Origin of the sequence: Mesorhizobium sp. M0778 (assembly GCF_040320105.1) — a bacterium.
In the GTDB taxonomy this organism is placed as follows: domain Bacteria; phylum Pseudomonadota; class Alphaproteobacteria; order Rhizobiales; family Rhizobiaceae; genus Mesorhizobium.
The window spans coordinates 222,395-277,081 of sequence record NZ_JAMYPA010000001.1; the positions used below are offsets into that span (position 1 = coordinate 222,395).

56 protein-coding genes, 1 tRNA gene and 1 pseudogene (1 of these 58 running past the window's edge) are annotated in these 54,687 nt (G+C 63.6%); 36 read left to right on the forward strand and 22 right to left on the reverse strand.

Features of this window, described 5'->3' with window-relative positions; genetic code table 11:
* The 5 genes from pcaF to NKI22_RS01160 form a co-directional block, all read left to right on the forward strand.
* Positions 1–725, forward strand: the 3' portion of a protein-coding gene (gene pcaF, locus NKI22_RS01140) for a 3-oxoadipyl-CoA thiolase (RefSeq protein WP_352814956.1). It extends 481 nt beyond the left edge of the window; the window shows 725 of its 1,206 coding nt (coding positions 482–1,206); the start codon falls outside the window, past its left edge; its stop codon occupies positions 723–725.
* A gap of 167 nt (positions 726–892) precedes the next feature.
* Positions 893–1,924, forward strand: a complete 1,032-nt coding sequence (locus tag NKI22_RS01145) for a BMP family protein (protein ID WP_023721351.1) — start codon at positions 893–895, stop codon at positions 1,922–1,924.
* Between the two features lie 183 nt (positions 1,925–2,107).
* Positions 2,108–3,613 carry an ABC transporter ATP-binding protein gene (locus NKI22_RS01150; protein ID WP_502897675.1) on the forward strand — a complete coding sequence of 502 codons (1,506 nt, stop codon included), beginning with the start codon at positions 2,108–2,110 and terminating at the stop codon, positions 3,611–3,613.
* Complete coding sequence (locus NKI22_RS01155) at positions 3,613–4,668, forward strand: ABC transporter permease (protein ID WP_023721349.1); 1,056 nt, start codon at positions 3,613–3,615, stop codon at positions 4,666–4,668. The genes NKI22_RS01150 and NKI22_RS01155 overlap by 1 nt, the downstream gene beginning before the upstream one ends.
* Positions 4,665–5,609, forward strand: a complete 945-nt coding sequence (locus NKI22_RS01160) for an ABC transporter permease (protein ID WP_023721348.1) — start codon at positions 4,665–4,667, stop codon at positions 5,607–5,609. Before NKI22_RS01155 ends, NKI22_RS01160 begins: the two co-directional genes overlap by 4 nt.
* 14 nt (positions 5,610–5,623) lie before the next feature.
* Here NKI22_RS01160 and NKI22_RS01165 read toward each other — a convergent pair whose 3' ends face one another.
* Positions 5,624–6,391, reverse strand: a complete 768-nt coding sequence (locus tag NKI22_RS01165) for an SDR family NAD(P)-dependent oxidoreductase (RefSeq protein ID WP_352480998.1) — start codon at positions 6,389–6,391, stop codon at positions 5,624–5,626.
* A 268-nt stretch (positions 6,392–6,659) separates the two neighbouring features.
* Here NKI22_RS01165 and NKI22_RS01170 point away from each other — a divergent pair, with 268 nt between their 5' ends.
* Both NKI22_RS01170 and NKI22_RS01175 read left to right on the forward strand, forming a co-directional pair.
* Entirely contained in the window at positions 6,660–6,815 is a 156-nt protein-coding gene (locus NKI22_RS01170; protein WP_292657228.1) for a hypothetical protein, read from the forward strand.
* Between the two features lie 131 nt (positions 6,816–6,946).
* The gene (locus NKI22_RS01175; protein WP_352814958.1) at positions 6,947–7,912 is read left to right on the forward strand and encodes an LLM class flavin-dependent oxidoreductase; all 966 of its coding nucleotides are present in this window, start codon (positions 6,947–6,949) and stop codon (positions 7,910–7,912) included.
* Positions 7,913–7,946: 34 nt separating this feature from the next.
* On the opposite strand, the gene NKI22_RS01180 is transcribed toward NKI22_RS01175, so the two are convergent.
* The 3 genes from NKI22_RS01180 to NKI22_RS01190 are packed head-to-tail and all read right to left on the reverse strand — an operon-like array spanning position 7,947 to position 10,850.
* Positions 7,947–8,897: a dihydrodipicolinate synthase family protein gene (locus tag NKI22_RS01180; RefSeq protein ID WP_280940428.1), complete on the reverse strand. Its 951-nt coding sequence runs from the start codon at positions 8,895–8,897 to the stop codon at positions 7,947–7,949.
* Positions 8,887–9,882, reverse strand: coding sequence for a Gfo/Idh/MocA family protein (locus NKI22_RS01185; protein WP_352937309.1), 996 nt, complete (start codon positions 9,880–9,882; stop codon positions 8,887–8,889). Before NKI22_RS01185 ends, NKI22_RS01180 begins: the two co-directional genes overlap by 11 nt.
* Positions 9,879–10,850: a Gfo/Idh/MocA family protein gene (locus NKI22_RS01190; RefSeq protein WP_352547108.1), complete on the reverse strand. Its 972-nt coding sequence runs from the start codon at positions 10,848–10,850 to the stop codon at positions 9,879–9,881. Before NKI22_RS01190 ends, NKI22_RS01185 begins: the two co-directional genes overlap by 4 nt.
* A gap of 97 nt (positions 10,851–10,947) precedes the next feature.
* Between NKI22_RS01190 and NKI22_RS01195 the strand changes: the two genes are divergently transcribed.
* The 7 genes from NKI22_RS01195 (at position 10,948) to NKI22_RS01225 (ending at position 18,113) form a co-directional block, all read left to right on the forward strand.
* Positions 10,948–11,661, forward strand: coding sequence for a FadR/GntR family transcriptional regulator (locus NKI22_RS01195; protein WP_031194640.1), 714 nt, complete (start codon positions 10,948–10,950; stop codon positions 11,659–11,661).
* A 32-nt stretch (positions 11,662–11,693) separates the two neighbouring features.
* A complete protein-coding gene (locus NKI22_RS01200; RefSeq protein ID WP_352494093.1) occupies positions 11,694–13,274 on the forward strand; it encodes an ABC transporter substrate-binding protein in 1,581 nt (526 codons plus the stop codon).
* A 66-nt stretch (positions 13,275–13,340) separates the two neighbouring features.
* Complete coding sequence (locus NKI22_RS01205) at positions 13,341–14,300, forward strand: ABC transporter permease (protein WP_352494094.1); 960 nt, start codon at positions 13,341–13,343, stop codon at positions 14,298–14,300.
* Positions 14,297–15,202, forward strand: a complete 906-nt coding sequence (locus NKI22_RS01210) for an ABC transporter permease (RefSeq protein WP_502897676.1) — start codon at positions 14,297–14,299, stop codon at positions 15,200–15,202. Before NKI22_RS01205 ends, NKI22_RS01210 begins: the two co-directional genes overlap by 4 nt.
* An 18-nt stretch (positions 15,203–15,220) precedes the next feature.
* The gene (locus NKI22_RS01215; protein ID WP_352480992.1) at positions 15,221–16,138 is read left to right on the forward strand and encodes a dihydrodipicolinate synthase family protein; all 918 of its coding nucleotides are present in this window, start codon (positions 15,221–15,223) and stop codon (positions 16,136–16,138) included.
* Positions 16,135–17,145, forward strand: a complete 1,011-nt coding sequence (locus NKI22_RS01220) for an ABC transporter ATP-binding protein (RefSeq protein ID WP_352815086.1) — start codon at positions 16,135–16,137, stop codon at positions 17,143–17,145. Before NKI22_RS01215 ends, NKI22_RS01220 begins: the two co-directional genes overlap by 4 nt.
* The gene (locus NKI22_RS01225; RefSeq protein WP_352480991.1) at positions 17,145–18,113 is read left to right on the forward strand and encodes an ABC transporter ATP-binding protein; all 969 of its coding nucleotides are present in this window, start codon (positions 17,145–17,147) and stop codon (positions 18,111–18,113) included. The genes NKI22_RS01220 and NKI22_RS01225 overlap by 1 nt, the downstream gene beginning before the upstream one ends.
* Positions 18,114–18,129: 16 nt before the next feature.
* Here NKI22_RS01225 and NKI22_RS01230 read toward each other — a convergent pair whose 3' ends face one another.
* From NKI22_RS01230 to NKI22_RS01240, 3 genes are all read right to left on the reverse strand, one after another.
* A complete protein-coding gene (locus tag NKI22_RS01230) occupies positions 18,130–18,843 on the reverse strand; it encodes a haloacid dehalogenase type II (protein WP_352480990.1) in 714 nt (237 codons plus the stop codon).
* Between the two features lie 290 nt (positions 18,844–19,133).
* On the reverse strand, positions 19,134–19,466 hold the full coding sequence (locus tag NKI22_RS01235) for a DUF167 family protein (protein WP_023721333.1): 333 nt from the start codon (positions 19,464–19,466) through the stop codon (positions 19,134–19,136).
* Complete coding sequence (locus NKI22_RS01240; RefSeq protein WP_023721332.1) at positions 19,463–19,765, reverse strand: YggT family protein; 303 nt, start codon at positions 19,763–19,765, stop codon at positions 19,463–19,465. The genes NKI22_RS01235 and NKI22_RS01240 overlap by 4 nt, the downstream gene beginning before the upstream one ends.
* Positions 19,766–19,929: 164 nt before the next feature.
* Between NKI22_RS01240 and NKI22_RS01245 the strand changes: the two genes are divergently transcribed.
* From NKI22_RS01245 to NKI22_RS01275, 7 genes are all read left to right on the forward strand, one after another.
* Positions 19,930–20,005, forward strand: a tRNA-Ala gene (locus NKI22_RS01245).
* A gap of 629 nt (positions 20,006–20,634) precedes the next feature.
* Positions 20,635–21,534 carry a DMT family transporter gene (locus NKI22_RS01250; RefSeq protein WP_352494097.1) on the forward strand — a complete coding sequence of 300 codons (900 nt, stop codon included), beginning with the start codon at positions 20,635–20,637 and terminating at the stop codon, positions 21,532–21,534.
* On the forward strand, positions 21,531–22,160 hold the full coding sequence (locus NKI22_RS01255) for a LysE/ArgO family amino acid transporter (RefSeq protein ID WP_023721330.1): 630 nt from the start codon (positions 21,531–21,533) through the stop codon (positions 22,158–22,160). Before NKI22_RS01250 ends, NKI22_RS01255 begins: the two co-directional genes overlap by 4 nt.
* 65 nt (positions 22,161–22,225) lie before the next feature.
* Positions 22,226–22,576 (forward strand): hypothetical protein, encoded by a 351-nt coding sequence (locus NKI22_RS01260; RefSeq protein ID WP_352588136.1) that lies wholly within the window; start codon positions 22,226–22,228, stop codon positions 22,574–22,576.
* Positions 22,567–23,064 carry a hypothetical protein gene (locus tag NKI22_RS01265; RefSeq protein WP_352814965.1) on the forward strand — a complete coding sequence of 166 codons (498 nt, stop codon included), beginning with the start codon at positions 22,567–22,569 and terminating at the stop codon, positions 23,062–23,064. The genes NKI22_RS01260 and NKI22_RS01265 overlap by 10 nt, the downstream gene beginning before the upstream one ends.
* Before the next feature lie 51 nt (positions 23,065–23,115).
* Positions 23,116–23,802, forward strand: coding sequence for an LOG family protein (locus NKI22_RS01270; RefSeq protein WP_352850036.1), 687 nt, complete (start codon positions 23,116–23,118; stop codon positions 23,800–23,802).
* Positions 23,799–24,020 carry a hypothetical protein gene (locus NKI22_RS01275; RefSeq protein ID WP_023721327.1) on the forward strand — a complete coding sequence of 74 codons (222 nt, stop codon included), beginning with the start codon at positions 23,799–23,801 and terminating at the stop codon, positions 24,018–24,020. The genes NKI22_RS01270 and NKI22_RS01275 overlap by 4 nt, the downstream gene beginning before the upstream one ends.
* Here the strand turns inward: NKI22_RS01275 and NKI22_RS01280 are convergent.
* From NKI22_RS01280 to NKI22_RS01295, 4 genes and pseudogenes are all read right to left on the reverse strand, one after another.
* The gene (locus NKI22_RS01280) at positions 24,017–26,071 is read right to left on the reverse strand and encodes a M3 family metallopeptidase (RefSeq protein WP_023721326.1); all 2,055 of its coding nucleotides are present in this window, start codon (positions 26,069–26,071) and stop codon (positions 24,017–24,019) included. The genes NKI22_RS01275 and NKI22_RS01280 overlap by 4 nt on opposite strands.
* 90 nt (positions 26,072–26,161) lie before the next feature.
* Positions 26,162–26,572, reverse strand: a complete 411-nt coding sequence (locus NKI22_RS01285; RefSeq protein WP_023721325.1) for a hypothetical protein — start codon at positions 26,570–26,572, stop codon at positions 26,162–26,164.
* An 11-nt stretch (positions 26,573–26,583) separates the two neighbouring features.
* The gene (locus NKI22_RS01290) at positions 26,584–27,228 is read right to left on the reverse strand and encodes a carbonic anhydrase (RefSeq protein ID WP_023721324.1); all 645 of its coding nucleotides are present in this window, start codon (positions 27,226–27,228) and stop codon (positions 26,584–26,586) included.
* Positions 27,229–27,383: 155 nt separating this feature from the next.
* Positions 27,384–28,172, reverse strand: a pseudogene (locus tag NKI22_RS01295) (3-hydroxybutyrate dehydrogenase).
* A gap of 207 nt (positions 28,173–28,379) precedes the next feature.
* On the opposite strand from NKI22_RS01295, the gene NKI22_RS01300 reads away from it, so the two are divergent.
* Complete coding sequence (locus NKI22_RS01300) at positions 28,380–29,165, forward strand: acetoacetate decarboxylase (protein ID WP_352958155.1); 786 nt, start codon at positions 28,380–28,382, stop codon at positions 29,163–29,165.
* Positions 29,158–30,315 carry a patatin-like phospholipase family protein gene (locus NKI22_RS01305; RefSeq protein WP_352814968.1) on the forward strand — a complete coding sequence of 386 codons (1,158 nt, stop codon included), beginning with the start codon at positions 29,158–29,160 and terminating at the stop codon, positions 30,313–30,315. Before NKI22_RS01300 ends, NKI22_RS01305 begins: the two co-directional genes overlap by 8 nt.
* A 24-nt stretch (positions 30,316–30,339) precedes the next feature.
* Here the strand turns inward: NKI22_RS01305 and NKI22_RS01310 are convergent, their stop codons facing one another.
* The 3 genes from NKI22_RS01310 to NKI22_RS01320 all read right to left on the reverse strand — a co-directional run bounded on the left by NKI22_RS01310 (position 30,340) and on the right by NKI22_RS01320 (position 33,711).
* Positions 30,340–31,365, reverse strand: a complete 1,026-nt coding sequence (locus tag NKI22_RS01310) for a transporter (RefSeq protein WP_352480984.1) — start codon at positions 31,363–31,365, stop codon at positions 30,340–30,342.
* Positions 31,366–31,449: 84 nt separating this feature from the next.
* Entirely contained in the window at positions 31,450–33,054 is a 1,605-nt protein-coding gene (locus tag NKI22_RS01315; RefSeq protein ID WP_352641292.1) for an inorganic phosphate transporter, read from the reverse strand.
* Between the two features lie 120 nt (positions 33,055–33,174).
* The gene (locus NKI22_RS01320; RefSeq protein WP_023721321.1) at positions 33,175–33,711 is read right to left on the reverse strand and encodes a TetR/AcrR family transcriptional regulator; all 537 of its coding nucleotides are present in this window, start codon (positions 33,709–33,711) and stop codon (positions 33,175–33,177) included.
* A gap of 150 nt (positions 33,712–33,861) precedes the next feature.
* Here NKI22_RS01320 and NKI22_RS01325 point away from each other — a divergent pair, with 150 nt between their 5' ends.
* Both NKI22_RS01325 and NKI22_RS01330 read left to right on the forward strand, forming a co-directional pair.
* On the forward strand, positions 33,862–35,139 hold the full coding sequence (locus tag NKI22_RS01325; RefSeq protein WP_502897677.1) for an efflux RND transporter periplasmic adaptor subunit: 1,278 nt from the start codon (positions 33,862–33,864) through the stop codon (positions 35,137–35,139).
* Positions 35,136–38,219, forward strand: coding sequence for an efflux RND transporter permease subunit (locus tag NKI22_RS01330; protein WP_352937316.1), 3,084 nt, complete (start codon positions 35,136–35,138; stop codon positions 38,217–38,219). Before NKI22_RS01325 ends, NKI22_RS01330 begins: the two co-directional genes overlap by 4 nt.
* Positions 38,220–38,289: 70 nt before the next feature.
* Here the strand turns inward: NKI22_RS01330 and NKI22_RS01335 are convergent, their stop codons facing one another.
* On the reverse strand, positions 38,290–38,754 hold the full coding sequence (locus tag NKI22_RS01335; protein WP_023721319.1) for a L,D-transpeptidase: 465 nt from the start codon (positions 38,752–38,754) through the stop codon (positions 38,290–38,292).
* Positions 38,755–39,357: 603 nt separating this feature from the next.
* On the opposite strand from NKI22_RS01335, the gene NKI22_RS01340 reads away from it, so the two are divergent.
* Positions 39,358–39,525 (forward strand): hypothetical protein, encoded by a 168-nt coding sequence (locus NKI22_RS01340; protein WP_352641299.1) that lies wholly within the window; start codon positions 39,358–39,360, stop codon positions 39,523–39,525.
* Positions 39,526–39,603: 78 nt separating this feature from the next.
* Here NKI22_RS01340 and NKI22_RS01345 read toward each other — a convergent pair whose 3' ends face one another.
* Positions 39,604–40,290: a winged helix-turn-helix domain-containing protein gene (locus NKI22_RS01345; RefSeq protein WP_352788012.1), complete on the reverse strand. Its 687-nt coding sequence runs from the start codon at positions 40,288–40,290 to the stop codon at positions 39,604–39,606.
* Between the two features lie 46 nt (positions 40,291–40,336).
* Here NKI22_RS01345 and NKI22_RS01350 point away from each other — a divergent pair, with 46 nt between their 5' ends.
* Positions 40,337–41,116 (forward strand): response regulator, encoded by a 780-nt coding sequence (locus NKI22_RS01350; RefSeq protein WP_352788054.1) that lies wholly within the window; start codon positions 40,337–40,339, stop codon positions 41,114–41,116.
* Positions 41,117–41,155: 39 nt separating this feature from the next.
* The gene (locus NKI22_RS01355; RefSeq protein ID WP_031194628.1) at positions 41,156–43,243 is read left to right on the forward strand and encodes a PAS domain S-box protein; all 2,088 of its coding nucleotides are present in this window, start codon (positions 41,156–41,158) and stop codon (positions 43,241–43,243) included.
* Between the two features lie 93 nt (positions 43,244–43,336).
* Here NKI22_RS01355 and NKI22_RS01360 read toward each other — a convergent pair whose 3' ends face one another.
* Positions 43,337–43,741 (reverse strand): hypothetical protein, encoded by a 405-nt coding sequence (locus NKI22_RS01360; RefSeq protein ID WP_352480982.1) that lies wholly within the window; start codon positions 43,739–43,741, stop codon positions 43,337–43,339.
* A gap of 420 nt (positions 43,742–44,161) precedes the next feature.
* Between NKI22_RS01360 and NKI22_RS01365 the strand changes: the two genes are divergently transcribed.
* On the forward strand, positions 44,162–45,364 hold the full coding sequence (locus tag NKI22_RS01365) for an aromatic ring-hydroxylating oxygenase subunit alpha (RefSeq protein WP_352480981.1): 1,203 nt from the start codon (positions 44,162–44,164) through the stop codon (positions 45,362–45,364).
* Between the two features lie 31 nt (positions 45,365–45,395).
* Here the strand turns inward: NKI22_RS01365 and NKI22_RS01370 are convergent, their stop codons facing one another.
* The 3 genes from NKI22_RS01370 to NKI22_RS01380 form a co-directional block, all read right to left on the reverse strand.
* Positions 45,396–46,148, reverse strand: a complete 753-nt coding sequence (locus NKI22_RS01370; protein ID WP_502896312.1) for a DUF429 domain-containing protein — start codon at positions 46,146–46,148, stop codon at positions 45,396–45,398.
* Between the two features lie 107 nt (positions 46,149–46,255).
* On the reverse strand, positions 46,256–47,140 hold the full coding sequence (gene pdxY, locus NKI22_RS01375) for a pyridoxal kinase PdxY (RefSeq protein ID WP_023721311.1): 885 nt from the start codon (positions 47,138–47,140) through the stop codon (positions 46,256–46,258).
* Between the two features lie 11 nt (positions 47,141–47,151).
* Positions 47,152–47,403 (reverse strand): hypothetical protein, encoded by a 252-nt coding sequence (locus tag NKI22_RS01380; RefSeq protein ID WP_023721310.1) that lies wholly within the window; start codon positions 47,401–47,403, stop codon positions 47,152–47,154.
* A gap of 162 nt (positions 47,404–47,565) precedes the next feature.
* On the opposite strand from NKI22_RS01380, the gene NKI22_RS01385 reads away from it, so the two are divergent.
* From NKI22_RS01385 to ppa, 6 genes are all read left to right on the forward strand, one after another.
* On the forward strand, positions 47,566–48,204 hold the full coding sequence (locus NKI22_RS01385) for a LemA family protein (protein ID WP_023721309.1): 639 nt from the start codon (positions 47,566–47,568) through the stop codon (positions 48,202–48,204).
* 85 nt (positions 48,205–48,289) lie between these two features.
* Entirely contained in the window at positions 48,290–49,099 is an 810-nt protein-coding gene (locus NKI22_RS01390) for a TPM domain-containing protein (RefSeq protein ID WP_502895830.1), read from the forward strand.
* Positions 49,100–49,151: 52 nt separating this feature from the next.
* Positions 49,152–49,994, forward strand: a complete 843-nt coding sequence (locus NKI22_RS01395) for a TPM domain-containing protein (RefSeq protein WP_352481111.1) — start codon at positions 49,152–49,154, stop codon at positions 49,992–49,994.
* 10 nt (positions 49,995–50,004) lie between these two features.
* Positions 50,005–50,643 (forward strand): TPM domain-containing protein, encoded by a 639-nt coding sequence (locus tag NKI22_RS01400; protein WP_352480980.1) that lies wholly within the window; start codon positions 50,005–50,007, stop codon positions 50,641–50,643.
* A 117-nt stretch (positions 50,644–50,760) separates the two neighbouring features.
* A complete protein-coding gene (locus tag NKI22_RS01405; RefSeq protein ID WP_023678138.1) occupies positions 50,761–51,267 on the forward strand; it encodes a GNAT family N-acetyltransferase in 507 nt (168 codons plus the stop codon).
* Between the two features lie 115 nt (positions 51,268–51,382).
* Positions 51,383–51,913, forward strand: coding sequence for an inorganic diphosphatase (gene ppa, locus NKI22_RS01410; protein WP_023721304.1), 531 nt, complete (start codon positions 51,383–51,385; stop codon positions 51,911–51,913).
* Positions 51,914–51,930: 17 nt separating this feature from the next.
* Here the strand turns inward: ppa and NKI22_RS01415 are convergent, their stop codons facing one another.
* A complete protein-coding gene (locus NKI22_RS01415; protein ID WP_352814974.1) occupies positions 51,931–52,521 on the reverse strand; it encodes a hypothetical protein in 591 nt (196 codons plus the stop codon).
* Between the two features lie 97 nt (positions 52,522–52,618).
* The gene (locus tag NKI22_RS01420; RefSeq protein WP_352480978.1) at positions 52,619–53,224 is read right to left on the reverse strand and encodes a TetR/AcrR family transcriptional regulator; all 606 of its coding nucleotides are present in this window, start codon (positions 53,222–53,224) and stop codon (positions 52,619–52,621) included.
* Between the two features lie 82 nt (positions 53,225–53,306).
* Here NKI22_RS01420 and NKI22_RS01425 point away from each other — a divergent pair, with 82 nt between their 5' ends.
* A complete protein-coding gene (locus tag NKI22_RS01425; protein ID WP_031194621.1) occupies positions 53,307–54,590 on the forward strand; it encodes an MFS transporter in 1,284 nt (427 codons plus the stop codon).
* Positions 54,591–54,687 lie beyond the last annotated feature (97 nt).

Below are 54,687 nucleotides of genomic sequence, written 5' to 3' on the forward strand. Positions count from 1 at the left end.
ATTCGATGCCGGAGACGGGCGAGAACGTGTCGGAAGAGTTCGCCGTCTCTCGCGCCGACCAGGATGCGTTTGCCGTGCGCAGCCAGGACAAGGCGGTCGCCGCACAAGCCAATGGCCGGCTGGCAAAGGAAATCACGCCGGTGACGATCGCGCAGCGCAAGGGTGACCCGATCGTCGTCTCGAAGGACGAACATCCGCGCTCGGGTACCACGATCGAGGCGCTGGCCAAATTGCCGACGCCGTTCCGGCAAGGCGGCACGGTTACGGCCGGCAACGCGTCGGGCGTTAACGATGGTGCCGCGGCGCTGATCGTCGCCTCGGAAACCGCCGTGAAAAGATACGGGTTGACGCCGATCGCCCGCATCTTCGGCGGTGCCACCGCCGGCGTGGCGCCGCGCATCATGGGCATTGGTCCGGTGCCGGCCACGCAGAAGCTATGCGCCCGGCTCGGCCTGGAGCCGCAACAATTCGATGTCATCGAGCTCAACGAGGCCTTCGCCTCGCAAGGCATCGCCGTGCTGCGCCAACTCGGCATTGCCGAGGATGCGGAGCACGTCAACCCGAATGGCGGCGCCATCGCGCTCGGCCATCCGCTCGGCATGTCCGGGGCGCGCATCACCGGCACGGCGGCATTGGAACTGCGCGAACGCGGCGGCCGCTACGGCCTCGCGACCATGTGCATCGGTGTCGGCCAGGGCATAGCGGTGGCGCTGGAGAGATTGTGAGCGAGCAACTCCGGCCGTTCTGAAGGTGCGGCTGCGCGAATTCCCACGTCGTTCCGCCCTTCAAATTTGACCATGTGGACAAAAGCCGGGCACCGTTCCATAGTTCCTTCGCTGATATTCCAGAGAAGAGAGCCGGCTCGACACGGCGCCAATCAGAGGGGCATGCAATGGACAACGGGAAGAGCAGAATCCAATCGAAACGCGAAGGGCTTTCGCGACGCAACGTGCTGGAGCTGGGCGCGCTCGGCCTTGCGGCGGCGATGCTGCCGGGCAGCGCCTTTGCTAAGACCAAGAAGCTGAAAGTGGCGGCGATCTTCGCCACGCCGATCGAGGAGCCGTGGGACAACCAGATCCACGTCGCCCTGCAGAAGGCCGAGAAGGAACTCGGCATCGAGTACAAATGGTCGGAGAAGGTGCAGACCGCCGATTTCAGCCGTGTCATGCGCGAATATGCGCAAGGCGGCTATGAGCTGGTGCTGGGCGATGCCTTCGCCGCCGAGCGCGAATCCCGCAGGACCGCCAAGCAGTTCCCGAAGACCGCCTTCCTGTTCGGCTCCGGCGCCGGGCCGGCCGAGCCGAACTTCGGCGTTTTCGACAACTGGATTCACGAGCCGGCCTATCTGTCCGGCATGATCGCCGGAAAGATGTCGAAATCGGGCACGATCGGCGCGGTCGCGGCTATGGGCATTCCGGAAGTGAACCGGCTGGTCAACGCCTTCTTTGCCGGCGCCAGGGAGGTCAATCCCAACATCAAGAAGAAGGTCGCCTTCATCGGCTCGTTCTTCGATCCGCCAAAGGCAAAGGAAGCGGCTGTTGCCCAGATCGACGCTGGCGTCGACGTCATCTATGCCGAGCGCTTCGGCGTCATCGAAGCGGCGGCGGAGAAGAAGATCCTCGCCATCTCCAACATGTCGGACCAGTCGAGCCTCGGCCCCGACACGGTGATCACCGGGCCGGTCTGGGACATGTATCCGACCGTCGAGCAGGCGATCAAGCTGGTCAAGGCCGGGGTCTTCACCGCGCAGGATTACGGCGATTTCTCGCGCATGGCCAAGGGCGGCTCCTACCTCGCGCCGTACCATAAATTCGACAAGACGCTGCCGGCCGAGGTCAAGGAATTGGTCGAGAGGAAGAAGGCCGAGATCCTCGACGGCAATTTCCGAGTCGACGTGGACGAGAATACGCCGGTCTCGGACTGAGTGCGCCCGCCCCTCCCCCTTGAGGGGAGGGTGGCCCGCAGGGCCGGGTGGGGTCCTCCGCGACGCGCTCCGTCTCTTAAGTCAAAAGTCGAGGCGGTTGAGGCGACCCCTCCCGCCTCGCTTCGCTCGGTACCTCCCCGCAAGGGGGAAGGGTATCCGCGCCATCTCTCACCAGGAGTGCCCTTGCCCGCCCCTCTCATCGAAATGCGCGGCATCACCAAGAGCTTCGGCGCCGTCAAGGCGAACGAGGCCGTCGATCTCAGCGTCGCGCCGGGTGAAATCCTCGGGTTGCTCGGCGAAAACGGCGCCGGCAAGACGACGCTGATGAACGTGCTGTTCGGCGCCTATGCGCCCGACGCCGGCGAGATCCTGGTGCAGGACCGGCCAGTGGCGATCAACAGCTCGGCCGATGCGCTGGCCGCCGGCATCGGCATGGTGCACCAGCATTTTCATCTCGCACCGCGACTTTCGGTGCTGGAGAACCTCTTGATCGGCATTCCCGGCAGATCGGGCCGGATCGACCGCGCCGGGGGGCTGGCGCGGCTCGCCGAGATCGGCCGCCAGCATGGGCTGGCGCTCGACCCGGACCTTCCCGTTTCGGCGCTGTCGGTCGGCGAGCAACAGCGGCTCGAAATCGTCAAGGCATTGTTTCGCGGCGCAAGGCTGCTGATCCTCGACGAGCCGACGGCGGTGCTGGCGCCAACCGAGGTCGACGGACTGTTTTCGGCGCTGCGCTCGATGGCGGCACAGGGGCTCGGCATCATCTTCATCTCGCACAAGCTCAACGAGGTGCGGGCGCTGACGCATCGCTGCGTCGTGCTCAGGCACGGGCGCGTTGCCGGCCGCGTCGATACGCCGGCCAGCACGATATCTTCGGAGATGGCGCGGCTGATGTGCGGCCACGAGATCGTGCCTCCGGCCAGGGGACCGTCGACACCGGGTCCGGCGGTGCTGACCCTCAATGGTATCTCGACATCGCATCATTCCGGCATGGCGCTGCGCGATGTGTCGCTGTCGGTACGCGGCGGCGAGATCCTCGGCATTGCCGGCGTCTCCGGCAACGGCCAGCGGGCGCTTGCCGAGGTCATCTCCGGCGTGCGAGCGCCCGATGCCGGCCGCATGACGATAGCCGGCAAAGCCGTTTCGCGGTTCTCGCCGAGCGCAGTGCAGGCGCTCGGCCTTGGCCGCATCCCGGAAGACCGTATGACGACCGGGCTGGTCACCAATCTGCCGCTTGCCGATTCGATGGTGCTGCCGCGCATCGGCACGGTGGCGTTCAGCCGCAACGGCCTGCTCAGACAGGATGCGATCCGCACCTTCGCCGAGGCGCAGATCAAGGCCTACGATATACGTTGCCCCGGGCCGATGACGCGCGCCGGGGCGCTGTCCGGCGGCAATCTGCAGAAGGCGCTTTTGGCGCGCGAACTCGCCTTCGACCCAAAGGTGCTGATCGTTTCGCAGCCGACACGCGGCCTCGATATTGGTGCCGCGCGCTTCATCCACGAAAAATTCCTCGACATGCGCGCCAAGGGCTGCGGCATTATCGTTATCGGCGAGGACCTGGAAGAGTTGCTGATGCTCTGCGACCGCATTGCCGTGATGTATGAGGGCCGCATCGTCGGCACGCTGAACAGCGCCGATGCCAGCGTCGCCAGACTCGGGTTGATGATGACCGGGGCGGAGGCCTGATGTTCCGTCTCGAGGCCCGCACCTCAACGCCCGCCTGGTTCAATCTGGCGCTGCCGCTGCTCGCCATCGGCGCGACGCTGATCCTGTGCAGCGGCCTCATTGCATTGGCCGGCGCCGGCGTCGTCGAGGCATATGGCGTGATGTTTTCGGCGTCGTTGGGCGACAGCTACGCCATCACCGAAACGCTGGTGCGTGCCGCGCCGATGATCTTCACCGGTCTTGCCGTGGCGGTCGCTTTCCGCGCCAAATTCTGGAACATCGGCGCCGAAGGGCAATTGCTGGCCGGTGCGGTGGCGAGCTGTGCCGTCGGCGCCATCCCGATGCCGGGGCCGCTCGCCATGTTGCTGATGGCGCTGGCGGGCGCCGCCGCCGGCGCGGCCGTCGCCCTGATCCCTGCCACACTGCGGGTAAAATTCAGGGTCGATGACGTGGTCAGCTCGCTGCTGCTCAATTCGGTCATTTTCTACGCGCTGATGGCGCTGATCGAGGGCCCATGGAAGGATAGTTTCAGCGGCTACCCGATCTCGCCGCCGATCGAGGATTCAGCGAATTTCCCAGTGCTGCTCGAAGGCACGCGACTGCATCTCGGCGTCGTCGCGGCGCTGGTCGCCGCACCGGTCATCTGGTTCGTGGTCGCGCGCACGACGCTTGGTTTCCGCATCAGGGTCACCGGCGAGAACCCGGAAGCCGCGCGCTATGGCGGCATCAATGTCGAGCGGGTGCTGATTTCGACGGCGCTGCTATCAGGCGCGCTGGCCGGCCTTGCCGGCGTCGGCGAGGTCGGCGGCGTGCATTTCCAGGTGATGAGCGACATCTCGCCGGGCTATGGCTATTCCGGCATCGTCGTCGCCATGCTGGCGAGGCTCAATCCGCTCGGCGTCGTGCCGGCGGCGATCTTCCTTGCTGCCGTCATGACCGGCGCCGAGGCGATGTCGCGGGCGACCGGCGTTCCGGCCTTCCTCAGCGATGTCATCCAGGGAACGGCGCTGCTCGCCATGCTGGTGGCGCTGCTGTTCACCGCCTATCGCATCCGTCGCGTGGGAATAGCCAAATGAGCGTGGTGCTGGAGCAGATATTCCAGGTCGGCTTCCTGGCCGCCATCATCCGCATCGCCACGCCGCTTGCCTTCGCGACGCTGGGCGAGATGTTTTCCGAGCGCGCCGGCGTGCTCAATCTCGGCATCGAAGGCATCATGCTGTTGTCGGCAATGACCGGCTTCACCGCGGCGAGCCTCAGCGGCAGCCTTTGGCTTGGCGTGCTCGCCGCCGTGCTGACCGGCGCGCTGATGGGCGCCGTGCATGCGCTGTTCACGGTGGCGCTCGGCCTCAGCCAGCATGTCTGCGGCATCGGCGTGACGCTGTTCAGTTCAGGCCTTGCCTATTTCCTCTACAGGCTGATCTTCGGCCAGCAATCGGTACCGCCGAACATCAAGGGGTTCGAGACGCTGCCGATCCCGATATTATCCGGTATTCCGGTGCTTGGGCCGGCGGTGTTCAACCAGTTTTCGCTGGTCTACATGGCAATGCTGTCTATTCCCCTGGCCGCCTTCGTGCTCTACCGCACGCCATGGGGCCTGTCGGTCCGCATGGTCGGTGAAAACCCGCGCGCCGCTGATTCGGCCGGCGTCAGCGTCATCGCTACGCGCTTCCAGGCGGTGATCCTCGGCGGTGCCTTGATGGGGCTGGCCGGTGCCTTCCTGTCGATGGCGCAGTTCAACGCCTTCACCTTCGGCGTGGTTTCGGGGCGTGGCTGGGTGGCGATCGCACTCGTCGTCTTCGGCCGCTGGGATCCATGGCGCTCGGCAGGCGCCGCACTGTTGTTCGCCTTCGTCGACGCGCTGCAATTGCGCATGCAGGCAAGTGGGCTCGGCCACATTCCTTATGAGGCGTTCCTGATGCTGCCCTTCATCTTCACCATCGTCGCCATGGCGGTGATGTCGCGCAATGCGGTGGCTCCTTCGGCACTGCTCAAGCCGTTCCGGCGCGAAGAGCGGTAGCGGCGCGCCGTCCTTCACATCGCGGTAAAGCCGTTATCCACGAACAGATGGGCGCCGTTGACGAAGCTGGCCTCGTCGCTGGCCAGGAACAGGGCTGCCCTCGCCACCTCTTCCGGCTCGCCGATCCGCCCCTGCTGCGCCGCCATTGCCGCGTCTGAGACATCGACGCCGAGTTTGTCGAGATCGGCGACCTCGCGCAGGCCATGCGGCGTCCTAATGAAGCCGGGGCAGACCGCATTGCAGCGGACGTTGCGGTCGCGGAATTCGACGGCAATGGCACGCGCGAACATGTGGCAGGCACCCTTGGTGGTGTCGTAAAGCACCTCCATCGGCGTCGCCGCCACCGCCGAGATCGACGAGGTGCAGACGATGGAACCGCCGCCGGCGGCGATCATGCCGGGCAGCACGGCGCGCGTCATCAGGAACATCGAACGCACATTGACGGCATGCAGCCAGTCCCATTCCTGCAGCGTGGTCTCCAGGAAGGGTTTGATGACGATGGTGCCGGCATGGTTGAACAGAACCGTGACCGGGCCGAATTTTTCCATCACGCCCTTCACCGCCGCTTCGACCTGCCGCTCGTCCGATACGTCGGCGACCCAGTGCTCGGCGACCTGGCCGCGTTGCCTGATTGCCGCTGCGGTGGCAGCCGCCGCTTCGCCGTTGCGGTCGATGATCGCCACCTTGGCGCCCTCCGCCGCGAAAAGCTCCGAGGCCGCACCGCCCATTCCCGTCGCGCCGCCCGAAATGATGGCGACCTTGCCGGCCAGTCTTGTACCCATGTTTTGCTCCCTGCTGCCTTGCCGTGACGTCGCGGCTTTCCGCTCAAGCAGCGATGCTATCCCTCATCCATTGGATGGCCAAGGAGCCACAGACACATGGACCGGACGTTTTCTGCCGTCACCCCGGCACGCCTCAAAAAGGCAGCGCTAAGCAGTAAAAGCACTAATTTGTCTAGCAGTTGGAGAAAATTGTTCTAAAGATCGCGCGAAAATAGCACTCGACAAAGTCTACTGATTTTATAGATTAAGCGCCGAGACGGAGGTCGATATGTCCTATAGCCAGAACGCTCAGACTGCCCGCAAAGGCCAAAGGCTGAGTTCCGACCAGGTATGGCGGCCGGCCTACGCCGGCGCTTTCGCTTATCTCGTCTTTGCCCTTGCGTTCGTATTCACCGGGGCAGTGGTACTGGGGCTGATCCCCTGATTTGTAAAGGCTCTGATCGTCGAGGCTTCATCGGGATAGCGGCCTGCCGTTTGCAGAAATTCCGGAGTTGAATGAACCGAATGCCGGTGCGCTTTCGCGCGCCCTGATTCAACGTGATGGAGGAGATGGCAATGCCGATCGAGTTCACGCATGTTCCCGGTAAGATCCACGCTGCCGACGCCAGCTTTTTCTACGACTTTGTCGAGACCGCGACGAAGCTGTCACTGATCGAGGATGCCGGATTCCAGAAGATCGTCATCGACGACCAGGCCGGGCTGCTGACCAATATGGACCTTGCCGCCCAGACGCTGGACCGGACCTCCTCCCTCGAGGTCGTGCTCACGCATTGGGCGGGCGTGATCGAACCAACCGTGGCGGCGCGGCAGCTCGCTGCCCTCGACGCGAGAAGCCGTGGCCGGCTGTCGCTCAGGATGCTCAGCGAGCCGCTGAGCGACGACGATGCCGAGGCACGTCCGGCCGGCCATACGGTGGTCTGGCAACGCATCGACGAATATCTGGTGCTACTGAAGCGGTTGTGGTCGAACGACAGGCCGTTCGACCATGAAGGCGCCTTTTACAGCGTCAACGGCGGCTATGTGCCGCGCAAGGGGCCGCATGGTGCCGACGTGACCATCCGCATGGGCGGACAGTCGGGCACGGCGCTCAGGGTCGCGGGCAGGCATGCGGATGTGTTCGAGCTGGCGCCCGGCTCGCTTGCAGAAATCCGACAGTCAATGGAGCGCGTACGCGGCGCTGCCGCCGAACACGGTCGGGCCGGCAAGCTGCGTTTCGCGCTTCCCGTCCGAATCCGTTCGGAAGACCGAATCCGTTCGGAAGATAAGCCGGCCGCTTCCTGCCAGAAGGCGCTCGAACTTGCCGGGCCGCCGGCGCAGGTCGCGCTGTCGCTGCTTTCCTACGCCGCTTTGGGGATCAAGGAGTTCATGATCGTCGGCGTCGACAGGCCGCGCGAGATTGCGACTGCCGGCCGCGAGGCGATCGCACTGCTGCGCAACTCGCTGGCGCGGCGCGAGGCCGATATCCCTCAGCCGGGGGCGTTTGCGTCCCGTGCGACACAGGGCGCGAGAGCCGGCTGCTGAAGAGCCCCCGTCGTCCCGCGCCTTGCTGACGGGTCTACCACCATTCCGGGAAAGCCGCGTGAGCGGCCCTGGCCAGCGTCGGGATTTCCTGATCGGGAACGGAGCTGTAGGGCCAGAGCAGTCGCGGGCCGAGTGGCGCCCAGCCGCCGGCCGCCGCCATCGCCTTGTCGAGCGCTGCATCGCTGACATTGTAACGGGTGCGAAACGGTAGGACATGTGCGGCGAGGAAGGCCTGTATGCGGGCCTCGACCTCGGCAGCGGCGGCCATGTCGGTGCGGATCATCTGCCACCACTGTACCGCACCCTTCGGGTTGAGGCAGGCAACGTTGGAATAGCTGCCATGGGCTCCCCCAGCATAGCCTGTCGCCAGCGTGTGGCCGGGGACGAAGACGGAGAATCCGTCCAGTTTGTGGCGCATATCGGCATACCAGTCGGCGTCACCGCCCGGCAGTTTGGCGCCGACCAGCGACGGCACGGCCGCGCGCAGCCGGGCGATGCCTTCGAGTGTCAGGCGACGCTTGGCGTGCGGCGGGTTGTAGAGCACCAGCGGCGTTTCGGGCGCGGCCTCGCAGAGGCGGCCGACAAAACGCATGACCTCGTCGTCGCTGGGCGGCCACCAGTCGGGCAGTGTGAATTGCACCGCCGCCGGGCCAAACGCCGAGACCCGCGTCAGCCGCTCCAGTGCGACGCGCGGATTGGACTGGCTGATGCCGATCTGGAAAGGAAGGCGCGCGCCGCCGGCTGTTGCGGCGACCAGCCCACAAAGCCGGTCGAATTCGGGCTCGGTCTGGCAATGGAATTCGCAGGCCGTGCCATTGGAATAGACGCCGTCGACGCCTGACGCGCAAAGCCGCGCGATCGTCTCTTCCGTCGCCTGCCAGTCGATCGCTCCGCGATCGTCGATGGCCAGCATCACCGCGCCCCAGACGCCGCGCGGTGCGTGTGCGGGCAAGCGGGCCAGATGGTCGTCGAGGTCAGCGTGCACCGGCGATCTCGTGTTCGTGGCGGGTTTCGTTCGACGCGAAGGCAGCCTCGATAATGCCGATGATCTTGCGTGCATAGAGACCGTCGACCGGCACCGGCGTGTCGTCGGCAATGGCATCGCGCATCGCGCTCCATTCGCGCACCAGCGCGTTGTGCATCCAGTTCGGTTCGAATGAACCGGGCAACTCGGTCCAGACCGTATCGCGTCCAAGCATCGTGCCGCGATCCATGTCGATGCGCAGCGTTCCCTGCTCGCAGACCAGATCCATGGCGTAGGTGGTAGCGCCGGTGCGATAGCCGATGCTCTGCACCTGGCCGATGCCGCCGCCGGCGAAGCGCAGCCCAAGCAAGGCGCTGTCGTCTGCTTCCTGGTCATGGAACTTGGCGCCGAGCATGCCGCTCACCGACACGACATCGTCATCCATCAGCCAGACCAGGCGGTCGAGCGCGTGGATGCCGGCCGTCAGCAGCATGCCGCCGCCGGTCGACTTGCGCAGATGCCAGTCGCGGCGATTGTGCTCCATCCATAGCTTGATGATCCAGCTCGATCCGATGAGCGGCCGGCCGAGCTCTCCTTGCTCCAGCTTCTGCCTGGCTGCCATGCAGGGCAGGGCGAAATGCATGAGATGGGCGACCATCAGCTTGACGCCGCTATCGGTTACGGCGGCGTTGATCGCGTCGCAGGCAGCCGCCGTCGGCGCCATCGGCTTTTCGAGCAGGATGTGCTTGCCGGCGTTTGCTGCGCCGATGGCCATTTCGGCATGGAGATGGTGCGGGGTGGCAATGAGGACCGCGTCGACCTCCTTGTCGTCCAGCAGCTTGCGCCAATCAGTGTAGCCGCAGCCGCCATATTCGGCGGTGAAGCGCTCCAGCGCATCGGCATTTCCACGAGAGGCGGCGACGAGACGAATGTCTCCCACCTCACGGATTGCCCGCGCATGGGCTGCGCCGAAATCGCCGACGCCGATAATTCCTATTCCAATCATGATCCTGCCTTTTCATAAGCGGCGTCGATCAGAGACATCGCCGCAACATAATCCTCGATGGACACCGGCGGAGGCGCCTTTCTGGCCAGCCGGTCAAGCGTATCGCGCATGAACAGACGATAGCGCGTTGCCGGCAGTTCGACCGGCAAATCGGCAACGGCCGCATCGTCGAGCGTTGCGCAGGTGGCATGGTCGCCATGATCGATGAGGGTGGCATTGGCACTGACGATACGCCACTCGAAGTCACCGCCGGGGCGCATCGAGGCAAAGGTGTAACCGGCCTCGACGATGAACACCGCGCCGGCCTCGTCTTCCAGCACCAGCAGCGCATGGTCCTCGACCGGGCCGGGATGAATGCGGTTCGCGATCGAAACGCTTTTCAGGCCGAGCTTGCCGGTTGCGAGGCTGAGTGCCGCGTCGACGCCGTGTATGCCGAGATTCCTCAACGCACCCCCGCCGCCAACCGCCGGATCGACGACCCAGGCGACACCGTCGGCGATGTAGCGTTGCGGCGGGCCGTTGACCAGCCGGAACTGGCAATGCGCCACCGGCCCGGCGCGACCTTGCCGGCGCAGCCGTTCAAAGCCGGCAACGGCCGGCCCGAAACGGTTGGGCAGGGGAACAGCGACAAAAGCCTGGTGCTGCCTGGCAAGCTCGCGCAGCGCCATCAGTTCCCTCGTATGGCTGGCCGCCGGCTTCTCCAGGATCAGCGGTATCCCTGCCGCGATGATCGCGCGTGCCCGCGCCGGCACCATCGAAGGGTGCCCCATCAACAGGATCGCATCCGGCGGGCTGGAGAGTATCTCCGTGAAATCTTTGATAAACGGCAGATCGTGGTGCGCGGCGAACCCATGCGCTTGGCCAGGATCCTCGTCCCAGATGCCGGCGATCTCCGCACCGTAAAAGCGTGCGGCGTCGAGGTGCATTTCGGCGTGCCAGTGGCTCGAGCCGGCGAGGGTAATCTTCATTCGAAGGCAGTAGGTTTGTTATGGGCTTGCAGGATATCCTACAAGTAGCTATACGACAAGCGGGCAGGCTAATCCGGCGGATGATGAAAGCAGTGGGATGGCGGAACTGAAGTCGATCGAACCGTTGAGCAGACCGCCGCTTCTTCACGTCACCGTGCAGGAAAGCCTCAGGGCCTATATCGAAAGCAACCAGCTCAAGGCAGGCGATCCCTTGCCGCCGGAAACGTTCCTGGCGCAGCGGCTCGGCGTCGGCCGCAACTCCGTGCGGGAAGCCATCAAGGCGCTGGAATCGATCGGCATCCTGGAGACGCGGCGCGGCATCGGCGTCTTCGTCAAGGAGTTCTCGTTCAAGCCGCTGCTGGATAACCTGGCATACGGCTTGCAGGATTCGCTGCGCGATGTCGAAGAGCTGCGCGAAATCCGCCGCGTGCTGGAAACCGGCCTCATCGCCAAGACGATCGAGATGATCAGTGCCGAGGATATCGAGGCGCTGCGCCAGTTGACCGAGCGCATGCGGCAACGTGCCGAGCGCCATGAGAGCTTCGCCGAAGAGGACCAGCAATTCCACCAGCTGCTGTTCCGCTGCCAGAACAATCACATGCTGAGCGCACTGATCGACATCTTCTGGACGGCGTTCGACAAGGCCTCGAATTTCACCAATCTCGATAATCCGACGCCGCTGGCGACATGGCGCGACCATCACGAGATCGTCGAGGCTGTCGCCGCCAAGGATGTCGACCAGGCGCGTCGGCGGCTCGACGACCATTACCGGGGGATCCAGCAGGTTATCGCCAAAAACCGAGCAAGCTGAAGAACAACCTGAATATGCCAAGGGAGGAAACCATGCGCATCAGGACCATCGCATTCTCAGTCGCCGGGCTGCTGCTCGCCAGCATTGCCCCATTGACCAATGTCCAGGCACAAAGCGCCAAGACCATTGCGGGCGGCTTCGACGTCGGCCCGGGCGGTTTTCCCAAGAACTTCAACCCGCTGGTCGCGACCGGCGGCTACACCTGGCTCAGCACCTATTTCGAACCGCTGGTCATCTTCAATGCCGGGCTGACCGAGATCGAAGGCGACCTCGCCAAGGACTACAAGATCAGCGACGACCAGCTGAGCTATACGTTCAACCTGGTCAACGAGACCTGGCATGACGGCAAACCGTTCACCTCGAAGGACGTCAAGTTCACCCTCGAGCTTGCCAAGAACAAGGCCTCCGGCAGCCTGTTTGCCGCCCGCCTCGCCAACATCGCCTCGGTCGATGCACCGGATGACCACACCGCAGTGGTGAAGCTATCGAAACCGAACGGCTCGTTTCTATCCATCCTCTCGCAGCTAATGATCCTGCCGGAGCATGCCCTGGCCGCTCTGCCGCCGGAATCACTGGCGACAAGCACCTGGTGGTCGACCGCTCCGGTTGGCACCGGCCCGTTCAAGTTCAAGCGCTACGTGACCGACCAATATGTCGAACTGGCAGCCGATGACGACTATCGCAGCGGCAAGCCGAAGGTAGACGTGCTCATCAACCGCTATTTCGAGTCGCCGGCGGCGGCCGTCGCCGCGCTCCGCGCCGGCGAGATCCAGTTCACCTATGTCGAGCCCGACGATGCGGCATCCTTCAAGAGCGACAGCAATTTCAAGGTGATCGAAGGTGCCTCGTACGTGGTCAACTATATCGGCCTGAACCAGAAGGTCGACCTGTTTAGGGATATCCGTGTCCGCCAGGCGATTATGTATGCGATCGATCGCAACGCCATCATCGACAGCCTCTACGGCGGTGCCGCCAAGCCAGCCAATTGCGGCTATGTCGCGCCGCATCTCGTTCCGGCAGACCTCGAACCCTATGCCTACGATCCGGCAAAGGCCAAGGCGCTGCTGACCGAGGCGGGCTGGGACAAGATCAATGGCGACAAGCCGATCACCTTGCTGACCTATTACGGCTCGCCGCAAGCCGCCAACGTGATGGCCGCTGTCCAGTCGATGCTGGCCGAGGTCGGCATCAATGTGGTGCCGCGCGTCGTCGATACGCCGACCTACAATGGCATCGTCTACAAGCAAGGCACGCCGGACTGGAATGCATTTCCGATGGTTTATGCCGGCCTGCAGAACGGCCCCAACCCGGCCGGCCTCAATCCCGGCCTCAACAAGTCGCAGATTCCGCCGGCAGGCTTCAACACCATGCGCATCGAGTTCGACGACCTGAGCACCGCGTTGGACGCCGCGCTCGGCCAAACCGATCCGGCCAAGCTCGATCAATCCTGGCAGGAGGTCTGCAAGGTCATGAACAAGGAGCTACCCTGGGCGACGTTGTGGGTGGCCAACCGCTATGGCGTGGCCTCCAACAAGCTGCGTGACTTCGTCTGGACGCCGGCGCCGGGCGGCGGTCCTTATGCAGCTCACCCCGAGCGCTGGGACATCCAGTAAGAACTCCGCAACCAAGCGAGCAGGCGGAACCACTTTGGCGCCGCCTGCCACGGCCACGGAAAGCCCATGTTGAGCTTCATCGCCCGCCGCAGCGCCACAGGACTGCTGATGCTGGTCGCGCTCAGCGTCCTCATCTTCATCCTGCTGCGGCTGGCGCCGGGCGATCCGATCGACGCCTATATCAACCCGTCGGTCCCCATGTCGGCTTCCGACCTCGAGGGCCTGCGCGAACGGCTCGGGCTCGATCGGCCGCTTCCCGTGCAATATCTCGCCTGGCTGCGCGCGGCGCTGAGCGGTGACTTCGGCTATTCGATCCAGCGCAGCGGCGTTGCCGTGCTGCCACTGGTCATGGAACGCATCGGCCCGACGGCGCTGCTGATGGGCACGGGCCTGGCGATCGCCATCGTGCTCGGCATTTCCGCCGGCATTTTCAGCGCGGTGCGCCGTAACGAACCGTCCGACATCGCGCTGTCGGTGCTGTCGTTTATCGGTATCTCCAGCCCGGCTTTCCTGACGGCGCTGCTCGGTCTCTATTTCTTCTCAGTGCTGCTGCGCTGGGCGCCGTCCGGCGGCATGCACACGGCCGGCGCGCCGTTCTCGATGACGGATGTGCTAGCGCACCTCATCCTGCCCGCCTGCCTGCTGTCCATCGGCCATGCCGCGCTGATCATGCGCTACATGCGCGCTTCGCTGCTGGAAGTGCTCAACCAGGACTACGTGCGGACGGCGCGCGCCAAGGGCGTGCGCGAGTTCTGGGTGATCATCAAGCACGCCACCCGCAATGCGCTCTTGCCGGTCATTACCCTGATCGGCTCGACCGTCGGCATCGCCGTCGGCGGCGCCATCTTCCTGGAAAGCGTGTTCAACTGGCCGGGCATGGGACTGCTTCTGGTCAACGCCGTCGGCACCCGCGATTACCCGGTGATCATGGGCGCTACCCTGGTGATCGGCGTTTGCGTCATCCTGGTCAACCTCTTGACCGACGTCGTCTATGCCGTCGTCGACCCGCGCATTCAGGTGGCATGATGGCAATCACCGCGCCAGATCCTACAGTTGACCCGACAGCCGTGCCGAAAGCCAAAGGCCCGCTTCGCCGCGCGTTCGACCGCTTTTTTGAAAACCGAGCGGCACGCGCCGGGCTTTTGATCGTCATCCCGATCCTGTTGGCGGTTTCGACCTATCCTCTGTGGTGGCCGTTCGGCCCGAACGCCATCGACCTCAGGGCGATGAACAAGGCGCCGTCCGCCATTCATTGGCTGGGCAGCGATGGCGTTGGGCGTGATGTCATGGCACGGTTGCTGCAAGGCGCGCGGATCTCACTGCTGGTTGCTATCTGTTCGGTTGCCATCTCGACCGTCATCGGCTTCCTGATCGGCGCCGTCGCCAGCTTTGGCGGGCGTCTCGTCGACGGAACGGTGATGCGCCTGGTCGATCTGGCGATGACGCTGCCGCCGGTGATCTTCCTGCTGGTGCTGGCTTCGATTGCCGGCACCGGCATCGCCCCGACCATCCTGGTGATCTCGCTGCTCTCCTGGCCAGTGCTGTCGCGCATGGTGCGCGCCCGGCTGCTCGAACTGCGCGAGCGCGATTTCGTCGTTGCGGCCCGGGGCATGGGCGCGGGGCTGCCGCATCTGCTGTTCCGGCATGGCCTGCCCAACTGCATCGATATCCTGGTCGTCTACGCCACCTTGCAGATCGCCAACGCTATCCTGCTCGAAGCCGGCCTGTCCTTTCTCGGCCTTGGCATCGCACCGCCAGAAGCCAGCTGGGGCAACATGCTCAATCTCGCCCGCTCCACCGTCGTGCTGGAAAATTACCCGTGGCAATGGATGTTCCCGGGCGCCGCACTGGTGCTCACCGTCCTCGCCATCAATTTCATCGGCGACGGCTTGCGCGATGCATTCGATCCTCGCTCCGATCTCAACTGACCTCAAAGGTTCATCAAAATGCCCCTGTTTACCGGCGTCGTGCCACCTGTCGTCACCCCGCTCAATGCCGATTTCAGCATCGACTTCCCGTCGTTCACCCGCACCATCGAGAACCTGCTCGACGGCGGTGTCCACGGGCTGTTCGTGCTCGGCTCGACCAGCGAGGTGGTCTTCCACGACGAGGCAGGCCGCAGGGCCATCCTCGAGCATGCAGTCAAGGTCAATAACGGCCGGGTTCCGATCTTCGCTGGGGTCATCGACCCGACGACCGATCGTGTCATCAACCACGCACGCATCGCCAGATCGGCCGGCGTCGACGCTATTGTTGTCACCGCGCCGTTTTATACCCGCACCAGCCAGCCGGAGATCGGCGACCACTTCCGCTATATCAAGGATGCGATCGACATTCCCGTCATCGCCTACGACATCCCGGTCTGCGTTCACGTCAAGCTGGAGCGCAAGACCACGGTCGGCCTCGCCAGGGAAGGCGCCATCGCGGGCATCAAGGATTCCAGCGGCGATGACGGCAATCTGCGTTACGTGCTCAAGGATATGGCCGACGATCCGGGTTTCTTCGGCATGACCGGCTCCGAGATCCTGGTCGACAGTGTGCTGGCCATGGGCGCGCATGGCGTCGTGCCGGGCCTCGCCAATGTCGACCCGCATGGTTACGTCAGGCTGTGGAAGCTGACGCAGGCCGGCCAGCATGCCGAAGCACGGCTAGAGCAGGAGCGATTGTTGAAACTGTTCGAGATCGTCTGGATCTCGCTCGGCAGGACAAGCGCCGGCTCGGCCGGCGTCGGCGCCTTCAAGGCAGCGATGAAGAGCCTCGGCATCATCGCCTCGAACACCATGGCGCGGCCGCAACGCAGTCTGAACGGGAAGGAAACCGCAAAGATCGACATGATCCTTCGCGACGTGGGGCTGCTCCGCTGAGTGTCGCGCCGATACTCTCGATTTCCGGCCTGCGCGCGGTGTTCCGCATTGCGGGGCGCGACATCGCGGCGGTAACGGATGTCGACCTGACGATCGGCTCCGGCGAGACGGTGGCGCTCGTCGGCGAATCCGGATCCGGCAAATCCGTCACCAGCCTGTCGATCATCGGCCTGTTGCCGAAAAGGGTCGGGCATATCTCTGAGGGGTCGATCGCGCTGCGGCGCAAGAACGGCACGGTCACCGAGCTGACCAGCCTCGATGCCGAGTCGCTGCGCAAGATACGCGGCAACGAGATCGGCATGGTGTTCCAGGAGCCGATGGCCAGCCTCAACCCGGTCTACACGATCGGCGAGCAGATTGCCGAGCCGATCCGCATCCATCTCGGCAAATCGCATCGCGAGGCAGAAGCAGACGCGGTGCGGCTGCTGGAGCAGGTCGGCATTCCCGATCCGAAGCGGCGGGCGCGACAGTATCCGCACGAGCTGTCGGGCGGGATGCGCCAGCGCGCCACTATCGCCATGGCCCTGTCCTGCGATCCAGGCTTGCTGATCGCCGATGAGCCGACAACCGCGCTGGACGTCACAATCCAGGCCCAGATTCTCGATCTTTTGGCCGAGCTGCAGGCGCAGCGCGGCATGGGCATCCTGTTCGTCACTCACAATCTCGGCGTCGTAGCCGAAATTGCCGACCGGGTAGCGGTGATGTATGCCGGGCGTATCGTCGAAACAGGTCCGGTGAGCGAAGTGTTCACCCGCCCGCGTCATCCCTATACGGCGGGGTTGATGCGCTCGGTGCCGAGGCTCGGCGAGGCCACGGCGCTGAAGATAGCGGGGACGCCGCTGCCGACCATTGCCGGAAATGTTCCGTCGCTCGCCTTGCTGCCCAAGGGCTGTTCCTTCGCGCCGCGCTGCCCGATGGCTATCACTGCCTGCCGCGCCGCGGTGCCGCCATTGTTTGCGGCGACGCCGACCCAGCAAAGCCGCTGCGTGCGCTGGGAGGAGCTCTGATGGAGGGCGCCCCGTTCCTATCGGTCAAAAACCTGACCAAGCATTTTGCGCCGACCGCGTTTTCGCGCGGCCCCATCGTCAGGGCACTGGAGGATATTTCGTTCGAGGTCAGGCGTGGTCAGGTGGTCGGGCTGGTCGGCGAATCCGGCTCCGGCAAGACCACGATCGGCCGCTCGGTGCTGCGTCTGATCGAGCCGACATCCGGCCAGATCAGCTATGGCGGCACCGACATCACCAGGCTGGGTGCCGCCCAGTTGCGCCGCCAGCGCCGCAAGATGCAGTATATTTTCCAGGATCCCTTCGCCAGCCTGTCGCCGCGCATGACGATCGGGCAGATCCTCACCGAAGGCTTGGACATTCAAGGCATTGGCAGGAAATCCGAGCGGCGGGCGAAGGCCGAGAAGGCACTTGCCGCGGTCGAGTTGCCGGTCGACGCCTATGATCGCTACGCCCATGAATTCTCGGGCGGCCAGCGCCAGCGCATCGGCATCGCCCGGGCGCTGACGCTCGAGCCGGAATTCATTGTCGCCGACGAGCCGGTCTCGGCGCTCGACGTCTCGATCCAGGCCCAAATCATCAATTTGTTGCGCGACCTGCAGCTCCGGCTTGGGCTGACCATGCTGTTCATTTCGCACGATCTGGCCGTGGTCGAGTACATCTGCGACACGGTCATCGTGCTCTATCTCGGGCGCATCATGGAGGTTGCGCCGGCGGCCGAGCTCTATGCCCGGCCGCAGCATCCCTATACGCGCGCGCTGCTGTCGGCCATTCCGTCGCTCGATCCGTTGGCCAGGCAAGACCGGCAGGTGCTCAAGGGCGATATTCCCAGCCCGGCAAACCCGCCGTCGGGCTGTGTTTTCCGGACCCGTTGCCCGTTTGCGCTGGAGGCTTGCGCCGGGGCTGTGCCGCCGCTGAGGGCGACAGCCGAGGGTCATCTGAAGGCCTGCATCCGCGACGACATCGCTTAGGTTTTTTGCCCTGTGCCTACGCGAGAACTTGGGCGAGATGGACAAGGTCGTCGGCCACAAAGTCCCAGCTCTCAAGAGGCGAGAGATCGGTCGTCTGCGCCGGACCATGCTCTTTCGGCCGAGCAACAAAAGCGGTTCCGATACCGCACCTTCGTGCCGCAGCCAGGTCGTCGTTATGCCCGGCGACTAACACGGCCTCCGAAGGTCGCACCCCCAGGATCTCCACTGCGCGGAGATAAGCCTGTGGCGCAGGCTTGTAGGTGCCGAACACATCCGAGCCAAGGACGGTGTCCCAAGGCAGGCCGGCGCGCTTGGCAATATCCAGTAACAGCCGGGTATTGCCCCCGGACAACGGCGCGATGATGAAGCGTTCCCTCAGCCTCGCAAGGCCTTTCAGCGAATCGGGCCACGGCTCCAGCCGATGCCAGGCGAGATTGAGTTCCTCAACTTCGGCGGCCGGCAGCTCGGATGGGGTCAGCCCGAACTGGACGAGAGCGGCGTCCAGATTCTCCCGGTTTATCCCGTCGAGTGAAACGAAAGGCCGGTGCCCTGTCCGCACCGCTTCGGTCGAGGCGTCATAACGCAACGCCCATGCATCGGCGAATTCACCGGGATCGACCTGCTGTGCACCATTTCGCGCGAGGAAGGCGCCGGCCTCCCTTGCGATACCGCTGCGCCAGTCAACGACGGTTCCCAGAACATCGAAGAATAGGACTCGAATAGTGGTCATATTGAGCTTCCGGTCGGGGTTGCGGTGCGTGTCCTGCCGCATCGGTCGCGATAGGACGGATCGACCTCGTCGAGCTGCTGATCAGATAGTCGAAATGTTTAAAAGCCTGATCGCGAAGGTGGTTCCCCCAACCTCATTGAAACGTCATCGACGCCAACCCATATGCAATCGGCGTCGGATGTTTCCTCCCATTCGTCCGGCGCGTTCCCCTCTGAAGGTTTTCGACCTTCACATCTGGCCGGGCTTGCAGCCCGGCCTTTTTTCTGCCGGGCTCGGTGAGCGAGCCGAGATCATGGCGCAGGCGTGCCGGGCGTATCGATGCGTTTGGTCAGCGCCGCGGGATCGCCAAGCACGCGCAGCGTCTTCAGTCGCGCGGTGCCGCCGGCGACGACCGAGACGGCTGATGCGGGTACGTCAAGCGCCTTGGCGACCAGCCTTTCCAGCGCTCGATTGGCGGCCCCGTTTTCCGGCACGGCGCGGACACGGGCTTTTAAATAGCTTCGCCCATCCGCCGATGTCTCGATGCCTTCCAGCCTGTCCATCGCTGATTTCGGCGTCAGCCGGACGAACAGGTCGATGCCGTCGGCGCGAAGTCGAAAGAAACGGTTCGTCCCGTGACTCACATCGATCCGATACCGAACATCGGCTGAACCGTCGTGTCTAGGAAGACGCTGATAAATGTCAGCGCCAGCAACAGGATGATCGGCGAGATATCGATGCCGCCAAGGTCCGGGAGAATGCGGCGGATCGGCCGCAATGCCGGCTCGGTCAGTCGATAGAGCATGTTGCCGATCGAGTCGACAAGCTGGTTACGCGAATTGACGACGTTAAAGGCGTAAAGCCAAGAGAAGATAGCCGCGCCAATCACAATATACCAATAGATATTAATCGCGGCATGCAGCGTGTAAAAGACTGCGATCATCGGTTGCTCCTTGCGAACGCCCGACATGTAGCCACTGCAGGGGAAAGCGGCAAGAGCCGCCTCTGCCGCATGGCGAAGCCGGACCAGCGGCAGACGAGAATTCGGCGACACGCACAGCCTTGACAGGAAACCTCAGCGGCCGATAAAAGCCCCATCCGCTGGACGGGGCTGTAGCTCAGCTGGGAGAGCGCGTCGTTCGCAATGACGAGGTCAGGAGTTCGATCCTCCTCAGCTCCACCAGCGGATTTTTCGAATCCCCTTGCCTGGTTGCATGCCGAAGACAGCGGCCTTGGGCGTTGTTCCGCTTGCGCAAGCTTACTCGGGCAGGGGCGATTTCGCGACGCCGAGAGAAGGCCGCTCGCGACTTGCGGCCATCGACCGGCGTTTACGAACGCGTTAGGCATCGGGCGGCAAAGATCAGCCTCTCAGGTCGCTCGTCCGGCAGGCCAGAGGGCGTTGCCTCCTTCTCCAACCTTCCGAACGACCCCCTAACCTTGCTGCGCTGAGCGTCGCTTCGGCACCATGACCACCTCGAAAAACGCCCCGTAAGCCATCCGTAAGCCACGTTATCGGAACCTCACCCCGTCGATAAAAGTCGATTGCCGCAGGCCCTTCGCCTGTGTCCATCGATCAGGCGGCGGGGGTTTGAAATGGCGGCTACTTCAGCACTTCGAGACAAAATCCGCGACGCCGGACCGAGCGCGCAGAGCGGTTCCAAAGGTTCTCAGCGCGGCCGGCACACAGCACCACCGGCAGCCTGCAAGCGCAGTTCCAGCGCGTCTTCAGGGCGTGCCGGCCGAAGCCCGCCAGGCTCTCGCAAACAGCTTGAATCGGCACATGCCTGCAATCGGCTCTAGGGGGAAGAGCCGATGTCGAAGCTTCACGCCAACCTGCTTCTCCTGCTTGCCGCCGCTTTGTGGGGTTTCGGCAATGTCTCGCAGAAGACTGTGCTCGGATATCTCGACCCGCTGAGCGCGGCCGGCATGCGCTGCCTGATCGCCGGACTTCTGGTGCTGCCGCTGATGATTGGAGAAAGCCGGGTAGCGAAGACCAAAGGTTTTCGCGCCAGCTTGGCAAGGGTCGGCGCGCTATTCGCCATTTCGATCGTTCTGCAGCAGATTGCCTATCTCGGCACCTCGGTCACCAATGCCAGCTTCCTGATCAGCACCGCGACCGTGATGACGCCGGTTGCAGCGTGGGTTCTGGTCGGGGAGCGGCTGACCGCGACGGTCGGGTTTGCCGCCGGCATGACCCTGATCGGCGCGCTGCTATTGTCTGGCGGCATCGCCGGCTTCAATGGCAACGACACGACGGTGGTGCTGTCGGCCGCATGCTATGCATTGTGGACGGTCGAGCTCGGCCGCCACATGCAAACCCATGGGCGCCCGTTTGCCACCATGGCGGCGCAGTTCCTCGGCACTGCGGCGGTCACCCTGCCGCTAGCCCTCTCGCATGGCAATTTGTCGGTCGCGACGGCACTCGACGCCTGGCCGCAACTGCTTGTGCTCGGCGTGTTCTCGACTGCCGCCGGCTTCGGCATCCAGACCGTTGCCCAGCGCTTTACCTCTGCCAGCCACGCAGCGGTGATCGTCAGCGCCGAAAGCCTGTTCGGCGCGACTGGCGCCGCCCTTTTTCTCGGTGAGCGGATCTCGCCCATGGGGGCTCTCGGCGCGATGATGATGCTCGGCACCATCCTCTATCTCGTCACCTCGCCCGGGCCGGCGAATCCGGCCGATCCCGTCATATCATCGCTGGAGGGAGCTCCATGAGCTTTGCCGACGCGAGCGGATTCCAGGCTGGGCTTGCGCTCGGCATGGCCTCGATGGCCTCGATAGGGCCGAACAACCTGATGATGATCAGGGAAGGCTTGCTGCGCGGGCGGGTGATGTTCGTGGCGAGCCTGGTGTGGGCGACCTATGTCGCCCTGATCGCCATCTCCTATATGCTCGGCAGCTCGATCGCCGGCCTCGATCCCTCACTCGGAACGGCGCTCTCCTGGCTTGGCCTGGCGGCGGTCTCCTGGTTTGCGGTGAAATCCTTTCGTGCAGCATTGGCCGTCGGCGAGGCCGAGGACCGCTCCGGCAAGGCCGAGACCAGCCGCTCCTGCGTAGCCCGCGTCATGGGCGTGGTCGGGATGAACCCGCTGACCTACGTCGAGCGGCTGTTCGTGCCGGCGGCGTTCGGCCAGTCTTTCGCTGCGAGTGGTACGCAGCTCGAATTCATGGTGACGCTGATCCTGATGTCGGCGCTCGGCTGTTACGGCTATGCGCTCGGCGGCGGCCTCGTGGCGCCGCTGCTGCGCAGCCGTGCCAGCCTGCGCATCTTCGATCTCATCTCCGGGCTCATCCTGTCCACCGTCGCATTGGTCATGGCCGTGGGGCTCGTCTCGCCATGACCGCCCGTAGCAAACGCCCGCTCATCGTGCCGTCAAATGCCACCGCAGCTGAAAAGGAGGATCCAATGCAATTCGACAACGACCGTGCGCCGTTCGGCCGGCATTTCGCGCTTTCAATCTGGAACGACGCGCCGGCCAGCTGGCGTGATGCCTCCGGGCTGGTCGATCGCCTCTCCTTCGAGCCGTCGATTATCGACTTAAAACCGAAATCTGCCGGCCCCAGTCGGACCGCCCGGGCGGTGTCGCGATTTGCGGCTGCCATCCGGGCGCGCATTTCCGGTCCGGGCGGCTACTACAATCTTGGCAACGCGCTGGGGCTGGCAATGGGCGTGGCGATGCACTCACCACCGGCCCTGAATGGGGTGCCGGCACCCTGTTCGACTATTTTGCCGGCAGCGGCAGCGCCGTGGCGTTGACGCTGGCGACGTCGATCTTCTTCTGCAGCGGCGAAGTCTATCACCGCGCCTGGGCTGGCCGCGATGTCCCCGATCCGGCGCTTAACCGGCGCGCCGATCTCCTGTCGGGGCTCGGCGCGATCGGGCTCGGCGTAGCGCTGTTCCTGCTCGGCCAACCGGTGCTGGCTGCGACTGCCGGACTGCTGCATGCGTTGGGAAAATTCGGCAGCGCCGTGCCCGGCATGATTGTGCCCGGCTGGCCGGCCAGGTGGCCCGATCCGTTCCGCAGTGCAGTGTTGGCCAGCCGCCTGCCTGCGGCATTGGCGGCAGCCCTTTCGGCCGGCTCCGCCGTGCCTGAAGTGTGGTCGGGGGCCTCACCCGCCCTTGTCACCGCGCCGCTGACATTGCTCGCCTGCTACGCGCTGTGGGCGAGGGCCGACCTTCTGCTGTTTGCCGACGCCGGCGAAAGCCCACCAACCCGTTCCGCCGCGGCGGGGCAGGGCGACTAGAGCCGCGCCCGCAGGACCATCGTTCAACTGAAGCCAAATGGAGACAGAGCCATGTTCGGAATTTTCAATGACGACGATGCGCCTTCCCTGGAGGGGCTGTTCTATCCGACGCAGACCCGTATCGGCACCGTCTGCGTGTTCGGCGGCGCCCGCGCCGGCAACGACCGGCGCCTCGCGCAAGCGGCCGCGGCGCTGGGCCGCGAAATCGGCAGTGCCGGCATCCGCCTCGTCTATGGCGGCGGCGGTGAAGGGTTGATGGGCGCCGTGGCTTCCGCGGCGGCAGACGCCGGCGGCGAGGTGATCGCGATTGCGCCGCACTTCCTTCTGGAGCGGATGCGGATGCCGCGCGGCGTCGCCCAAATCATAGCGGTTCCGGACATGCACATGCGCAAGCGGCTGATGTTCGACTATGCGGATGCATTTGTAGCGCTGCCGGGCGGAATCGGCACCATCGAGGAACTGGCCGAAGTGATGACCTGGCGCAAGCTCGACCGGCACGACAAGCCGATCCGGGTCGCCGACTTCTTCGGTTTCTGGTCGCCCTGGCTCGACCTGCTCGATCATCTCGAGGAGCCGGGGTTTCTCAGCGGCCACGTGTCGACGGCATGTCTTGTTGCCGACGTGCCGGCGGCAATCCTGCCGATGCTGCAGCGCGGCGTCTGCTTCACGCAAACGCAGCAAGGCGCGAGTACCGTCGGGCGCACCGCTCAATCTCTGGCACCCGTGGCGACACCATGACCGGAGCTGTCGATATGAAGGACCGCTTCGAAGCCATAGCGAACCCAAGCTGCCGGTTCGATATCTGGGACAATGAGAGCGGCGAGCCCGTGGTCCATCGCGGCCGATTGCTCTCCTTTGCCACGACCAAGACGGCGGAGCGGATCGCCGGCTTCCTCAACGAGACAGCCGCGGCCGGTGAGGCCGAGCCGGCCCGAGAAGGGCCGGGCAAGGCTTAGACCAGTCCGCGCTTGGCCATCATTGCTTCCGGTGAAGGCATCTTGCCGCGGAAGGCGGTGTAGAGTTCTTCGGGGTCCTTCGAGCCGCCGGCGGCGTAGATGTTCTTGCGCAGCCGCTCGGCCAGCGCCGGGTTGAACGGATCGCCTGCTTCCTCGAAGGCGGCGAAGGCGTCGGCGTCGAGCACTTCCGACCACATGTAGGAATAATAGCCGGCCGAATAGCCATCGCCGGCAAAGATATGGCCGAAATGCGGAGTGCGGTGACGCATCGCGATGGTGTCCGGCATATTGAGCCTTTCGAGCGTTTCGGCTTCGAAACGAAGCGGCTCTTGCGGCGCCTCCGGGCGCGCATGGTAGGCCATGTCGACCAAGGCCGAGGCGGTGAACTCGACCGTGGCGAAGCCGGCGCCGAAGGTGCGCGCCGCCAGCATCTTGTCGACCAGCGCCTTTGGCATCGGCTTGCCGGTCTTGACATGCAGCGCATGTTTTTCCAGCACCGCCGGTACCGTCAGCCAGTGTTCGTAGAGCTGCGAGGGCAGCTCGACGAAATCGCGGCTGACCGAGGTGCCAGCGACCGATGGCCAGGTGACGTCGGTCAGCATACCGTGCAGGGCATGACCGAATTCGTGGAACAGCGTCTTGGCTTCATCGACCGACAGCAAGGCGGCCTCGCCGGCCGGCGGCTTGGCGAAATTCATGATATTGTAGATGACCGGCTTCGAGCCAGGACCAAGCTTATAGCCGGATTTGAGTGCACTCATCCAAGCGCCGGAGCGTTTCGAGGGTCGCGCGAAATAATCGGCGAGGAAAAGGCCGCGCTCGCTGCCGTCGGCATTCTTCACGACGAAAACACGTGCGTCCGGATGCCAGGTGGCAATGCCCTTCTTTTCCTCGAAAGAAATGCCGAACAATCGTGTCGCCACGTCGAAACAGGCGTCGATGATGCGGTCGAGCTGCAGATACGGCTTCAGTTCGGCCTCGTCGAAAGCGAATTTCTCGGCGCGCAGCTTCTCCTGATAGAAGCGCCAGTCCCAGGCGGCGAATTTTTCATTGCTGCCGGCCTCGGCCGCCAGCCGCTGCAATTCGGCCTGGTCGGCGGCGGCCTTCTCCAATGCCTTTTTCCAAACCGGGTCGAGCAGCGTATGCACCGCCTCCGGCGTCTTGGCCATTGTGTCGTCGAGCTTCAACGCGGCATATGATTCGTAGCCGAGCAGCTTCGCCTTTTCGGCGCGCAGGCGCAGCATGTCGCGCACTACGTCCGTGTTGTCGGTGGCGCCGCCATTCTGGCCACGCATGATGAAGGCGCGGAACGCCGTCTCGCGCAGGTCTCGGCGTTCTGAGAAGGTCGAGAACGGCTCGTAGATCGAACGCGACAAGGTGACGGCGTAGCGGCCCTTCTGGCCGCGCATCTCGGCGGCTTCCGCCATCGAGCTTTTCAGGAATTCCGGCAGGCCGGCAAGGTCAGCCTCGTCGAGGAACAGCGCCCAGTCGCGCTCGTCGGCAAGCAGGTTCTGGCCGAAATTGGTGCCGAGCGACGACAATTCCTCGTTGATCGACGCCAGCCGCTTCTTGCCTTCGGCGTCGAGCTTGGCACCGGAGCGGACGAAGTTTTTCCAGGTCTTTTCCAGTACGCGCAGCGTTTCGGCATCGAGCTTCAGAGTCTCGCGGCGTTGATAGAGATCGTCGATGCGGGCAAAGAGGCGCTCGTTCATCGAGATCGCCGAGAAATGCCGCGACATCTTCGGCGAAATGTCGCGCTCCAGCGCCTGGATTGCCTCGTTGGTGTGGGCGCCAGCGCGGCACCAGAAGATCGACGAGACATGGTCGAGAGCCTCGCCGGCGAGTTCGAGCGCGGCAAGTGTATTGTCGATGGTCGGCGTCCCGGTGTTGCCGGCAATCGCCTCGATCTCGGCCTCATGCGTCTTCAGGGCGGCGTCGAACACCGGAGAAAAATCACCGTCGCCAATGCGCGTGAAATCGGGCAGGCCGAGCGGCCCTTGCCATTCAGTCAGCGGATGGGCGGCGAGGTCGACGGCGGACGGCATGGGCAAACTTTCGCTGGATGGCGGGAGGAGGCGGATCGTCACCGATGTAGGACGCCGGCCGGCTCCACGCAACAGCACGCCCCGTTCATGATTTCCTCAGTAGCCGTCGCAGTTTTCCGCGATCGCGGCTTGCGAACTGGCGGTGATCTGGTCGTTGGCGACCGCAAAGGTCTCCTGCATCAGCATGTCGTTGCTGGGAAAATCATAGCAGGCGATCACAGTGGTGACGCCGCCCTCGGTCTTCTCGATCCGGTGGCGGATTTCGGCGCCGGCGACGGCGCCTTGCCACTCGGCGATCGAAGCGATGAATTCCTGCTTGCTTTGCACGACGCCGAGGTCGTCGAGCTTGATGCGGACGTCGTCGGCGAGCAGGTCCGACAATTCGGTGCGGTCGGCGACGAGCAGTGCCGAATACCAGCGGTCGATGATCGCGCTGTCGTCGGCGCGGGCGAAATCTGCCGAGCACAGCAGTGCTGCCGCCGCGAACGCGACCGGAATTCGCACCATGCCCTTGTCTCCTACTCCGTCTCCGGCCGCTCGAAATCGCCGGTCTCCTTGTTCATCACCCAAAGCTCACCGGTCGAAATATCGAACCAGGCGCCGTGCAGCGATAGCCGCCCCTTGCCTTCGAGGATCGAGACGCAAGGGAAGGTACGCAGATTGGCGATGGAATATCGGATCGATATGCGCTCCAGCGCGGTCTGGCGCTCGGTCGCGGTCATGAAGGTGCTGGACGATACGGTCTCGGCCGCCGGCGCGATCAGGCTCATCCATTTGCCGATGAAATCACCCGGCGACAACGGCGCGGCCGTGGTGTCGAGTGCCGCGCGGATGCCGCCGCAGCGGCCGTGGCCCATCACCACGATGTTCTTGACCTTGAGGCTCTGCACGGCAAATTCGAGCGCTGCCGATGTCGAGTGGAACTGATCGTCGGGCGCATAGGGCGGCACCAGATTGCCGACATTGCGCAGCACGAACAGTTCGCCCGGCCCAGCATCGAAGATCGCTTCGGGCGCGGCGCGGGAATCGCAGCACGCGACGATCATAGTTTCCGGTGCCTGGCCTTCCCGGGCCAGTGCGCGATAACGCCCGCTTTCGGTGAGATAGCGGCCACTCATGAAATTGCGGTAGCCGGTGAGAAGATGCTCGGGAAGATGGGGCATGGGCAGCGGCGGGAGCCTTTCCGGGTTAAAGGCACGGTTCAATCCCGAAAGGCTCTAGCGCATCGGCCCGAAAATCGGAACCGATTTTCGGAGGCGCGGAGACGCAGGTTCAAAGCATTGCAGCGTACTTTGTAGGCAGGCTCTCTCCAGAGTGCCTATTGCGCCGTCCACCCGCCATCCATCGGCAAGGTCGTGCCGGTGATCTGCTTGGCCGCATCCGAGCACAGGAACAGCGCCAGTGCCGCAAGCTCCTCGACGGTGACGAAATTCTTTGGTCGGCTGGGCCGCGAGCAGCACGTCGTGCTTGACCTGTTCCTCGGTCATGCCGCGTGCCTTAATGGTGTCGGGGATCTGCTTTTCGACCAGCGGCGTCCAGACATAACCAGGTGCGATCGCATTGACGGTGATGCCGGCTTGCGCTGTCTCCAACGCCACTGTCTTTGTCAGGCCAGATATGCCGTGCTTGGCCGCCACATAGGCGGACTTGAAGGGCGAGGCGACCAGCGCATGTGCCGACGCGGTGTTGATGATGCGGCCCCATTTGCGCGCCTTCATGCCGGGCAGCGCCGCCTTGATGGCATAGAAGGCCGCAAGCAAATTGATGCGGATGATGCTTCCCATTTTTCGTCGGGAAATTCCTCGATCGGCGCGACATGCTGGATGCCGGCATTGTTGACCAGGATGTCGAGGCTGCCGAAGGCTTCCTCGGCCTCGCGGACCATGGCAGTCACCGCCGCGCCGTCCATCATGTTGGCGCTGGAGTAGCGGCACTGGACGCCGAAATCGGCTTCGATGCCGGCGCGCTCCTGTTCGATGGCGGCCGCATCGCCGAGACCGTTGATGGTGATGTTGGCGCCTTCGGCGGCAAGGGCGCGGGCAATCGCCAGACCGATGCCGCTGGTCGAGCCGGTGACGAGGGCGTTCTTGGAAGACAGGAAACCCATGATGATCTCGCGAAAGGTAGGAGGGAACGGCGATGCTGGTGTGCGTCGCAGCATGACCATGCCATCGCCGTGTGTCGGCGCGATTACAGCGCTGTGGCAGTCCAACGGCCTTCAGCTGCTGGCGGCTGACACGGCGTTGTCATGGTGCCGTGCAAGATAACCGGTGCGCACTCGCGCGGTCATTCCTGCAGTACATGGGGGAGCAGCTTGGAAATCGCCGATGTCGTGAAGCGCGCCTATGCGATGCCGCTCACCAAACCCGTCCTTCCCGCCCGGGCCCTACCGTTTCTTCGACCGCGAATACGTCATCATCACCATCGTACGACGCGCGAAGCCCTCGAGGCCGTCGTGCCGGCGCCGCTGGAAATCGACGAGCCGCTGGTCAAATACGAGTTCATCCGCATGCCGGATTCTACCGGCTTCGGCGATTATACCGAGACCGGGCAGGTCATCCCGGTCCGCTTCCAGGGCCAGCATGGCACCTATGTCCACTCGATGTTTCTCGACGACGATGCACCGATTGCCGGCGGACGCGAGCTCTGGGGCTTTCCCAAGAAGCTTGCCAGCCCGAAGATCGTGCATGAGGGCGAGGTGGTTGTCGGCACCTTGCATTACGGCAGCGTTCTGTGCGCCACCGGCACGATGGGCTACAAGCACAGGCCGGCCGATCACGGCCAGATTCTCGCCTCGCTCGCGGCGCCCAATTTCCTGATCAAGATCATCCCGCATGTCGACGGCACGCCGCGCATTTGCGAGTTGGTGCGCTATCACCTCACCGACGTGACGTTGAAGGAGGCCTGGACAGCGCCGGCGGCGCTCGATCTCAGGCCCCATGTCATGGCCGACGTGGCGCGGTTGCCAGTGCTCGAGATCGTCTCGGCGGTTCACTTCATCGCCGACCTGACGCTCGGCCTTGGCGAGGTGGTTTACGACTATCTCGCCGGACGCGAGCGGTCAGTCAGTCCAAATCTGGAGGCATTCAGCCGTGCTTGAACGCAACACCAAGAGGGCCGTCGCCACCATCGAGGAAATCTCGGCGCAGTACGACCGCGTCGCGCTGGTGTTCCAGGGCGGCGGTGCGCTGGGCGCCTACCAGGCCGGGGTGTACCAGGCGTTGGCCGATGCCGGCTGCGAACCGACCTGGTTCTCCGGCGTCTCGATCGGCGCGATCAATGCAGCGATCATAGCCGGCAACGAGCCGAGCCGCCGGCTGCAGCGGCTCGAGCAGTTCTGGCAGACCATTTCCGGCCGCAAGATCTGGGCCTATACGCCCGAGGGCGACGTCTACCGGGACATCCGCAACCGCACCAGCTCGTGGATGACGATGACGATGGGCCAGCCCGGCTTTTTCAAGCCGCGCCATCCCAATCCGTGGTTCGAGCAGCTAGGCGCCGAGGGCGCTACCAGCTTCTACGACACCGCCGAGCTTAAAGAGACGCTGGAGAGCCTGATCGATTTCGACGTGCTCAATGACGGCAAGAAGCGGCTCAGCGTCGGCGCGGTCAATGTCAGGACCGGCAATTTCGTCTATTTCGACACCGAGAAGGTGCGCATCGGGCCGGAGCACATCATGGCAAGCGGCGCGCTGCCGCCGGCCTTCCCGTCGATCCGCATCGAAGGTGAGCATTATTGGGACGGCGGCATCGTCTCCAACACGCCGCTGCAATATTTACTCGACCAGGAAGAGGACCGCAGTTCGCTGGTGTTTCAGGTCGATTTGTTCAGCGCCCGCGGCGCCTTGCCGCGCGGCATGGCCGATGTTTTGTCACGGCACAAGGACATCATGTATTCAAGCCGCACACGCCAGAATACCGACAACTTCCAGCGCATCCATGCGCTGAAGATGAAGCTGCTCGATGCGCTGAAGCGCGTCCCCGTCGAGTTACTGAAAGAAGGGGAGCAGGAATTGATCGCGGACTATTCGGATGCCGGCGTGGTCAACATCGTCCACCTGATCTACCAGCATAAAGGCTATGAGGGGCACGCCAAGGATTACGAATTCTCGGGCACCTCGATGCGCGAGCATTGGGAGATGGGGCTGGAAGACACGCAGCGGACGCTGCGCCATCGCCAATGGCTGACACTGCCGACCAATGTCGAGGGCGTCGCCATCCACGACCTGCACCGCGAAGATCCGACTTAAAGCGCGCCGCGCGCTTGACCGGCCTCAGAACCGCAGCTTGGCGCCGGCGCGCAGCAAAAGCCAGTAGAACAGGCCGGTCGCGCCGACCGCGAGCAGCATCGCCAGGATGAAGCCGCTGGGGCTGTCGGTGAATGGCAGCCCGCCGGTGTTCATGCCGAATATGCCGACGATCAGGGTGCCCGGCAAAAGCAGCGCGCTCATCACTGCCAGCGCCTTGAGGCTGCGGTTCGATTCGTCGGCAAGCTCGGCCGCAAGCTCCTCCTGCAGCAGCCTTGCCCGGTCGTTGATCATGACGACCTCGCGGTCGAGCCGTTCCAGGCGGGCAGCAAGCCGGCGCAGAACTTCATGTGCGCCGGCGGAAAGGTTCCAGGCGGAACGGTCTTCATCCTGGAAAAGTGCTGCCAGGGCCGAGATCGGCCGATGCAAGGATACGGCAAGGCGGCGCACATCCTTCAGCTGTCGTCTTTCGTCGGCAAGCCGCTCGGTCACGAGATGGTCCTCGACCGCATCGAGCCGCTTCGTCGCCGCGGCGAGCCGCAGGCTGGTGGTCTTGCAAAAAGCCATGACCAGCGTTTCGAACAGCTCGAATGCTGTGGCGGGCCGCAGCCCTGCGGCAAGGGCGGTGTGCACTTCCTCCACCGCCGCCAGCGGATGGCGCCGGCCGGTGACCAGCAGCCGCTCCGAGACCGCAAAATGCAATCTGCCGATGGTCGTCGACTGATGGGCGATCTCGCCATGCAGGTCGGCGGAAATGCCGTGGACGACGCCATTCTCATGCGCCAGCACCAGGCTGTCCTCATGTCCTTCGAGGATTGCATGAGCCGACGCCGGCAGCGCGCAGGCATGGCTGACCCAGGAATGGGCGCGCCGGTCGACAAGGTCGACATGCAGCCAGACCCAGCCGTCCAGTGAGGCCAGCGCGGCCTCTATGTCCCGGGGCGCCAGCGATTCGGGAGCTTTGCCGGGAGCGGCATGATAGGCCCAGACCAGCCCGGGGGCATGATGCTGGTCGTCCGCGGCAAGCAATGTCAGATGCGATGCGTCATTCATGGCCGCCGCCGAGACAATGCACGTTCAGGATCCTGGCGGCGCCGGAGCCGGCGCCGCGACATTCTGGCCAAGTCCTATCCCCGCTCAGAATATCTGGCGGAAGATGACGAACAGCACGAAGGCAAGACAGATGGAGACCGGAAGGGTCAGTATCCAGGCCATCAGCATGTTGCGCACTGTCGACCATTGCAGGCCCGAGCCGTTCGCCGCCATGGTGCCGGCAACGCCCGACGACAGCACATGGGTGGTCGAGACCGGCAGGCCGAGATAGTCGGCCGATGCGATGGTCGCCATTGCAACAAGCTCTGCGGACGCACCCTGGCCGTAGGTCAGATGGCTTTTGCCGATCTTCTCGCCGACGGTGACGACGATGCGCTTCCAGCCGACCATGGTGCCGAGGCCGAGCGCCAGCGCGATGGCGACCTTGACCCAGAGCGGGATGAACTTCGTCGCGTTGTCGACCGCCTTGTGATAGGTCGTCACCGCCTTCAGGTCGTCGACCTCCATCGGCAGCAGCTTCTTCTTGTCGATCAGTTTCAGCGCTTCACCGATAAGATAGATGTTGTTGCGGGCGTTGCTGACCAGCGTTGTCGGCAGCTTTTCCACGGACGGATAGGGCGACAACATTGCGCTAGTGTCGTGGATGAAGCTCTGCAGGGCAGGCGTGGTTTCGTCCTTCCAGGTCTTGGTGCGAACGGCGTCACCGACCACGGTTGCCGCGTCGGTCACGGCGACGCCGGGCTTGACGTATTTGCCGAGTACCGTTTCGACCTGCGTCGCTGCGGACTTGTAAGCTTCGAGATAGTTCACGTCCGGTGTGCGGTTGAGCGCGAAGGCGGTCGGCACCACGCCGATCAGGATGAGCATGATGAGGCCCATGCCCTTTTGCCCGTCATTGGAGCCGTGGGCAAAGCTGACGCCGGTGCAGGTGAAGATGAGCAGCGCCCGGATCCACAGCGGCGGCGGAGCGCTCGACTTCGGCGCCTCGTAAAGCTCGCGGTTCCTGACCAGCAGCTTCATCACCAGAAGCAGCAGCCCAGCCAGGCAAAACCCGACCAGCGGCGAGATCAGAAGCGACAGGCCGACATTGCTCGCCTGCGACCAGTCGATGCCGCTGGTGATGGAACCGGCCGGCGCCGTGAACTGGTTGGCGAGGCCGACGCCGATGATCGAACCGATCAGCGTGTGCGAGCTCGAGGCAGGCAGGCCGAGATACCAGGTTCCGAGGTTCCACATGATCGCTGCGACCAGCAGCGCAAAGACCATGGCCAGCCCGGAGCTTGATCCGACCTGAAGGATCAGTTCGACCGGCAGCAGCGAAATGATGCCGAAGGCGACCGCCCCGCTGGCGGTGAGCACGCCGAGGAAGTTGAAAAAGCCGGACCACATCACTGCAAGCTCGGCCGGCATGGAATGGGTGTAGATCACCGTTGCCACCGCATTGGCGGTGTCGTGAAAACCGTTGACGAATTCGAAGCCGAGCGCGATCAGCAGCGCCAGGCCAAGCAGAATCCACGGCACCGCGACGGTGCTGGTCAGGTCCTGGCTGAGCGCGTAGCCGACATAGGCAAGGCCGCCCAGGATGATGACGGCAAAGGCCGGCAGAAACCATTTGCCGGTGCTGTTTGGCCGGTCGAGCGGATGCTCCGGCCTTGGAATTCCTGCTTCGCTGGAAACAATATCGACCATACCCCACTCCTCTTGCGTTGCAGCAAAGAATGGGAGGACGCTATGTCGGCACAATGAAGCCTGTGTGACGGCAGAGCACTTTGAGATTGGAGCAGATAGTGCTGGACGGTGGTTCCTGATCTATTCCGCGATCTCCAGCAGGGTCGATATCAGCAACCGGCGCTCGTCGGCGGAGAGAATGTCCGAACCGAACAGGTTCATGCTGCGAAGCCCTTCGATAGCGAGATAGCAGACCAGCAGCGCCTTGAGATTCGGCGTCTCCTGCTTCAGCCGCTCGAACACTTGCCGCCTGAACGATTTTATCGGCGTCAGGAAATCGGGATCCTCGGCAATCGCCGAAAATATCCAGGTCGCCGACGGTTTCGACTCCTCGGCATGCTCGGCCGAAAGCCTGATATAGGCCGCAAGCGGGCTCTCACCGCTGACGCCGTTGGTGCGGGCGGCCTCAAGCGCCTGTTGGAACGCGCTGAGATAATCCTCCACCAGCGCCTGCATCAATTTCGCCTTGGTCGGGAAATTGTAGAGAAGACCACCCTTCGACACGCCGGCACGGCTGGCGACCGCATCCAGCGACAGGCTGCCGGGACCCGTCTCGCGCGCCACGTCGGCGGCGGCGGCGAGGATCTTCTCGCGCGAATTTGTTCTGCGGGCCTTCATCAATCGTTCCCCATTCATTAGCTTAAGCGGAATTGACAAGACCGTCCAGACGGTACAGTAAGATTGCCGTCATTTGAAATTGGGACCAGTCACAGGTATGTGTTCCGGTCATCCGACCGTTATGCTGGGCCATGGCCGAGGGGACTGTTCGTGATCAAGCGCTTCATCATCGCCTTCATTCTGCTCGTGCTGGTGTGCGGCGGCATCGTCGGCTTCAACCTGTTCCGCGACAATGCGATCAAACAGTTTTTCGCCACCATGAAGCCGCCGGCCGCGACCGTGTCGACGGTCATCGTCAAACCGATGTCCTGGACGCCCGGCGTCGAGGCGATCGGTACTGTCAGTGCCGTGCGCGGCGTCGACCTGACCGTCGAAACCGCGGGTATCGTCAAGGACATCCAGTTTCATGCCAATCAGAAGGTCGCCGCCAACGCCGTGCTGCTGCAGCTCGACGATGCCGTCGAGCGGGCCGACCTCGTGGCGTCGAAGGCGCAAGCCACATCCGACCAGACGACGCTGATGCGCGCTCTTGAGCTGCAGAAGCGCGGGGTCGGCACCGACGCTACGCTGGACACGGCGCAGGCGGCAGCATCGGTCTCCTCCGCGCAGGTAAACAAGCTGCAAGCGGTGCTCGACCAAAAGCAGTTGACGGCCCCTTTCAAGGGCACCGTCGGTATTCCGAAAATCGACATTGGCCAGTATCTCACACCCGGCACCGCCGTGGTGACCTTGCAGGACATGGACACGATGCGTGTCGATTTCACCGTGCCGGAGCAGCAGCTTCCGCTGCTGAAGATCGGACAGACGGTGCGGCTGGGCATTGGCGGCGGCGACATGCCGTTCGCCGGCAGCATCCGCGGTATCGATCCGAAGATCGACCCGACGAGCCGGCTGGTGACGGTGAGGGCGGAGGTCGCCAATCCTGAAGGCAAGCTGACGCCCGGCCAGTTCGTCCAGGTGCGTGTCGAACTGCCGGAGGAGAACAACGTGCTGGCACTGCCGCAGACTGCGCTGACCTCCAGCCTGTACGGTGACTTCGTCTTCGTGGTGCGCCCGGCCAAATCCGCAGAAGTCAACGGCGCGGCTCCCGAGGCAAAGCCGGAAGAAAAACCAGCCGCGGATGCTGCCAAGCCCGCTGCCGAAGCACCCGCGGCAAAACCCGAAGAAAAGCCGGGCGCTACCCCAGCCAAACCGGCAGCGGAAGCCAAACCGGCAGCGGAAGAACAGAAGCCGCAGCTCGTGCTCGCCCAGGTGTTCGTCAAGCCAGGCCGCCACAACGCCGGCCTGGTCGAGATCCTGGAAGGCATCCAGCCCGGCGACGAAGTCGCTACCGCCGGCCAGAACCGGCTCTCCAACGGCATGTCCGTTGCCGTCGACAACACAATCGATCCGAGCAAGCCGGGGAACCAGCAGGCAGCCCAGCAATGAGCTTTTCCGACCTCTTCATCCGCCGCCCGGTCCTTTCGACCGTGCTTGCCTGCATGATCCTGCTTCTGGGTTTTCAGGGCATCTTCAACCTTTCGATCCGGCAGTATCCAGAGGTTGAAGAAACGGCCATCACGATCACCACGGCCTATCCCGGCGCCAGCGCCGACCTGATCCAGGGGTTCATTTCCGCGCCGATCGCGCGTGCTGTCGCTTCGACCGAAAACATCGATTATGTCACGTCGGCGAGCCGGCCGTCATCCAGCACCGTGACAGTGCAGATGAAACTCGGCTCCGACCCCGACGTTGCGCTGAACGAAGTCCTGTCGAAGGTTCAGAGCGTTCGCGGCGATCTGCCGGACGAAACCAAAGACCCGGTGATCGTCAAGGGCACCGGCCAGCAGTTCGCGATGATGTACATCTCGATGCAGAACCCGAACATGACGCCGGAACAGCTCACCGAATATATCGAGCGCGTCGTGCGGCCGCGTATGTCGACGGTCGAAGGTGTTGCCGACGTGCAGATTTTCGGCGCCGCCGAATATTCGATGCGTGTCTGGATCGACCCGATCAAACTGGCGGCGCGCGGTATGACGGCGGCGGAAGTGCTGACCGCCATTAACGAATCGAATTTCCTCTCCGCGCCCGGCGATACCGAAAACGAATATGTGGCTTCCTCGATCACGGTTCGCTCGACCCTGCAGACGCCGGAGGCTTTCGCTGCCCTTCCGCTCCGCTCGAAAGACGGCAATGTGGTGAGACTGCGCGACGTGGCCCGCGTCGAACTCGCCGCGGTGAACACCGACACCAGGGTCACCTTCAACGGCAAGCCCGGCATCTTTCTCGCCATCTTTCCGACGCCGGCCGCCAATCCACTGACCACCGCGGCGGCGATCCACAAGATTGTGCCGACGATCCAGGAGACGCTGCCGCTCGGCATGACGATCGAAATCGTCTATGACTCGACCGAGCAGATCAGCGCGTCGATCGAGGAGGTGTTCAAGACCATCGGCGAGGCGGTCGCCATCGTCATCGTCGTCATCCTGCTCTTCCTCGGCTCGTTCCGCTCGGTGCTGATGCCGATCGTGACCATTCCGCTGTCGCTGATCGGCGTCTGTTTCCTGCTGTTTTCTTTGGGTTATTCGATCAACCTTTTGTCGTTGCTGGCCATGGTGCTGGCGATCGGACTGGTTGTTGACGATGCCATCGTGGTGGTGGAAAACATCCACCGCCACATGGAGGAAGACGGCTTGTCGCCGATGCAGGCGGCTTTCAACGGCATGCGGGAGATCTCCTCCGCCGTCGTCGCCATGACGATAACGTTGGCCGCCGTGTTCGCGCCGCTGGCCTTCACCGGCGGCCTGACAGGCGCACTGTTTCGCGAATTCGCAGTGACGCTTGCCGGCTCGGTGGTCCTTTCGGGTGTCGTTGCCCTAACCGTCACGCCGATGATGTCGGCACGCATCCTGAGGGCCGGCTCGCACAGCCGCTTCCAGCGCATTGTCGACAACACGTTCGGGCGCGTCGAAAACGTCTATGAGCGGCTGGTCAGCGGCTCGCTGAAATATCGCCCGGTGACGCTGATGATCGTCATCGCACTGGTCGCCACGACCGGCTTCATGTTCACCAAGACCGCGAGCGAACTGGCGCCGGAAGAAGACCAGGGCTTCTTGCTGTCTATTGTGAACGCACCGCGCTATGCGACGTCGGACTACACCGAGACCTATGTGAACCAGATTCTCGGGCTAGTGAATGATATCCCCGAAACCAGGGCGCGGTTCTCCGCCGTCGCGTTCCAAGGCCCGACGAACAGCGCTTTCGTCGGCTTTGCGTTCAAGGACTGGGCCGAGCGCGCGCGCAGCTCGAAGGAACTTCAGGAAGACATCACTGCCCGCCTTGCCAAGGTGGCGGGCGTCGAGGCTTTCGTCTTCGCACCGCCGACACTGCCCGGCTCCGGCGGCGGCCTGCCAATCACGATGGTGGTGCGCTCGACCGGCGAGGCCTCCCAAGTGTACGAGGCGGCCGAGAACATCAAGAACAAGGCGCAGGCCTCCGGTCGCTTCCTCGCGGTGCAGAATTCGATGTCCTACGATGCGCCGCAAGTGACGGTGACGATCGACCGCGACCGCGCCGCGGCACTCAACCTGCCGATCGCCGATATCGGCCGGACGCTGACCCTCTTGGTCGGTGGCGCCGAGGTGGCGCAATTCGACCGCGAATCCAACAGCTACGACATCATCCCGCAGGTGCCGCAGAGCTTTCGCGACAATCCCGAAAAACTGGGGGAGTATTTCGTGCGCAGCGTCTCGGGTGAGATGGTGCCGCTCTCTGCGGTGGTGAAGATCTCGACCAACGCGTCGCCGGCGGCGATCGAGCAGTTCAACCAGTTGAATTCCGCAACGATTTCCGCCCTGCCGCTGCCTGGCGTCACCACCGGCGACGGTTTGAAAGCGATCGAGGACATCGCCAAGGAGAGCCTGCCCGACACTTTCTTCATCGACTATACCGGCCAGTCGCGGCAGGAGAAGCAACAGGGCTACACGATCATCATCGCCTTCGCGGCAGCCGTTCTCGTCATCTATCTGGTGCTGGCGGCGCAGTTCGAAAGTTTCCGCGATCCGTTGATCATCATGATGGCGGTGCCACTCTCGATCTTCGGCGCGATCGTGCCGCTTAATGTCGGGCTCGGCACCCTCAACATCTACACCCAGGTCGGCTTGATTACGCTGATCGGCCTGATCACCAAGCACGGCATCCTTCTGGTCGAGTTCGCCAACCAGCAGCGTGAAATGCACGGCATGCGGCGGCGCGATGCGATCATCGCGTCGGCCAAGGTGCGGCTGCGGCCGATCCTGATGACGACGGCGGCGATGGCGCTCGGAGTGGTGCCGCTGATCATCTCCAGCGGCGCTGGTGCCGCGGCACGCTATTCGATGGGCCTGGTGATCTTCACCGGCATCCTGGTCGGAACCATGTTCACGCTCTTCGTGGTGCCGATGTTCTACACGTTTATCGCCAGCAAGGACCTGCCGCATCACGCCGAAAAGCCGGACCCCAAGCTGATGCCGGTGATGCCGGATTAGATTGTACTAACATTGCACAATAAAGAAGGCCGGATTTCCGGCCTTTCTTGGGAGCTACGAAAAGCATCGCTCATTTGACGATGACGATGCTGGTGTTGGCCGGGCCGAAGACCTCGACGAGCTGATAGAAATCGGCGGCGTTGTCCGGATGCAGACGCACGCAGCCATGCGAGGCCGGCTGGCCGAGGCGCTTGATGGCGCTTGTCGCATGTACGGCGTAGCCGCCGCTGAAGAACACCGAATGCGGCATCGGGGCGTTGTCGTATTTCTTCGAATACCACATTTCATGCATGCGGGTCGGCTTGAACGAACCGGTCGGCGTGACGTGCGTCCTGTCGCCGGTCGAGACTTTCCAGGCGAATGTCGGCCGGCCGTCGACCAGGATTTCCATGGTCTGCTGCGATAGCGACACACGCGCGACGATCTTGTTGGCGGCGGCGTGGGCTGCGCTGTTGCCGGCACTGACAAGCAAGGCAGCACCGGTGATGACGGCGGCGGCGATGTTGATGAGCTTGGCGGAAATGGCGGTGTACATGATGTCTCCCCTATTCTGCCGGTCGGGGCCGGCTCAATTCGATGACCGGCTTATCGGGGCGTCATGTTTCGAGCCGATTTCGCTAGATGCTCGTTTGTGTTTCGATTCTGTTTCCCCCGGGTTAACAGAAAACGCCGTGCAAAGCGGCTTACAGCTGTTGGACGTCGTCATGACAGCGGCGGCGTGTTTGCCTAAGCGGATCAGCCAAACCGCGGCACGAATACGCGATTGTCTTTCGTTTGAGAGGAATTCCACCTGACTCCGAAACCGAGCTGCAACAAAGCGCGGCCTCGGCGGCATGATCCGGATACAGCGAACGGGCAAAGTTGACGTAACGAAAACAGCGGGCAACGAACGATCGGAAGCCAACACTGTTTTCGCTACGGTCTGGATTGTCTGGACAGTTTCCAGCCTGCGCGTCGACCGGCTCAAGCCCCTCTGGCGGGGGCGGCTTAGAGCCGTTGAGGATGCGCGGCGCCTCCGGCAACTTGCAGCCGAGAGGACCGAAGGCCCGCGCCGCAACGGGGGGCTCCGCTGGCGGCGCGGGGGCTTCGGGGGTTCCCCTGAAGCGCCCGTAAATCCCAATTTTGAGGAAAGAACAGGATGAAAACGAAATTCGCCGCTTCCGTGCTTTCTGCCCTGCTCTACGTGCAGGGCCTGCTCGGCATTGCCGGCCTCGCAACCGTGCTGCTGAAGGAACGTGCGCATGCCGGCGAGGTCAGCACGAACAGTGACATGCCGTCAGGCCCGTCGCTTCTCGTGGCGCGCTGAGGAAAGAGCATCGGACCCAAAAGCGGGAACCGGTTTTAGGAAAATCCGATACTCAAAAAAGGGGTGGCTGTCCTGCATTCAATCGGCGAATTGCGTTGGCGGATCGAACCGGTAACCCGCACCCCGTATGGTGGTGATGGTTTCGGTGTCGAGCTTGCGGCGCAGCCGCACGATGCGCGAATCGATCGACCGGTCGAAGGCTTCGGCATTTTCGGCGGGCGCGGCGGCGATGATGTCGTCACGCGTCAGCACCTTGCGCGGGCTGGCCAGGAACAGCCTGAGCAGCGCCACCTGCCCGGCGGACAGCTGTTCTTCCGTGCCCGAGCGGTGCATGACGATGGCCGACCGGAGATCGACGGTCGCGTTCTCCAGCACGATCAATTCCCCGGCGTTCCTGCCGCGCCGAGCCAGCAGGCCGCCAACGCGGGCGGCAAGCTCCCTGACATTGAGCGGGCTTTCGACGACGTCGGCGGCGCCGAGCTCGAGCGCCAGCACCTTGTCGACCAGATCGGCCGGGCGGCAGATCAGGATGAAATCCGGTCCACCTTCGCCGCCATGTCGCCTGAGCAGGTCGCGCCCCTCCGCCTGGCTGACGCTGTCGCCGACAACCACGACATCGATACCCTTTTCAGAAAGCAGCGATTCGGCTTCCCACGGCTGTCGCGCGGCGCGGACGTCATGACCGCGTCGCTTGAGATGATCGGCGAGATCGGTCGCAATTACTTCAGCGACGGAAACAAGCGCGATGACGGATCGTGCAGCCATGTTTTTCTACCCCGCATACGGCAACCCAAGAAGAGTGCTGGACATCATGTTTATACCCAATCTACTTTCCGCTGAAAGCGGGAGCGAACGCATCGTGCGGGCACGAATTGTCATTGTCGAGGACGAGCCCGACCTGAGGGACGCGGTCGCCGAGTATCTCGGCGCCAGCGGCTATGATGTGGCCACGGCCGAAAGTGCGGTGGCGGCGCGCGACCTGTTGGAAGCCCAGTCCTTCCATCTGGCCATTCTCGACATCGCCATGCCGGGCGAGGACGGCCTGTCGCTCGGCCGCTGGATGCGGTCGAAAATGCCGATCGGCATCATCTATGCGACGGCCGCCGGTACCGCGCTCGACCGCATCGTCGGACTGGAGCTCGGCGCTGACGACTACATCGTCAAGCCTTACGAGTTGCGCGAAGTGCTGGCCAGGGTGCGCAGCGTGCTGCGCCGCGTTCCGGAGCCGACCGAACCACAAAAAGCCAAGGCTGAAACATCCGGTGGCCGCCGGTCCGTGAGCTTCGGCGCCTTTCACGCCGACCTCGACGGCCGGCTCGTCACCGGCGCCAACGGTGCGGTCATCGACATGGCCAAGAGCGAGTTCGACGTGCTGGAGGTGTTCCTTACCCGCGCCAACCGGCTGTTGACGCGGGCGGCGATCTCCGAGGCGATCGGTTTCGTCGAGGACGCGGAATCGTCCCGCGCCGTCGACATCCGCATCATGCGGCTGAGAAAGAAGATCGAGGCGGATCCGGCCAATCCGAAATTCCTGCGCACGGTGCGCGGCGAAGGCTATATCTTCTCGCTGCCAGCCGGCGAAAATAACTGAGGCCTGGCGGCTTGAGCAAGCCACGGCCAGGAAATGACCATGACGGCTGAAACAGCACGCGCGGACTCGCAGGGCGCCAGGCAGGGCGCGGCGATGGCGGCCGTGCATGTGGTTCGCCGGCTGCGCGAAGCCGGCGACTGGCAGCGCGAGATGGAGGGTATCCTCCAAACGCTTTGCGAAGCCATGGATTGTCACCGCGGCATCCTGTTTCGCCTGCGCGAACTGCCCGGCCAGGGCTTCGCCCAGTCGGTCGCCGCTTATTGGATCGCCCCCCGGTTTGGCGGCGAGCTGGCGTCACCGACCGTCATCATGCAGTCGGTCGTCGATTCGGACCCATTGCTGGAACAGCTGGCGGAGGACGAGCGCCAAGGCAAGATATTCGCCGGGCACACACGCGATCTCGAAGGCTTTCTGCGGACCGATTTCGAAAAGCAGAACATCAAGTCGTTCCTGTCGGTGTCGGTCTTTTCGCACGGCAATTTGTGGGGCACGCTGGCGGTCAACGACTGCGTCAACGAACGCGAATGGACCGACCAGGAAGAGGCGGCGCTGCACATGGTGGCACTCGCCATTGGCGACGCCATCGAACGGTCGCCCTCCGACGCGCATGCCAGTGACGTCATTCGCCGCACCATGCTGCAGGCCTCGCTCGACGCCATCATCGTCATCGACGAGACCGGCTCGATCATCGAATTCAATCCGGCGGCCGAGAAGATGTTCGGCTATCGACGCAGCGATATCCTCGGCAAGGACCTGCTCGACACGGTCGTGCCGGAATATTACCGCAAAGGCTATGCGTCGGGCGCCGAATACATGTCGGGCCGCGGCGCGCCGATGGTCGGCCAGCGGCTCGAAACGGTCACCCAGAATGCCGCCGGCGAGGTTTTTCCGATCGAGCTGACGGCGACCGAGATGCGGGTCGCCGATCGCCATCTGATCTTCGGCTCCATCCGCGACCTGCGCGACAGATTGCGCGCTGAGGAGGAAATCAACCGTCAGCGCGAAAAACTGCACCAGAACGAGAAGATGGCGGCGATGGGCTCGCTGCTTGCGGGGGTTTCGCACGAGCTCAACAACCCGCTGGCCGTGGTCGTCGCCCAGTCGACGCTGCTGCATGAATTCGCCGCCGATCCGCAGACCAAAGTACGCGCCGAAAAGGTGCGCGCCGCTGCCGAGCGCTGCGGCCGTATCGTCAAAAGCTTCCTGTCGATGGTCCGCCTGCACCCGACGGCGCAGGCCGAGACCGACCTCAACCAGGTGATCCGCGCGGCACTCGAAGTGACCGCCTATGGCGCGCGATCAAGCGGCATCATCATCGACACCGATTTCGCCGGCGGCCCGCTGCTGGCCATGGCCGATGCCGACCACGTGACGCAGGTAGCCGCCAACTTCCTCATCAACAGCCAGCATGCCTTGGCCGGCATTGCCGGCGACCGGCGGATCAAGGTCCGGACGTTTCGCAGCGACCGCGGCAATCCCGGATTCTCGGTCGAGGACAACGGGCCAGGCGTGCCGGAAGCGATACGCTCACGCATATTCGAATCCTATTTCACCACCAAGCCAGTCGGCGTCGGTACCGGTATCGGCCTGTCGATTTCCAAATCGATCATCGAGCGGCACAATGGCAATATCTGGTTCGAGGAGGTTTCGCCGAGAGGCGTGCGTTTTGTCGTGCAGTTGCCGGCGATCGCTGCCGGCGCGGTCGCCGCCGGCGACAGTCCGTCGCGGTCGAGCGGCTTGCGTCACGCGCTGATCATAGACGATGAGCCGGATGTCGCGGCGTCGCTGTCCGACATTCTGGAGTTGATGGGCATCAAGTCGCGGATCGTGCCGGCCTGGGTCTCGGCCGCCGCGACCCTGAGCGGCCACATGCCGCCGGACATCGTGTTTTCCGATTTGCGCATGCCCGGCACCAGCGGCATAGCCGCCTATCGCGAGCTGCTTGCCGAAATGCCGGATCTGGCGCGGCGTTTCGTGCTTGTCACCGGCGATCTGATCGGCGCAAAAGGCGAAATCGAGGCGCTGCCGGCGCCGCAGCGGCCGCCAATCCTCGAAAAGCCGTTCAGCACGCTGGATGTGCGCGGCGTGCTCTCGGCCATTGCCGAGCAGGTCGCTTTGGGCGGCTAGACTCCCAGAGAGACAAAAAGGAAAGAAAAAAGGCTCCCAGCCGACATTGCGGCGGGAGCCTGACTGGAGTGCTGGAGGGCGCTCGCGAAAAGATCAAAAAACGTTCGGCGTATCGGCCAGCGGGGCGGCGTTGGCGATCATGCGGACGGGCCGTGCCTTGCCCGACTGGGCAGCGATGGCGCGCAGGCAGTCCAGGCTCTCGGCGCCCCAGGCCTGACCCTTGCAGGCAAAATCGATGTCCGGGATCGGCAGGCGCGCCGTCTTGGTCGTGGTCGTCGCGCCGTCGATGAGGTTGACCGGCGGGTTCAGCGAGGCGAAGGCCGGACCGACGGTCGGCGTGAACGCCATGCCGGCAAACGCGGCAGCGGCAAGCAGCAGGAACATCGCCATCGGGTGATCGCTGGCGCGCTGGCGCAGCGCCAGCTTCGGGCGCCGGTCGTTGCGCTGCGGACCCTGCAGGCGATGGTCGTTGTCGGTGATCTGGGTTTTCGTAGGCATCGTCGTTTCCTTCGGTGTTCTTCTTTTCCCTGTTGAAACGAACTTAACCGCACCTTGTAACGGGCCAACGATGATGGATTAACGATTGTGTAACCGGCATGAAACCAGGCCCGCGGCCATTCCGGGGGCAAACCGACGATGCGTAGCTGGCCGCACCGGTGACATTCAGCGCTCGTTTTCCGCTATCCACGGCACCGGATCCACGTCGACTTTTCCGGTCCACGGAGGGCTGGGCGCTCAACAAGCGTAAGGGGATTAACGCCCGGAATTCCCGGGATTTTCCCGGCTTCGATCGTTCGAGCTCGGCTCTCAATTGCCGATCGGTTTCGCGTCGGGAATTCGCCCTATTCTCGCAAGCTATTGCATTTCAACAGAAAATATGCTTGTATTGAACGGCCATTCAATAAATAAGAGCCTTTTATGAACCCGCATCTGCGTGACGTGGCAATCCCCAACGATTGGGATCGGCGGGGCCTGCCGGGCTGGAGCTATCATTCCGACGCCTTGCTCGAACTCGAGAAAGAGCACGTCTTCCGCAATCACTGGCAGATCGCCGGCCATGTCTGCGACCTGCCGAACGCCGGCGACTATCTGACGATGGATGTGGTCGGCGAGCGGGCGCTGATCGTGCGCGGCAAGGATGGCGTGGTGCGCGCCTTCAACAATATGTGCCGCCACCGCGGCAGTCGCGTCGTTGCCGATAGCCAAGGCACTTGCAAGAATGCGCTGGTCTGCCCCTTTCATGGCTGGGTCTACAATCTCGACGGCACGTTGCGCGGCGCTGCCCGCCCGCGGTCCTTCCCCGACCTCGACAAGACCGAATTCGGCCTGATGCCGCTCGAGCTCGAAATCTGGATGGGCTTCATCTTCATCCGCTTCCGCAAGGGTGGCCCGCAGCCATCCGTGGCCGAGCTGTTGAAGCCGATCGAAGCCGAGATTGCCCATTACGGCGTCGCCGAGATGGTGCCGTCCTGGGGCATCTGGACCCAAAAGACGCCGGTCAACTGGAAGTCGGTGCGCGACGTCGACAATGAAGGCTACCACGTCGCCATGGCGCATCCGGCGCTGCAGGATCTTTATGGCGCGACCTACTTCGACGAGCCGTTCGTCAACGGCGTGTCGCGCTCGTTCGCCACTTACAACCCGCATGCCGGACGGCGCTGGAGCGTCGCGCAATACATCAAGCTCGCACCCGAGGCGAAGCAACTGCCGGAGCACCTGCGCAAGGCCTGGATCTATTACGGCATCTTCCCGAACAACGCGCTGTCGATCATGCCGGAGTCGGTGCAGTTCTATCAGGAGTTCCCGCTGTCGACGGGTGAGACGCTGCTGCGCGGCGCCATCTACCGCTATCGCGACGAGAGCAGGGAGCAGGCGGCTGCCCGCTACCTATCCTACCGCATCGACCGCGACACGCTGGCCGAAGATGTACAGCTTTCGATATGGTCCAACGAATCCATGCTGTCAGAAGCCTTCGGAGGTTTTTACCTCTCCGATCTCGAATATGGCGTGCGCACCCACCACGACCATTTGCGCAAGCAAATTCCCGTGCTCGGATTGGAGACCGCGCCCGAGGAGAAGGATATGTGGGCGCTCAACGAGGCGCTCAGATCACGCTCCTGACGCATGCCACCTAAAACGTTAGCCCTGGTCCTCAAGACCAGATGGCGACGGGAATGCCGAAACGATCGGCGAGCGGCGGATCCGGAAACGGCATTGCCTCGCCTCTGGCGATGCGGCCGGCAATCAGCATCATCGCCGCGGCATCGAGGAAATCGTCGGTGGCCGCGCCGCGCGGCGGCCTCTGGTCGAGAAAATGCTGGCCATAACCATGCCGGGCAAGCAGCGCCTTGCGTTCGGCCATGCCGGCCGGATTGATGTTGCCCTTGATCTTCTTCGGCAGACGCATCGCCCGGTCGCCGTTCAGTCTGCAGAAGGCAACTTCCGGATGCGATTCGAAGACGCGGCTGCGCAGTTCGGGCCGCGCGATCAGCAGCGAATCGATCTCACGGATCTTGGCAAAGATGCCGAAGGCCTGGATCGAGACACCGCGCGGCGGATCTGAGGTCGTCTTGGCCACGTCACTTGCCCTGCGATGTGCCGCGTACCAGGCTTCGACCGTGGTGAAGGCTTCGATCTCCGCATAGAGCGCGGCGCGGGAGGGGATGGCAAAGACACTGGATTGCCGGGCGCCAAGAAATGGCCGCACCAGCGCCTCCGGACCGCGACCGCCTCTTTGCGAGAAATCGGGCAGGCCGATCGGCATATCGACCGCTACGATTGCATTGACGGGTAGCTGGTCGAGCAACGCCGCGAAGCTTGGGAAAACGGCTGTCGACGGTGCGGCACCGGAATCGCGGCGGACGGCTATCCAGCCGGTCTTGCAACCGTCGACGCCGACAAGCACAACATCCCTAGGCGCAACATCCTCGGGCACAACATCCCCAGGCACAACATGGTCGGGCGCAGCACCCTTGGGCGCATCATCCTGGGGCACGGCGTCTTCGGCCTGCGTCACGCCCGGCGATCCCGTCCCGGATGCAGGAGATGGCGAAGCTGCACCATCGCCATCGGGTGCGACAGGCTCTGGGCATCGGTCTCGAGCTGCAATTCGTCGCCGCCGCGCTTGGCGGTGCGCGCCAGGATCTCGTAGACCGCTGCCGTGGTCGATTGCAGCGCCTTGGCGGCCGTTTGGCCGGACAGGATGCGCGCCAGGTAGACGGCCGCCGTCAGGTCGCCGAGCCCATTCGGAGGCTTGTCGATTAGCCGGTGTTCGGCAAGCAGCGCCTCTCTGCCGTTGAGCAGCAAATTGCCGATGCCGCCGGCCATCATCGCCGGTGCCGAAGTGACCAGCATGGCCGGTGGGCCGGCTTGCAGGGCAGCAGCCATTGCCGATTTCAGGTCGGGCAGCGGCGCTCCGGCCATCCATTCCAGCTCGTAGCGGTTGGGCGTGGCGATATCGGCGATCGGCATCAGCCGGTCGCGCATGGCGATTGCGGTCGGCTCAGGTACGTAGAGGCCGCCCGAATCGCCCATCACCGGGTCGCAGATATAGAGGGCGTCCGGCGTCTTCGCCTTGACGGCGCCGACCAGCGAAGCGACGGCTTCGGCCTGGCCAGCCTCGCCGAGATAGCCGGACAGCACGGCGCCGACCTCGCCCAGCCACGGCGCGCGCTCGAGGTCGGTCATCAGCGCCTTGAACTGGTCCAGCGGCGGCACGATGCGGGTGGCCCGGCCGTGCCCCGGATGCCAGGGCAGAATGACGGTCGGCACCGCCCAAACCGGAAACCCCAGCGTCTCCAGCGCAAACACGGCGGCACGGTTGCCGACCGAGCCACGTGCGACATGGCTGGAGACGACGATGACCGCGCGCGGCGCGTCGGCTTTTTCGGCGCTCATTGATCTTTGTCCTAACCGCCCCTGGTGATGAAAAGCACGAGCCAGATCAACAGGCCGATGGCAATAAGCAAGCCTGCCGCCCGACCAATACGGGTGCCCCAATATTCGATCGGGTCCGATCGGTCGGCATCGGCCGCTGTGACGTGGTCGCGCGCGCCTCTGGCGGTTCGTGCGAGGAACGAGGTGCCGCCCGGGTCGGTCTCGCGCGCCACCCGTTCGATGATGCGGCGCGATTCCGCGTCGCTGTCGTGGCGTTTCGCCATGGTGATATCCCGTTTCATCCCGAGCTTAACCCGTTCGCCTCGTCTGTCACAGGGCCTGACGGCGAATGGTAGAAACCAGTAACGCTTCTCGGCCGAAGTCATTTTCTTGCGCAAGGATTGTGCTAATGCTTCGCGTGCCAATGCTATCGAGGGGACCTTATCATGCTTGTCCAGCGCCTTGCTTTACCGCCAATCTTCCGTAATTTAGCTGCGTTCCTGGTGATGGCCGTCATGCTGCCGCTGCTTGCCGGCTGCGGCTACAACACCATCCCGACGGCTGAGGAAAACGCCAAGGCCGCATGGAGCGAGGTGTTGAATCAATACCAGCGCCGCGCCGATCTCATCCCCAATCTGGTCAACACGGTCAAGGGCTATGCCGCGCACGAGAAGGACACGCTCGATGCCGTGGTCGAAGCGCGCGCCAAGGCGACGCAGGTGACCGTGACGCCGGAAACGCTGAACAATCCGGAAGCCTTCAAGAAATTCCAGGACAGCCAGGCCGGCCTGACCAGCGCGCTGTCGCGCCTGCTGGCGGTGGTGGAGAACTATCCCGATCTCAAGGCCAACCAGAACTTTCTGGCGCTGCAAGCACAACTCGAAGGCACCGAGAACCGCATCACGGTCGCCCGCCGCGACTATATCCAGGCGGTGAGAGAGTACAATCTGACGCTGAGGACCTTCCCGTCGGTGATCTGGGCGACCTTGTGGTTCCGCGGCAACCAGCCGTTTGCGAATTTCACCATCGAGGAGGACAAGATGCAGCCGCCGAAGGTCGATTTCGGCACGCAGCAGGGCGGGTGAACGGCGCTTAGCGGGTCTGTTCCCGTTGGCCTTGTACTCCGTCCCACCCCCCTCTGTCCTGCCGGCCATCTCCCCACAGAGGGGGGTGGGAAGAAATGCCGGCCGGATTTTTTTTGGCTTCGTTCTAAGCTTTCTCCTCCTCCCTCTCACCGTTCTCGCGGCCGAATTGCCGGCGCTGACCGGACGGGTCGTCGACAATGCCGGCATCATCGATGCCGCGACCAAGGCGGCGCTGACGCAGAAGCTTGCCGATTTCGAGACCAAGGGTTCGGACCAGATCGTCGTTGCGACCATTCCCAGCCTCGACGGCGAGGAGATCGAGCCTTACGCCAACCGGTTGTTTCGCGCCTGGAAACTCGGCCAGGCGAAGGAGAACAACGGCGTGCTTTTGCTGGTGGCGCCGAACGACCGCAAGATGCGCATCGAGGTCGGCTATGGGCTTGAAGGCACGCTGACTGACCTGCACACCAAGTTGATCATCGAAAATGACATGGTGCCGGCCTTCCGTGCCGGCGATTTCTCCGGCGGCATCAGCAAGGCCCTCGACGACATGATCATGGTGCTGGAAGGCAATCCCGAAGAGCTGGAAGCGCGCGGCGAACGCAACCAGCAGCCGCCGTTCAACAGCGACGATCTGTTCTTCACCATCTTCATAGCCATCTGGGCAATCATCTTTTTCGGCGGCCTCGCAGCCTCCATCCTGCCGCCGATCTTCGGCCAGAAGATCGGTCCCGGCCGCTATCGCTGGCTGGGCATGACCTTCGAGCCGAGCCGGCGGTCGTCCGGCGGCTGGTCGGGAGGTTCCGGCGGGGGATGGTCGTCGGGTTCAAGCGGTGGCGGGTTTTCCGGCGGCGGCGGTTCGTCCGGCGGCGGCGGCTCCTCGGGAAGCTGGTGACGAGATGACAAGACACGCCGTCAGCCCGGTGGAATCCGGCCGTTTCATCAAAATGACCGGCACCGCGCTGTTGGCCATAGCGGTGCTGCTGTTCGGCTTCGCGGCCTTCGCCGCCGAATTGCCGGCGCTGACCGGACGGGTCGTCGACAATGCCGGCATCATCGATGCCGCGACCGAGGTGGCGCTGACGCAGAAGCTTGCCGATTTCGAGACCAAGGGGTCCGACCAGATCGTCGTCGCGACCATTCCCAGCCTCGACGGCGAGGAGATCGAGCCTTACGCCAACCGGTTGTTTCGCGCCTGGAAACTCGGCCAGGCGAAGGAGAACAACGGCGTCCTGCTTCTGGTGGCGCCGAACGACCGCAAGATGCGCATCGAGGTCGGCTATGGGCTTGAAGGCACGCTGACCGACCTGCACACCAAGTTGATTATCGAAAACGACATGGTGCCGGCCTTCCGTGCCGGCGATTTCTCAGGCGGCATCAGCAAGGCCGTCGACGACATGATCATGGTGCTGGAAGGCAATCCCGAAGAGCTGGAGGCGCGCGGCAAGCGCAATCCGGCGAATGACAATCCTGTCGATCCCATCTTCATGCTGTTCATCATCCTGTGGGCGACGATGTTCTTCGGCGGCTTGGCAATGGCGTTCCTGCCGCCGATCTTCGGCACGAAACTGTCGCCGGGCGTGTACAAGTGGCTGGGCATGACGTTCCGCTACGGCCGCGGGCCAGGTTCGTCACCCTCCGGTGGCGGTGCCTGGACGTCGGGGACCTCGTCCGGCAGTGGCTGGTCGTCGGGAAGTTCAGGCAGTGGTTGGTCGTCAGGAAGTTCCGGCGGCGGGTTTTCCGGCGGCGGCGGTTCGTCCGGCGGCGGCGGTTCTTCAGGAAGCTGGTGAGACATCAATCATGGCAACACGACCGATCAGCCCCGAGGATCATGAGCGCATCGCCGATGCGATTCGCGCTGCCGAATCAAAGACCGACGGCGAGATCTACTGCGTCGTGGCGCATGCAAGCGACGGCTATTTCTTCCCGGCCGCCTTCATGGCGATGCTCGGCATGCTCGTCGTCAGCCTCGCCGTCGGTTACGGGCTGGAAGCCTGGTGGCTGTCGATCCGCTTGCCGCATTTCGTCATAGCCGAGCTTCTGGCGCTTGCCAGTGTGCTCATCCTGTTGTGGGCATTGCCCGCATTGCGCATCCATTTGGTGCCGAGGCGGCTGCGCTACCAGGCCGCCCACGCCAATGCGATGAAGCAGTTCCTCGCCCGCAACGTCCACCGCACCGCGGCGCGCACCGGCGTGCTGGTGTTCGTCTCGATCGCCGAGCGCTATGCTGAAGTGGTCGCCGACAGCGGCATCGATTCTCGTGTCGGCCAGCATGTCTGGGACGGTGTCGTCCGCGACCTTACGGCGCATGCCGGCGACGATCGGATTGCCGACGGCTTCGTCAGGGCGGTCGAAGCGGTCGGTGCGGTACTGGCCGAGCATTTTCCGATGTCGACCGGCGACAGCAACGAACTGGACGACCATCTGGTCGAGATTTGATCTCGCTAAAGGCGGTTTTGCAGCGTCTCAAGGACGCACCGTTCGGCTGTGCGAAAGCATCGCAGTGGCTGACCGGACTCTTGCAATCGGGCGCCGCGGGTTTATGGTTAACCAATCATGAATACGCTGAGCATCGACATCAGGAAAGCCGAGCCGCGCGATGCAGCCGCCATTGCCGACGTGCATCTCGAGGCCTGGCGCGGCGCCTATTCGGGCATCATCCCACACCGCACTCTGACATCGATGATCAACCGCCGCGGTGCCGACTGGTGGGCGAATGCCATTCGCCGCGCCGCCACCGTCCTGGTCGTCGAAATCGGCGGCAAAATTGCCGGCTACGCGACGATCGGCAAGAACCGTGCCCGCGAACTCAGGCAGCAGGGCGAGATCTACGAGCTTTACCTGCGGCCGGAATATCAAGGCATCGGGCTCGGCAGCCGGCTGTTCTCGGCGGCACGGGCACGGCTGGCCGACCATGGCTTGAAGGGCATGGTGGTGTGGGCGCTGGAAGACAATCAGAACGCACTTGCCTTCTATGCCGGCGCCGGCGGTCGCGATGTGGCCGAGGGCGTCGAGATATTCGAGCAGAAGGCGCTGAAGAAGGTCGCTTTCGTCTGGGAATGACGGCCAGCGCATGATCCGACCGGTTTCGGTTCGGACGATCCCCCAGTACCATTCGCCGCATTGCACCATTCGCCGTCGCCCGCTATCGATCTTCAATCGAGAGAGGGATAAAGCGATGCGTATCGAAGCGATTGCCAGCGGAAAGAACCCGCCCGAGGACGTCAACGTCATTATCGAGGTGCCGATCGGCGGTGAGCCGATCAAGTACGAGATGGACAAGGAGGCCGGCACGCTGTTCGTCGACCGCTTCCTGCACACGTCGATGCGCTATCCCGGCAATTACGGTTTCGTACCGCACACGCTGTCGGGCGACGGCGACCCGATCGACGTGCTGGTCTGCAACACACGCGCGCTGGTGCCGGGCTGCGTCATCAATGTGCGGCCGATCGGCGTGCTGGTGATGGAGGACAATGCCGGCCAAGACGAGAAGGTCATCGCGGTTCCTTCGCCCAAGCTGACCTTGCGCTATGAGGACGTTCACGAATACACGCAGCTGCCTGATATCACCCGCCAGCAGGTGCAGCATTTTTTCGAGCACTACAAGGATCTCGAACCCGGCAAATGGGTCAAGATCGAGGGCTGGTACGATGCCGCCTATGCCAAGAAGATGATCGTCGAGGCAATCGAGCGGGCCAAGCGCAAGTAATTGACGGGCGCAAATAGTCAGTTATCGACGCGGCCGAAATCGGGCGTGTTGCCCAGCATCACACGCTTGTCCTTGCCGCAGGCGAAGGTGCGTGCCTTCTCGTCGGCAAGCTTACGCGCCTGATCGTTGGCGGCGGGATTGCCGGTGGCGAGCACAAGAGCGATCGTGCAGCCTTCGTGGGCGCCAGGCTGGGCAACCTTGGCGACGATCAGCACTTCCGTCGACTTGTTCTCGCCCTCGCTATCGCTGATCGAGCGACGATGGATGACTGCAAAAGGAACGGCCATATCGCCCTTGGTTTCGATACGCCACTCGACTTTGGGTCCAGCCGAGTTGAGGCCGGAAAAGCTTTCCCAGACCGTGGTCATGTCGCCAGGTGGAAACCCGTAGAACAGAGATTCCCGCGCGTCGTCGTAGGAAACCATCACCGGGTAGCCGCCATAGCCCGAACAGGCGAGGTCGGCCCAGTCGCCGTCGCCTTCCTCCGCCTGGGCATAAGTCACGCAGTCCTTCTCCCAGACGAGATCGGTATAGACGCTGGATATGTCGCCAGCCCGGGCCGCCTGGCAGAAACCGGCGAGGACAAGCAGGATCAAAAGAGCGCGCATGGCGGACAACTCCGTTCGGGCTGCCGCAGCGTACCGTCAAATTCAGCAGCAGCCTAGACGAAGTCAGGCTGCTCACAGTGACCTGGTAAACGGAACGCTATTTCCTCAAGCTTGCCTCGATCAGAAGATCGGCGTTGCGGGCCACCGACTGCGCCGGTCCGCCGGCACCGAACAACTGGCCGCTGATATAGGCTCCCTCGATCAGGAGCAGCAGCCCGTCACCCAGCGTGTCGGCGTCGCCGGCGCCCATCGCCGCCGCCATAGCACGCAGGCGCCGGCGCAATTCCTGCTTGTTGGCCTCGCTCACGACGCGGGCCGGATGGCCGTGTTCGGGATATTCGACCGCGGCATTGGTCATGCCGCAGCCGCGATAGTCGGGCCTTTGCGTGCGCTTGCCGACACGCGTCAGGAAGGCGACGATCTGCGCGCGCGGATCGCCGGGATGGGCATTCACCGCCTCGTCGAAGCGCTCCCAGAATTCGAGGTCATAGTGCCGAAGATAGGATGCGGCCAACTCATCCTTGGACGGAAAGCTGCGGTAGAGGCTTGGCTTGGTGACGCCGGCACGCCGTACGATCTCGTCGACGCCGATCGCCCTGATGCCTTGCCGGTAGAACAGGTCGCGCGCCACCTGGAGAATCCGTTCGGCGGCGCGAGGCAGCGGTGCGCCATTCTCCTTGATCGTTGGTTCAATGCTTTTCATGTCTGGTTTGCCGATTGCCTGGTTGACAATGTTACCGGTCGGTACGTATGTTCCGCACATCTGAAACGTACCGGTCAGTAACATGATAGCTCAATCCCGCCCGTTTGGCCAGCGCTACGCTTTCGTCGTGGTCGCCGTCATCTTCCTCTGCCTGCTGATCGCCGCGGGCCTGCGTTCGGCGCCGGCAGTCATGATGCTGCCGCTGGAGAATAGTTTCGGCTGGCGGCGCGACGTCGTCTCGCTGGCCGCGGCCACCGGCATCTTCCTCTATGGCCTGACTGGGCCGTTTGCCGCGGCGCTGATGGAGCGGATCGGGCTGCGCCGCACCTTGCTTGCCGCGCTGCTTTTGATGTCGGGATCGACCGCGCTCAGCCTGCTAATGACCAAGCCGTGGCATCTGCTCCTCACCTGGGGCGTGTTTTCCGGCATCAGTTCGGGCGCTGTCGCCACCGTGCTCGGCGCGACCATCGTCAACCGCTGGTTCAAGACCAATCGCGGCCTTGTGATGGGACTGATGTCGGCGTCCAGCGCCACCGGGCTGCTGGTCTTCCTGCCGCTGCTCGCCTCGCTCGCCCAGTCCGGCGGCTGGAAGCCGGTCGCCATTGCCATTGCCGTGGCCACCGCCGCCTTGGTGCCGCTGGTTTATATGCTGGTACCGGAGCGTCCGGCCGCGATCGGCATGGTCCGCTATGGCGCCGAGCTCGACGATGTGCCGCCCGCGCCGCCGGCCGCGCAAGGCAATTTCCTCGCGCATACGCTGAGCACGTTGCGCCGCGCCGCCGGTACGCGTGTGTTCTGGTACCTGTTCGCCACCTTCTTCGTTTGCGGCTTCACCACCAACGGGTTGGTCGGCACGCACCTGATCGCCTTTTGCGGCGATATGGGCATCGGCGAAGTGCAGGCCGCGGGCCTGCTCTCGATGATGGGTATCTTCGATCTTATTGGCACGACGCTGTCGGGCTGGCTCACCGACCGTTTCGACCCGCGCAAGCTGCTCGGCATCTATTACGGCATTCGCGGCCTGTCGCTGATCTATCTGCCCTATTCCGGCTTCTCGGCGACCAGCCTGATCATCTTCGCCGTATTTTACGGACTGGACTGGATCGCCACGGTGCCGCCGACGCTGCGGCTTTCCAACGAGGCGTTCGGCGACCGCAGCGGGCCGATCGTCTTCGGCTGGATCGTCGCCGGCCATCAAGTCGGCGCAGCGACAGCGGCCTTTTTCGGCGGCACCATGCGCGAGCTGCAGGGCAATTACGAGCTTGCCTTCCTGATTGCCGGCATGACGGCAATAGCCGCCGCCTGCATCTCGCTGCTGATCAACACCAGCCGCCCGGCGTTCGATCCTGAACCGCAGGCGGCATAGCTTCTCGTTGCAGGAGAGATGCCGTCGGCCAAATTGCCGATCTCCCCCCTCGTGGGGGAGATGCCCGGCAGGGCAGAGGGGGCGCGAAGGTTCGCCA

What these genes read in the sequence shown, in the direction of transcription:
- NKI22_RS01145 (WP_023721351.1), top strand. Translation starts at nt 893, where the DNA reads ATGGACAACGGGAAGAGCAGAATCCAATCGAAACGCGAAGGGCTTTCG.
- NKI22_RS01155 (WP_023721349.1), top strand. Translation starts at nt 3,613, where the DNA reads ATGTTCCGTCTCGAGGCCCGCACCTCAACGCCCGCCTGGTTCAATCTG.
- NKI22_RS01160 (WP_023721348.1), top strand. Translation starts at nt 4,665, where the DNA reads ATGAGCGTGGTGCTGGAGCAGATATTCCAGGTCGGCTTCCTGGCCGCC.
- NKI22_RS01165 (WP_352480998.1), bottom strand. Translation starts at nt 6,391, where the DNA reads ATGGGTACAAGACTGGCCGGCAAGGTCGCCATCATTTCGGGCGGCGCG.
- NKI22_RS01170 (WP_292657228.1), top strand. Translation starts at nt 6,660, where the DNA reads ATGTCCTATAGCCAGAACGCTCAGACTGCCCGCAAAGGCCAAAGGCTG.
- NKI22_RS01175 (WP_352814958.1), top strand. Translation starts at nt 6,947, where the DNA reads ATGCCGATCGAGTTCACGCATGTTCCCGGTAAGATCCACGCTGCCGAC.
- NKI22_RS01185 (WP_352937309.1), bottom strand. Translation starts at nt 9,882, where the DNA reads ATGATTGGAATAGGAATTATCGGCGTCGGCGATTTCGGCGCAGCCCAT.
- NKI22_RS01190 (WP_352547108.1), bottom strand. Translation starts at nt 10,850, where the DNA reads ATGAAGATTACCCTCGCCGGCTCGAGCCACTGGCACGCCGAAATGCAC.
- NKI22_RS01195 (WP_031194640.1), top strand. Translation starts at nt 10,948, where the DNA reads ATGGCGGAACTGAAGTCGATCGAACCGTTGAGCAGACCGCCGCTTCTT.
- NKI22_RS01200 (WP_352494093.1), top strand. Translation starts at nt 11,694, where the DNA reads ATGCGCATCAGGACCATCGCATTCTCAGTCGCCGGGCTGCTGCTCGCC.
- NKI22_RS01205 (WP_352494094.1), top strand. Translation starts at nt 13,341, where the DNA reads ATGTTGAGCTTCATCGCCCGCCGCAGCGCCACAGGACTGCTGATGCTG.
- NKI22_RS01210 (WP_502897676.1), top strand. Translation starts at nt 14,297, where the DNA reads ATGATGGCAATCACCGCGCCAGATCCTACAGTTGACCCGACAGCCGTG.
- NKI22_RS01215 (WP_352480992.1), top strand. Translation starts at nt 15,221, where the DNA reads ATGCCCCTGTTTACCGGCGTCGTGCCACCTGTCGTCACCCCGCTCAAT.
- NKI22_RS01225 (WP_352480991.1), top strand. Translation starts at nt 17,145, where the DNA reads ATGGAGGGCGCCCCGTTCCTATCGGTCAAAAACCTGACCAAGCATTTT.
- NKI22_RS01230 (WP_352480990.1), bottom strand. Translation starts at nt 18,843, where the DNA reads ATGACCACTATTCGAGTCCTATTCTTCGATGTTCTGGGAACCGTCGTT.
- NKI22_RS01240 (WP_023721332.1), bottom strand. Translation starts at nt 19,765, where the DNA reads ATGATCGCAGTCTTTTACACGCTGCATGCCGCGATTAATATCTATTGG.
- NKI22_RS01250 (WP_352494097.1), top strand. Translation starts at nt 20,635, where the DNA reads ATGTCGAAGCTTCACGCCAACCTGCTTCTCCTGCTTGCCGCCGCTTTG.
- NKI22_RS01255 (WP_023721330.1), top strand. Translation starts at nt 21,531, where the DNA reads ATGAGCTTTGCCGACGCGAGCGGATTCCAGGCTGGGCTTGCGCTCGGC.
- NKI22_RS01260 (WP_352588136.1), top strand. Translation starts at nt 22,226, where the DNA reads ATGCAATTCGACAACGACCGTGCGCCGTTCGGCCGGCATTTCGCGCTT.
- NKI22_RS01270 (WP_352850036.1), top strand. Translation starts at nt 23,116, where the DNA reads ATGTTCGGAATTTTCAATGACGACGATGCGCCTTCCCTGGAGGGGCTG.
- NKI22_RS01275 (WP_023721327.1), top strand. Translation starts at nt 23,799, where the DNA reads ATGACCGGAGCTGTCGATATGAAGGACCGCTTCGAAGCCATAGCGAAC.
- NKI22_RS01285 (WP_023721325.1), bottom strand. Translation starts at nt 26,572, where the DNA reads ATGGTGCGAATTCCGGTCGCGTTCGCGGCGGCAGCACTGCTGTGCTCG.
- NKI22_RS01290 (WP_023721324.1), bottom strand. Translation starts at nt 27,228, where the DNA reads ATGCCCCATCTTCCCGAGCATCTTCTCACCGGCTACCGCAATTTCATG.
- NKI22_RS01310 (WP_352480984.1), bottom strand. Translation starts at nt 31,365, where the DNA reads ATGAATGACGCATCGCATCTGACATTGCTTGCCGCGGACGACCAGCAT.
- NKI22_RS01315 (WP_352641292.1), bottom strand. Translation starts at nt 33,054, where the DNA reads ATGGTCGATATTGTTTCCAGCGAAGCAGGAATTCCAAGGCCGGAGCAT.
- NKI22_RS01320 (WP_023721321.1), bottom strand. Translation starts at nt 33,711, where the DNA reads ATGAAGGCCCGCAGAACAAATTCGCGCGAGAAGATCCTCGCCGCCGCC.
- NKI22_RS01330 (WP_352937316.1), top strand. Translation starts at nt 35,136, where the DNA reads ATGAGCTTTTCCGACCTCTTCATCCGCCGCCCGGTCCTTTCGACCGTG.
- NKI22_RS01335 (WP_023721319.1), bottom strand. Translation starts at nt 38,754, where the DNA reads ATGTACACCGCCATTTCCGCCAAGCTCATCAACATCGCCGCCGCCGTC.
- NKI22_RS01340 (WP_352641299.1), top strand. Translation starts at nt 39,358, where the DNA reads ATGAAAACGAAATTCGCCGCTTCCGTGCTTTCTGCCCTGCTCTACGTG.
- NKI22_RS01345 (WP_352788012.1), bottom strand. Translation starts at nt 40,290, where the DNA reads ATGGCTGCACGATCCGTCATCGCGCTTGTTTCCGTCGCTGAAGTAATT.
- NKI22_RS01350 (WP_352788054.1), top strand. Translation starts at nt 40,337, where the DNA reads ATGTTTATACCCAATCTACTTTCCGCTGAAAGCGGGAGCGAACGCATC.
- NKI22_RS01355 (WP_031194628.1), top strand. Translation starts at nt 41,156, where the DNA reads ATGACGGCTGAAACAGCACGCGCGGACTCGCAGGGCGCCAGGCAGGGC.
- NKI22_RS01360 (WP_352480982.1), bottom strand. Translation starts at nt 43,741, where the DNA reads ATGCCTACGAAAACCCAGATCACCGACAACGACCATCGCCTGCAGGGT.
- NKI22_RS01365 (WP_352480981.1), top strand. Translation starts at nt 44,162, where the DNA reads ATGAACCCGCATCTGCGTGACGTGGCAATCCCCAACGATTGGGATCGG.
- pdxY (WP_023721311.1), bottom strand. Translation starts at nt 47,140, where the DNA reads ATGAGCGCCGAAAAAGCCGACGCGCCGCGCGCGGTCATCGTCGTCTCC.
- NKI22_RS01380 (WP_023721310.1), bottom strand. Translation starts at nt 47,403, where the DNA reads ATGGCGAAACGCCACGACAGCGACGCGGAATCGCGCCGCATCATCGAA.
- NKI22_RS01385 (WP_023721309.1), top strand. Translation starts at nt 47,566, where the DNA reads ATGCTTGTCCAGCGCCTTGCTTTACCGCCAATCTTCCGTAATTTAGCT.
- NKI22_RS01395 (WP_352481111.1), top strand. Translation starts at nt 49,152, where the DNA reads ATGACCGGCACCGCGCTGTTGGCCATAGCGGTGCTGCTGTTCGGCTTC.
- NKI22_RS01400 (WP_352480980.1), top strand. Translation starts at nt 50,005, where the DNA reads ATGGCAACACGACCGATCAGCCCCGAGGATCATGAGCGCATCGCCGAT.
- NKI22_RS01405 (WP_023678138.1), top strand. Translation starts at nt 50,761, where the DNA reads ATGAATACGCTGAGCATCGACATCAGGAAAGCCGAGCCGCGCGATGCA.
- ppa (WP_023721304.1), top strand. Translation starts at nt 51,383, where the DNA reads ATGCGTATCGAAGCGATTGCCAGCGGAAAGAACCCGCCCGAGGACGTC.
- NKI22_RS01415 (WP_352814974.1), bottom strand. Translation starts at nt 52,521, where the DNA reads ATGCGCGCTCTTTTGATCCTGCTTGTCCTCGCCGGTTTCTGCCAGGCG.
- NKI22_RS01420 (WP_352480978.1), bottom strand. Translation starts at nt 53,224, where the DNA reads ATGAAAAGCATTGAACCAACGATCAAGGAGAATGGCGCACCGCTGCCT.
- NKI22_RS01425 (WP_031194621.1), top strand. Translation starts at nt 53,307, where the DNA reads ATGATAGCTCAATCCCGCCCGTTTGGCCAGCGCTACGCTTTCGTCGTG.